The sequence below is a fragment of the Cytobacillus gottheilii genome (assembly GCF_900166665.1).
Classification (GTDB): Bacteria; Bacillota; Bacilli; order Bacillales; family Cytobacillaceae; genus Cytobacillus; species Cytobacillus gottheilii_A.
Map to the genome: position 1 here is coordinate 860437 of NZ_LT800494.1, position 57671 is coordinate 918107.

The window sequence follows — 57671 nt, forward strand, 5'->3', positions numbered from 1 at the left end:
GTTTGATATGAAAACTTTAATGACCATTGCAGTTATTGGTGCTGCTGTTATTGGTGAATGGGGTGAAGGTGCAACAGTTGTTATCTTGTTTGCGATCAGTGAAGCCCTCGAAACATACTCCATGGATAAGGCACGCCAATCAATACGGTCATTAATGGACATTGCTCCTAAAGAAGCTTTAATCAGAAGAGGAAATGAAGAACGCTTTATTAATGTAGATGATATTCAAGTTGACGATATTATGATCGTTAAACCTGGACAAAAAATAGCGATGGACGGAATCGTTTTAAAAGGAGTATCATCAGTCAATCAAGCAGCTATTACGGGTGAATCAGTACCTGTGTCAAAAACAATTGAAAATGAAGTTTTCGCGGGTACATTAAATGAAGAGGGCCTCTTGGAGGTAAAAGTTACAAAACTTGTGGATGATACTACCATTGCAAAGATCATACAATTAGTTGAAGAAGCTCAGGCAGAACGGGCACCATCACAGGCATTTGTAGATCGCTTTGCCAGGTACTATACTCCAATCATCATGCTGGTTGCACTTGCCGCAGCTGTTGTACCTCCTTTATTCTTCAATGGAGATTGGGAGAAATGGATTTACCAGGGATTAGCTGTTTTAGTAGTCGGCTGTCCATGTGCCCTTGTTATTTCCACACCCGTATCTATTGTAACGGCAATCGGGAATGCAGCACGTAATGGTGTTCTGATCAAAGGCGGCATTCATCTTGAAGAATTGGGAGGAATTAAAGCAATTGCCTTCGATAAAACAGGAACCTTAACAAAAGGAGTTCCTGTGGTAACGGATTACCTTCCAAATACAGATATTGATCCTGATGAACTGCTGACTATTGTTGCAGCTTTGGAAAATGGTTCACAGCATCCACTGGCTTCTGCCATTATCAAAAAAGCTGAAGAAGAAGATTTAAAATACAAAAGTATATCGATTGAAAAATTCTTATCAATAACAGGAAAAGGAGTTACAGGCTCAATACATGGCAAAACCTATTATGTCGGCAGTCCAAGTCTATTTGAAGAAATATTAGAAAATGGGTTATCAAATGAGCAGAAGGAAACGATCTCGCAGCTTCAAGAAAAGGGCAAAACGGTCATGGCTGCCGGAACATCTGCTAAAGTTTTAGGGCTGATTGCTGTTGCTGACGAGTTGAGGATAAATAGTATAGACGTTATTCAAAAACTTCATTCATTAGGAGTTCAAAAGACCATTATGCTGACAGGAGATAATGCTGGAACTGCAAATGCAATCGGAAAACAGGCAGGTGTTTCGGATCTGAAGGCAGACTTGCTGCCGCAGGATAAATTAGCTTTTATTAAAGGTCTGAAAAGCGAATATGGCCGGGTGGCTATGGTTGGGGATGGTGTCAATGATGCTCCCGCTTTAGCAGCCTCTACTGTTGGAATTGCAATGGGCGGTGCTGGGACAGATACGGCTTTAGAAACAGCTGACATTGCATTAATGGCAGATGATCTGGAAAAACTGCCTTTTGCCGTTAAGTTGAGCAGAAGAACATTATTCATTATTAAACAGAATATTATATTCTCTTTAGGCATTAAACTACTGGCCTTACTCTTAGTTGTTCCAGGCTGGTTAACACTATGGATTGCTATTTTTGCAGATATGGGTGCAACGCTAATAGTCACATTAAATGGTTTAAGACTGCTGCGAGTGAAGGATAAATAAGAGACAGAAGCTTCCTGAAAGGGAGGCTTCTTTGCGAAAAGAGTAAGTAATGCAGGCTCATATACATATCACAAATTTTCAACCAAGAAAGATGCCAGCACTTTTCAAATGGAGGGAATATTTTTGAATAGAAGCTGGAATGCGATTATTTATAAATTATGGTCACCAATTTATGATCACTTCTTTAATAAAGGGATGTTTTTAAAAGCAAGAAAAGAGGTATTTAGAAATCTAAAATACAAGAAAGGAAGTAAAATCCTGCTAGTGGGAGTGGGTACAGGTGCAGATATTCCATTTTTCTTAGATAAGGGGTACGTTCTTACAGCAATTGATTACTCTGAAGAAATGCTGGCAGTTGCAAAAAGTAAGTTTAAGAACGAGTCCATAACGTTTAAAAAAATGGATGCGCAAAAGATGGAGTTTGAAGATAATACATTTGATTTTATTGCAGCAAGCTTAGTTATTAGTGTTGTCCCTCAACCAGAAGATGCACTTAGCGAAATTACAAGGGTATTAAAGAAAAATGGAGAAATCCTTATACTTGATAAGTTTGCTCCTGTAAATAAAAAACGGAATGCTGCACAAAAAATACTCCGTCCGATCATTAAATTACTAGGGACAGATATTGGTATAGATTTTCATGCACTTCTAAAACCTTTTGAAACTCAATTAGAATTGAAAAAGGACAATGCAGTAATGCTGAACGGAATGTATAGGAAAATATTATTAGTAAAACAGCTGCCAGGCAATCAATAGTGGAAAGTTTGCCGGCTGTTGTTATATATATATATAAGTTATGGATTTTGATTGACTTTATAAATTTAGGTTATATTTAATATAGAAAAATGAGAGAGGGGGATATTCGATGATCACCATAGGTGTAACTGGATGGGGAGATCATGATCAATTATATACTGGCCATATTGCTGCACGTGATAAGCTGAAGGAATATAGCGCCCATTTTCCAGTTGTAGAAGTTGATTCAGCGTTTTACGCCGTTCAGCCTGTACGAAATGCGAAAAGGTGGACAGAGGATACCCCAGACGGTTTTCAGTTTGTTGTCAAAGCGTATCAGGGGATGACAGGGCATGAACGCGGTAAGCTCCCTTTTGAGAGCAAGGAAGAAATGTTTTCAGCATTTAAAGAATCACTTCAGCCTTATATAGATCGTAATAAACTGGCGATGGTCCTTTTTCAATTTCCGCCATGGTTTGATTGCCAAAAAAAGAATGTAGACTATCTGCGATGGTGCAAGGCACAAATGAGAAATATTCCATGTGCACTGGAATTCCGCCATCAGTCTTGGTTTAAGGAACACTTCAGGGAGAAGACCTTGCAATTTATAAAGGATGAAGATTGGATTCATACAATATGTGACGAACCGCAGGCAGGGGAAGGATCGATTCCGATTGTACTCGCAGCACCTCGATCTGATAAGCTTCTTGTTCGTTTCCATGGCCGTAACGTCCATGGCTGGCAAAAGAAAAATCATGATAACTGGCGTGAAGTACGCTATTTGTATAATTATAATAAAGAAGAGCTTGCACAATGGGGTGAGTATATTCGAACACTAGAACAGAAGTGTGAGCAAATTTATGTATTGTTTAATAATAACTCCGGCGGAGATGCTGCTGATAATGCTAAGCAGTTCATTGATATGCTTGGCATTGAATATAGCTGCTTAGCACCAAGACAACTCGATTTATTCTAGTGCATGGTAAGTAGGCTTTCATAGGAGATTTTCCAGTACACTCTTTTCCTTGTCCCGTCATATGGTGTAAGGAAAGGAGTGGGGCAGTTATGATGAATTTAAGTCCTATTGAAATTGGTGGACACACATTTTTAAGTGTGTCTGTGGAACTTCCAAAAACAAATTTACTTGTAGTTACAAATGATAAAGGATATATCATGTGTGGAGCATTAGATGTTGCACTACTAAATGAAAAGCTTAAAGATCGAAAAGTGATTGCAGGAAGAGCAGTTGGCGTTAAAACCATTGAGCAATTAATTGATGCACCGCTTGAATCCGTCACATATGAAGCAGAAAACCTTGGCATTAAAAAAGGTATGACTGGGAGAGACGCCCTTTTAAAAATGATCTAATTAAAACATACAGGCGCTGAGGCTGCTATTGAGCAGTCTCTTTTTCTTTAAGAGGCTAAATGACTGATGAGTGATAGATTTCATTTACGCAGAAAAAAAGATAATTTGCAAATTTTCTTTTGCTAGTTGCAGGAGGAATGATAATATATGATTAAGACTAATTTCCTGCCTTGTACGGTTTAACTTGAATAATGTAGACAAACATGTAAAATATTGATGACAATTTAAACGAGAAGTGGAAATTGAATGGATAACTTATAGATGAAAAAGAGGTTTTTTCATGAGATTAGTATCAACGAAATCTGCTAAAGTAGGCAGTGTACTTGGGAAATCTATATATAACGATAAAGGGAAAGTCCTCTTACATAAAGGCGTAAAGCTTGACGCAAAAATGTTATCCAGGCTGCAAAAAATGGGGATTACATATATATATGTAATGGACGAGAGAATGAAGGATATTGTTTATAAATCCACATTGCCAGAACAGCTGCGCCGTGAAGCCATACATACCATCGAAGATACGTTTCGGCAATCAGGCAAGGCTCAAAATTTAGACAAATCCTTTGTTATTGAACAAGCTTCAAAGAATTTTGAAGTGCTAATCGACAATCTGCTGGATGAAATAAAAGGAGATCAAAACCTCATTTCAATCATGTCAGACGTTTATACATACGATCATTATATTTTCTCTCATTCGTTAAATGTAACACTATATTCTTTAGCAATTGGTTTACAGCTTAATTTTTCAAGAAAAGATTTGGAATTGCTCGGGATGGGTGCAATTTTGCATGATGTCGGAAAAATGCAGATTCCCGAGAATATTCTTTTAAAGCCAGGAAGATTAACAGAAGAAGAATTTCTTCAAATAAAAAAGCATGCTGAAGCAGGATTTGACTTATTAAGAGGAGTACATAGCGTCTCATTAATTGTGGCTCATTGCGCTTACCAACATCATGAGCGACTGAATGGAAGCGGTTATCCGCGTGGGATTTCTGGTGATGACATTCACCCTTTTGCCAAAATAATTGCAGTTGCTGATGTTTTTGACGCTGTTACATCAAATCGAATCTATCGTAATGCTATGCTTCCGCATGAAGGAATGGAAATACTATATGCAGGATCAGGTACATTGTTTGATGCGAAATTGATTGAAAGCTTCCGCCAATCTGTTGCTCTATACCCAGTAGGAATGACCGTGGAGCTGAATGATGGGAGAAAAGGTGTTGTCATTAAGCAAAATATAGGCATGTGTGATCGCCCTATTGTTCGTATTTTTGAAGAGGGCGGTTCAATGATTGAGCCGTATGAATTAGATTTAAAGGAAGAACTTTCAATATTGATTAGCGGCTGTGATACAACGTGGCAGAATGGTTCATAATCGGGAAAATGACCTCCATTGTACATTGCTTGTTATTTTGATATAATAATTGCAATTGAATATGAACCTTATCATATCCGATGGGGTAGAGGTGCATTATTTATTAGTAAGCTGCTTGAGGATGACAACAAGGAGAGCAGCTGAAAGGGAATATTGCCGAAGCGGATAGCTGATGTCAGCAGCTATCTCGCTGGGGTTATCTTTAAGAGAGGTAACACTGTCATTGCAGGTAAGAAAAGTCTTTATACAATATTATGAAGTCTTTTTATTTGTGTTGGGTGATTCTTGCAATGGAGAGCTACAGGTCGTAATGGAGAAGAATAGATTATCAAGAGTGATGATAGAGATTCTCTGCCATTGCTCTTTTTATTTTGTGCTCTTTGCAATGCCTCTGCCGAATTTCATTCAAGGAGGAAAAAAAGATGGAAAATACACTATTTTCTTTGCTCCCGCCGCTTGTTGCGATCCTGCTCGTAATCGCAACAAGAAGGGTACTCTTATCACTTGGTATCGGAATTATTACAGCAGCAGTGGTTCTTGCTGAAATGAACTTACTTGAAGCTGTTTCAATTCTGTGGGAAACGGTAAAAGGAATTTTCATAGATGATGGAAGCATCAATACATGGAATATGTATATTATTCTGTTTTTGATGATTTTAGGGGTTATTACAGCGTTTATTTCAATATCAGGCGGCAGCAGGGCCTTTGGGGAATGGGCAATGAAACGAGTAAAAACCCGGGCAGGTGCCCAGGCAATTGGGGCCATTTTAGGTGTGATTATCTTTATCGATGATTATTTTAATGCTCTAGCAGTCGGGCAGATTTCCAGACCGATTACTGATCGCCAAAAGGTCTCAAGAGCCAAACTTGCTTATTTAATTGATTCAACCTCAGCTCCAATCTGCGTTGTATCGCCTGTATCAAGCTGGGGTGCTTATATTATCGCTCTTATTGGCACAATCCTTGCTTCTCATAACTTAACAGATTACACTGCTTTTTCAGTGTTTTTGCAAATGATTCCAATGAATTTATATGTATGGACAACACTGGCAATCGTATTTATCGTTGCACTTAAAGGGATAGAGATCGGACCAATGAGGATGCATGAACTCCGTGCGATAAGAGATAACCAGGTAATGGATCCAGAAAAGCCTGCTCCAGGCAAATTGGAGGAAGATTTACCTGTTAGTCCGAAAGGAACGGTTGGTGACTTAATTTGGCCGATTATTGCTCTTGTGGCTGGTACAGTAGGGGCAATGATCTGGACAGGCTATCAGGCTGTCAAAGAAAATGCCACCATTTTAACTATTTTTGAAAACACAGATGTTTCGAAATCTCTTGTCATCGGAGGCATAATTGGATTAATAGTTACCTTGCTGTTCTTTGCAAGACAAGTAACAGTGAAAAAGGGAATTAAAGGCTCTGTTCTTTCCAAAGGAATATGGAGCGGAATCAAATCAATGCTTCCGGCTATTTACATTCTTCTTTTTGCTTGGGCAATAGTTGATTTAATTGGTCAGCTTGAAACAGGAGCCTATTTAGCAGGACTTGTAGAAAATTCAAACATGGAGGTTTCCTTTTTGCCTTTCCTCCTATTTATCATTGCTGGGGTTATGGCATTTAGTACAGGAACTTCATGGGGGTCGTTTGGGATTTTGCTTCCTATAGCAGGCGATATTGCTGCCGCAACGGATGTGAATCTGCTGCTTCCTGCAATGGCAGCTGTGCTGGCTGGAGCGGTTTTCGGCGACCACTGTTCTCCTATTTCAGATACGACGATTCTTTCATCAACAGGTGCTGGATGCAATCATATTGACCATGTCCTTACGCAGCTCCCATATGCATTAATTTCAGCAGCAATAGCAGGCGCTGGTTTCCTTGTCCTTGGCTTTACAGGCAGCACCATTTTAAGTCTGGTAACCATTATGATATGTTTGCTCGTATTTACGCTCATAGCATCGCGCAAATTTAAATTGGACACAGCATGATAAAATAACTATATAAAGGAGTCTTCTCAGCAAGAGTGGGAAGGCTTTTCTTTATTAGGTTTATTTTTATAATTTTCTGATATATTAAGAAAGATTTCATATTGCTTGCATAGATATAAAATGAAAGGAGGGGGGACAGGAGCGGTTGAAATAGGAAAGAAGTAATCTATGAAAGCTGGAAAACAAAAAAATATTATGTCCCAAATAATGTTTTGACAGTAGTAGAAAAAGTATATATACTAGTTTTATATTAAATTAAATAGTCTGAAAATATAAAAAGTTCCCATTGTTCAAACGCGTGGGAACTGAAAAACAGACTATTGCAGGGGGTATTATAGACTATGGATAACCGTCCTCAATGGGGTACAAGAGCAGGTTTCATTTTAGCAGCAGTAGGTTCAGCTGTTGGTCTTGGGAATATTTGGCGTTTCCCGGCCGTAGCGTATGAAAATGGAGGAGGAGCATTCTTTATTCCTTATCTATTTGCTCTTCTAACCGCAGGAATTCCATTGTTAATTATGGAGTTTACGATCGGCCAGAAATATCGCGGTTCTGCTCCTCTATCTTATGCTAGGATGAACAAAAAGTATGAATGGCTAGGCTGGTGGCAGGTTGCCATTTCGTTTGTCATTGCCACGTATTATGCAGTTATTATTGCCTGGGCTATGTCTTATGCTTATTTCTCATTTGACTTGAAATGGGGAGATGATCCTACATCATTCCTAGTTGGGGATTACCTTCAAGTTGCAGCACCAGGAGAGTTTGGCGGAATGGTGCCAGGAGTCCTAATTCCGTTAGTTATCGTTTGGATTATAACACTTGGCGTATTGTTTAAAGGTGTAAAAAAAGGGATCGAAGCAGCAAACAGAATCTTTATTCCTGCACTTGTTATTTTATTCTTATTTATCGTTATTAGAGCAGTTACACTAGATGGAGCAGCTGCTGGATTAGAATCATTCTTTACTCCTGATTGGAGTCAGATTGCAAGCCCTAAAGTTTGGGTTGCAGCTTACGGACAAATCTTCTTTAGTTTGTCGATTGCTTTTGCGATTATGATCACATATTCAAGCTATCTTCCTAAGAAAACGGACATTACAAATAATGCCTTTATTACTGGATTTGCAAACTCGAGTGTCGAGCTTTTAGCTGGTATTGGTGTCTTTGCGGCATTAGGATTTATGGCTGCACAATCAGGCGTAGGTGTTAGTGAAGTTGTTTCTAGTGGTGTAGGCCTCGCATTCATGGTATTTCCGCAAATTATTAGTGAAATGCCTGCACTTAGCGGAGCGTTTGGGTCAGCCTTCTTTATCTGCTTAACTCTAGCTGGTTTGACCTCTTTAATGTCAATTGTGGAAACATTTATCGCTGGTGTTGAAGACAAATTTAAAGTATCGCGTACAAAAGCAGTTCTGTTTGGAGGCGGCTTAGCTGCTGTCATCTCGCTTGTTTTTGCAACACGCGGCGGCTTAAACTTCCTGGATGCTGCTGACTATTTCATTAATCAATTTGGAGTAGCACTAGCAGGATTGGTGGAAGTAGTTGTCGTTGTGTGGGTAATGAGAGAACTATCAAACCTTCAGAAACACGCAAACAGCATGTCTGATATTCAATTAGGCGGCTGGTGGAAAATATGCTTAGGTTATATTACACCAATCGTTCTTGGTTACATGATGATACAAAACATTTATACAAACATTAAAGAGAATTATGAAGGATATCCTACAGGCTTCTTAATCTGGTCTGGCTGGGGTGTTGCCGTATTAGCCATTATTCTTGGTTTTGTCTTTATGGCTATTAAGTGGAATAAAGGAACATCGCTTGAAGTTCCGAAAAACAAGGAGGTATCTCAATAATGTCAGGTGTATCTATAACAGTAATGATCGTTGGGATGCTCATTATTTGGGGAGGGCTTGCTGCAAGTATAGGCAATGCCGTTTCCAAGGCTAAGAAAAAATAAATACGTGCATTTTCATCTTGAGGAGATTCATTTAGCCTATGCGGCTAGTGAATCTCCTTTTTAATTGGACTTTTCAATGCAAGCAGCTCCTGCCTAATGGTATGGAGCTGCTTCAAAAAATTAACATCTTACTTTTTACGCTTTCTCTCTTGCCGTTCCCACATCTTTAAGTGGGGATATGGATCATAGGACCATTCTGTAATGCCATTGTCCTTATACATTCCATAATGAAGATGGGGCGGAAATTTTCCAGATGTTCCTGGGGGGCCATATCCAGAACTGCCGACTCCGCCAATCATCATACCCGGTTCAACGATCTGACCGACTTTTAAGTCCTTTGCAAAGCCGCTTAAATGGGCAAAGTAATGATAGTTATTGTTAATATCGCGGATTCCTATTCTCCATCCGCCATACTTGTTCCAGCCCTTCATTTCCACAATTCCATAGGAGGTTGCCCGAACAGGAACACCGTATCCAGCGAAGATATCAGTTCCTTCATGAATTCTGCGGCCGCCCCATCCCCTCGCATCTCCCCAAGTATTTCGGTAGCTGTATGTGCTGTGCAAAGGAACAGGAAAGGCGTGTTCGTCTAAGTTTAACCGTCCGTACTGTTTGTAAATATCGGCTTTCCCCATTATAATCCGGACTGCTTTATCTCGTTTATAGTAATTCCATAAGCCAATCTTTAGATTTTCATGATCTGTTCCATAAGCCAGGAGGAGTTTGGCGAAAGAATATAGTACATCTTCGTCACTCTTAAGACTTGCTTTTCCATCTCCATCACCATCTGTGCCTATTCCATTAAATAGGGCAATTGAGTTAGGGTTTTCATCTTGCTTGTCAGGATTTAACAAGCCTGTCCACTGTTCCTCTTTGAAATATATTCCAGTCATACCTTCAGCCTTTGGGATATCCCGGCGTGCTTGACGGACATTTCTTTCATATTGGTCAATGGCCGCTATATAATACCAGGGAATATTGGTGACTGCTTCCGTTCGGGTATATAGTTCCATTCTTTTCTTATATTCATTTTCTTCTGATTCTGCAAAAGCATGTACCTGTAATGCGGCAAAACATAACACAGTATAAAAGAGAATGTTAAAAAGACGCACAATAAACCTCCTTTCACTTTTACTTGCTTTGTTAGTTTATGAAAAAAGACAAAAAGAATAGGTCATAATTTTTGGTAATGATAAAACTGTACTACTTGTCCTAGATGGGTGCATATGATACAGTGACAAGTGAAAGAGTATTTTGACATTACATATTGGAATTTGCGTCTTTAGGAAATTTTCAGGATGGAGTGAATGTTTTGGATAAAAAAGAAGAGTATTTGCGTAAGCCTGAATGGCTAAAAATAAAACTGAACACAAATGAAAATTATACTGGCTTGAAAAAAATGATGCGGGAAAACAGCTTGCACACTGTTTGTGAGGAAGCGAAATGTCCGAATATTCATGAATGTTGGGCAGTCAGAAGAACTGCTACATTTATGATTTTAGGTTCTGTTTGTACGCGCGCATGCCGTTTTTGTGCTGTTAAAACGGGCTTGCCAACAGAACTGGATCTTCAAGAGCCGGAAAGAGTAGCTGATTCGGTTGCCTTAATGAATTTGAAACATGCTGTTATTACGATGGTAGCCAGAGATGATCAAAAGGATGGGGGAGCTGCCGTATTGGCAGAAACGATTAGAGCGATCCGCAGGAAGAGCCCTTTTACAACAGTGGAAGTATTGCCATCCGATCTTGGCGGGGTTTCCGAGAATTTAAAGCTTGTGATGGATGCTAAGCCAGATATCTTAAACCATAATATCGAAACGGTCGAAAGATTAACACCTAGAGTCCGTGCTCGTGCGAAATATCAACGTTCATTGGATTTTTTAAAGCAGGCTAAAGAAATGCAGCCTGAAATTCCGACCAAGTCCAGCTTAATGATCGGTTTGGGAGAAACAAAAGAGGAAATTATCGCTACAATGGATGATTTAAGAGCACATGATGTTGATATTATGACGATTGGCCAGTATTTACAGCCTTCTAAAAAACATCTAAAAGTGCTTAAATACTACACGCCTGAAGAATTTAATGAGCTTAAGGAAATTGCTATGCAAAAGGGCTTTAGCCATTGTGAAGCTGGCCCGCTTGTGCGCTCCTCCTATCATGCAGACGAGCAAGTTAATGCAGCAGCAAAACAAAGACAAGCTTTGGGTGATAAACAGGTACAGCAAGCATAATAAAGAAAATCAAGAGGTGGGGTGCCTCTTGATTTTTTAGATTAGAGATTATTTTCATTTGTTGTTTCTTGTTGTGGATCTCCTTTTTCCTTATTACCTTGTGGGGACTTCTCGATCTCTTTAATCAGTTTGTTGATGCCATATTCAGCATTTTCACTGTTGGAATCCATGGTGGCATAGCTTTCAACCGTTTTGCGTAAATTTGTATTATCACTAACATAAATATGGTACCAGCCTGGAACAACGGACATCGCCATTTTTTTTACCTGATCAGCAGTATATGAGCGGTCTTCTGTATCACTGTCATAAACAATAATGACTTCTTCGTCCGTGACGAGAGTTGATACATCATCCACGTTTGGCACCTCGGTAGAATATTTACTGATAATATCAGCCAATTGCTCACGGTCAATTGCTGCATAATGTTCGTTACCGACATTTTCTCCTAAGACAGGGCTGCGCTGATGACGTACATATCCAAAATCTTCGCTTACATCATCACGGTCACCTTCAGTTCCTTGATGATACAACTCTGCACGCTGATCGTTTACATTTATAGTGTTTCCGCTTTCCTGATAAAGGTCATTTTGTGCGGTATCATTTTGACAGCCAGTTAGAGCTGTTAGACCGCATAGACAAAGAAAAATGAATGTTTTTTTCATCCTAAACACCTCCAGTACTATTAGAATTGCCTTATGTTTTATTTTTTCTCTTAGTAATTGATGGAGAATCAGTTATAATTTAAATAACGAATACAATTGAACTTGCTTCCAAAGAGGTGAAAGTATGATTTGCATTAATAATTTATGTTATGAAATAGTTGAAGAGCAGCGCGATGGTTTTAATGAAGAAGCTTTTAAGGGCAGGTATAGTGATATCTTGGCCCGATATGATTATATTGTTGGTGATTGGGGCTACGGACAGCTGAGACTGCGAGGTTTCTTTGATGACCAAAACCATAAAGCAACCTTTGATACAAAAATTAGTACATTAACCGAGTACTTATACGAGTATTGTAATTTTGGATGCCCTTATTTTGTGGTCAAAAAAATGAGCAAATAAACACTGAATCAGAGTAAAGCTAAGCCCAAGAATTTTAATTATTTCTTGGGCTTATGCACTATTTATACTTTTTTTATCCAATCCTAGGTTTCTGTATAAGGTGGCTCTTCATTTACATCAGGATCATCATGTGTTGGGTGGGCGCCGTCCATTTGCCTTGGCAAATTTTGATGAAGCGACTTGAATTCATAATTAAAAGCGCTATAGTAACGCTGTCCTTCTTCCCACGGAGTACTTTTATTCTGCACAGGTTCTGTTGCATTAATGGGTGAACCATACGGTCCTTCTGGTAAATCTTCGGGGATCAGAAAGTTTTTTTGTGTTTCTACATTGGAAAAGTCTGTATATGCTTGCTGTTCTTTGTCAGCCATCATGACATCACTCCAATGAAATAGTAGCGGAGAAGCTCCGCTTTACTATCATTTGCAGCTTAACAAACATATATAATTGTTTTAAATTACCTCATAAAGAAAAGAACGAAGCTCCTGAGCATCTTCCTTTGAAAGTTGATAAATGGTTTCAAGATAACCTTCCTCTTCTAGATCATCGCTTCCAATAATCGCATATCGGCTGCCTTGAAGATCAAGAACAAGCTGCTTTCCGTAAAAACGGTTTGATTGGGTTAATGCTAAGTCGAAGCGTTTATTTTCACCCATAAAGCTAATAAATCTTGTCTTAGTGTCTTCAAGATCATTATAAAGAAAAAAACGTTCAGACATATAAATTCTCCTTTAATTCTCATAATGGCAAAACTCTTTCTATATCTTAACAGATTTGTTGCATTTTTTAGGGCAAGCTGAATAAAACAGCGGTTTTTTAATGGAAAAAACCGCTAAAGTATGCATATTATGATACAATTGAATCAAAATAAATCGATGTTTGCTTCTGAGAGGAATGGGACAATGGCTGGTCAAATAATAAAAAAGGTAAAAGCGCTTTTTCAATGGGGAAAAATTTTACTCCCGCTAAATCAGCTGCGCTATTTTCCACCAAGGTTTGTTATTCGTGATCCGATTGCAGAAGGTGTAAAAAAAGCTTTTAAAATGGATTATGAAACTGCGGTGATTGTCTATAATATTAAAAATCTGCAGGATCTTTCGGATCAGCTTGGTGAGGAAGAATATGTCCGTTTCATTAACATAATGAAAAAAACCTTTAAAAAGGTAATTGCACAGGAGGTAAATGACGATTTAATTGCTCTTCATGATTATTATAGTGACGGTTTAGCCTTATTTATTAAAGTAAATCATAATATACATAGTGTGTCTGATATTGATAGTATCATGAAAAAAATCTTGCGCGAATCAGAAAAGATCATGTTTGCTGAATTAGGGCAAATGAAGCCGAAATTTGAGACAGGCTATATGTTTATTCAGCGTAAGCATTATTCCATACAAGAATCTATTTACAAAGCCCATCAGCAGGCTGTAGCAATGGCAGAAAAAAGAGTGAAAACAGAATTCAATGAAATGGTGTACTCCATTAGTAAGATAATAGCTCAAAAAGATCTGCACATCCTTGCTCAGCCGATCATTACCCTTGCAACTGGTGAGGTGAGAGCATGGGAAATGCTTACTAGAGGACCAAAGGGAACGGCATTAGAAAATCCGCTTCAGCTCTTCTCGGTTGCGAGACAAACAGGGATGCTATACAATCTCGAAATGATTGTTTTCGAGAAAATACTGCAGCAGATTATGGCAACAGGCTGCACACAGGAAATCTTTATCAATTTTACTCCGATTACGTTAGGGAATCAGCGATTTGTCAGAGATATTAAGGGGCTTATCCGAAAGTATGATGAAATATCTCCAAAGCAAATGATTTTTGAAATCACGGAACGCGATTCAATTGAGGGGATGGACCACTTTATTTACAATATAAAGGTGCTCCGTACATTAGGCTTTAGAATTGCGATTGATGATACCGGAGCAGGTTATGCAAGTTTAAATTCAATAAGTGAGATACTGCCGGATATCATCAAAATTGATCGAGCCGTTATTCAGGATATTGACAAAAATACCGTTAAAGAATCATTGCTGAAAGGGCTATTGCTGGTCGCAAAAGAAACAGGTTCAATTGTCGTGGCAGAGGGAATAGAGAGCAAAGAAGAAGAATCTGTCCTTGCCCGAAATAAGGTGGACCTAGCACAAGGCTATTTATATGCACGGCCAGGTGTACTAAATAGATCTTTAGAGATTGCAATGGATTAAAAGGGATAGGTGAGATAAAATGTATTTTGTTGATCGGAACAAGATGGAGGAAACACTTCAGCATTTTCATAGCCAGCTCGCGCTTTTTAAGCAGCAGTCCGATTGGACAACTCCGATTGAAAAGTCAGCATTGGAGAGAGTGACGCATATTTTGATTGAGGCGATCTTAGATACGGGCAATGCTATGATTGATGGATTTATTATGCGTGATCCAGGAAGCTATGATGATATTATTGACATTCTTGAAGACGAAAAGGTTATTGAAAACACCATGAGCAGCGGAATGAAGGAGTTAATTTCCTGCCGTAAAATGCTTGTACAGGATTATATACATATCGATCATCAGCAGCTGCAGGCGATCTTTCAAAAAAACATACATATTTTAGAAATGTTCCCTGCAAAAATTAGGGATTACTTAACAAACGAATTAGGACCTGTTTCAGCATTTAAAGAGTAATGTTAAGACAACTTGGGAGGCTGTATCGTGAAAGACTACAAAGGATATATGATTGATTTAGACGGTACGATGTATAAAGGTACTGAATTAATTCAAGAAGCAGCGGATTTCGTACAGAAGCTGAAAGAGCGGAATATTCCTTATTTGTTTGTCACAAACAATTCTTCTAAAACACCTCAGCAGGTGGCTGAAAAGCTAAATGATTTCAACATTACTGCTCATCAGGATCAAGTATTTACAACGAGCATGGCAACAGCCAATTACATTGCTGAAAAGAAGAAAGATGCTTCTGTTTATGTAATTGGAGAGGAAGGCATAAGAACAGCAATTGCGCAGCAGCATTTGCGTCATGCTGAAGAAGATGCTGATTATGTTGTAGTAGGCATTGACCGATCCATTACCTACGATAAGCTTGCGACAGCATGCTTGGCTGTCCGCAATGGAGCTCAATTTATCTCTACAAATGGAGATATTGCGCTGCCGACCGAGAGAGGGCTGCTTCCTGGAAATGGTTCGATCACATCTGTTATAACTGTTTCCACACAGACAAATCCGATTTTTATCGGCAAACCTGAATCCATCATTATGGAGCAGGCACTAAGGGTTTTGGGGACAAACCTGGAAGAGACATTAATGGTGGGAGATAATTATGATACCGACATATTGGCAGGCATGAATGCTGGGATGGATACATTGCTTGTGCATACAGGTGTTACAACTAAGGAACTTCTGCTTGGTTATGAAAAAAAGCCAACCTATGTGTTAGACTCACTTGCACAATGGGAGTTTTAATAGCATAAGAAAAGATGGAGCTAAACCGGCTCCATCTTTTTTGTTATTGTTGCAATCTTTTTTTATTTCTCGCCCTTTGCACTATGAGCTAGTCTGCTCGATGCTGCTGCAGCGATGGCGCCGACAATATCATCTAAAAATGTGTGGCATCTTTCTGAGTTTTTATCATTAAGCTCTTTCAAGATTCCCGGCTTCAGCTTATCGATATACCCGAAATTTGTTAATCCGATAGATCCATACACGTTCACAATAGAAAGAGCTAATATTTCATCTACTCCATATAAGCCTTCATCAATCTCAATGATGGACTGAAGCGGTTCAAGCAGTTTCTTTTCTTCTGTCAGCATATCAAGCTGGATCCCAGTTAATATGGCGTTTTGTACTTCTCTTTTCGATAAAACACGTTCTACGTTATCAGTGCATGTTTCCATTTTAAGGTTTGGATGATATTTTTCCTGGAGAAAGAAGACAAGTTCAGCGATATCGTTAATCTCTACTCCTCTTTCATGCAGCCATTTCCGGGCTGTTTTTTCGGTTAGTGTAATTTCTTTTTCTTCACTCATTGCTGTCACCTTTTCTTTTTATATTCTTTATTTATATACCCGCTTTTCCAGCAGTACACTTAATGTTGAAGGCTATTTTCTAAAAGAAAGCAGTTTGATTACTGTGTTTAAATATAAAATCCAATTTGTATTCCGCTATTAAAAACAGCAAAGGGTTTTCGGCTATAGCCGATTTAAAAAAGTGCTACTGGAAATAGTCTCTTTCCATCATATCCCTGTTGAATATACTTATTCAAGTCATAACGAAAGAATTAGCCAAATGAATCATACATATTACTATCATACGTGAAAGGAGAAAAAATTATGATTACTAGGCTTTTAAAGGAAATGTACGGGATAAGTGCTGAAGAAGAGCTGAGGATTGGAAATTATTCAGCTTGCCGGTCTAATAATGAATATTATATGTTAGTGCCTGCCACTCATTTGCAGGAAGAGGATATTACAGAACTGGACCAAATCGCGACACACCTTGTCAATAATGGGGAGAGGCATGTGAGCACGTTTTTAAAGACGAAAGAAGGCAGACAGTATAGTGATTGGGAACAAGCTAAATATTGTGTCCTGGTTAATCAGCAGCTGGAAAAAAGAAAAGGAATGAAATGCGGCAGAAAGCTGGCTAAGTTTCATTATAGAGGAAGATCAGTCGCATTTCCTGTCAAAAATCTAAGTCGAATTGGACAATGGAAACAGATGTGGGAAACGCGACTAGATCAAATGGAGAAGGTTTGGAATGAGATGCTATTCCAGGAACCTGAAAGTGAATTTGATCGTCTTTTTTTAGAATCATTCCCTTATTATATGGGCATCTGTGAAAATGCCATTCAGTTTCTTGTAGATTCTGAATTTGATGACGAACCAACAATGACGGACAGCGGTACTGTGTGTCATGCCCGCTTTACATCTAAAACCTGGTCGGGCGCTTATTATTTGAAGAATCCATTTGATTGGGTGTTTGACCATAGCACCCGCGATTTGGCCGAATGGACCCGTGAAAAATACTTTTATAATATTAAGACGTATGAACCTGAGCTAAAGCAATTCCTAAAAGAATATCAGTCGATTAGTCCGCTTTCATCGTTTTCCTGGAGATTATATTTTTCCAGGCTGCTTTTTCCGCTTCATTATTTTGAATGTGTTGAAGCCTATTATAGTTCCACCTCGGAACAGGAGAAACACATGCTAGAAGAGCGCCTTGAGAAGTACTTGCAGCAATCAGGTGACCAGGAGCGCTTTCTAGCTGGATTCTTTGAGTTAGCGGAGGTTCCAAGTAAACAATGGAATATTGCTGTGCCAGAATGGCTGTATGTGTAAAGAGGCTGGGGCATAAGTAACTAACACACCTATTGAACCGAATGATAAGGAAGTGAATCTTTCTAATCATTCGGTTCTTTATTTGTTTAACCTTTAATATTTCTAAACATGAGTGAAATGGAGCGGAGGACCCTCGACTCCTACGGGCTGAAGAGCAAAGGGTGAGACCCCGCAGGAACGGAGTGACGAGGAGGCTCAGCTTGCTCCCCGTGGAAAGCGAGGGTCCGCAGCGCAATGGAACGGGCTTGTTTAAATATCCAACAGGTTAATAAATATTCGTGTTTTAGAAATATTAATTTCGATTTGTCCCATCCTCTTTATTTTTTTGATCGCTGTTTTTAGCAGGAATTAGATTGATTTATCCCTAATTAGACAAAAGTTTTCTAAAAATTCTTATTGTCATATTAGAAATTCAATATTATAATGTCTACTATAGAAAAACAATTGTTCTTTTTAGGTGAACATTAAAAGGGGAGAATGCTGGATGAACGGAATCTCGATCGGATTATTAGGACTTGGAACAGTAGGATCAGGGGTCGTAAAAATTATCAAAAATCATCAGGATAAGCTCATGCATCAAGTAGGCTGCCCGGTTTCCATTAAGAAAATTCTTGTGAAGGATGTACATAAACAGCGCGCTGTTGAGGTTGAATCCTCCTTGATTACAACAGATCCAAATGAAGTATTAAATGATGCAGAGATTGATGTTGTTATTGAAGTTATGGGCGGTGTAGAAGAAACAAAGGAGTACTTGCTGACAGCTTTAAAAAATCGGAAGCATGTTGTGACAGCGAATAAAGATTTGATGGCTGTGTACGGTCCAGAACTGCTTGCTGTTGCCTCCGATTACAGCTGCGATTTGTTTTATGAAGCAAGCGTAGCAGGAGGAATCCCTATTTTAAGAGGACTTGCCGATGGACTTTCCTCAGATCGTATTACGAAAATGATGGGGATTGTCAATGGCACGACTAATTTTATTTTAACAAAGATGAGCCAGCAAGGATTAGCATATGAAGATGTACTCAAAGAAGCGCAGGAGCTTGGCTATGCGGAAAGTGATCCGACCGCTGATGTAGAGGGACTTGATGCAGCAAGGAAAATGGCCATTTTATCAACTCTTGGCTTCTCAATGAATATTGATTTGGACGATGTAAAGGTAAAAGGCATTTCAAGTATTACAGAAGAAGATTTGGCATATGGAAAGCAATTTGGCTATTGCATGAAACTGATTGGGATTGCCGAACGAGATGGTGAAAAGGTAGAGGTAAGTGTTCAGCCTACATTGTTAGCCAAATCACATCCGCTGGCATCTGTGCAAGATGAATACAATGCAGTGTATGTGTATGGAGAGGCAGTTGGCGAAACGATGTTTTACGGACCAGGTGCAGGCAGTATGCCAACGGCAACAGCAGTTGTTTCTGATGTTGTTGGTGTTATGAAGAATATGCGTCTGGGTGTAAATGGAAAAAGTGCTGTGACGCCACAATATGAGAAAAAACTAAGGAGCGCCGATGAGATTTTTTCTAAATACTTCATGCGCATCCATGTTAAAGATGAGGTTGGTGTTTTTGCGAACATTACAAGCATCTTTTCGGATCATCATGTCAGCTTCGAAAAAATTCTGCAGCTTCCTCTTGAAGATGAGGGTATGGCAGAAATAGTGGTTGTTACACATAAGGCAGCATTAAGCGATTATGAAAATATTCTCTTGCAGCTGCGGGATTTAGCACCAGTTCATACAATTAAAAGCTCATACCGAGTAGAGGGAAGTGTAAAGTCATGAGATGGGAAGGTTTATTAAAAACATATAAACAATATTTGCCGGTTAATGAAGAAACCCCATTGCTGACATTAAATGAAGGCAATACCCCTCTCATTCGACTGGATAAGCTTTCTAGAGACTGGGGAGTTGATTTGTATGTAAAGACAGAGGGAGCGAATCCAACTGGCTCTTTTAAAGACCGCGGCATGGTTATGGCTGTTGCGAAGGCAAAGGAAGAAGGAAGTGAAGCGATTATTTGCGCTTCAACTGGAAATACTTCTGCCGCAGCGGCTGCTTATGCAGCAAGAGCAGGTCTGCGCTGTATTGTCGTTATTCCTGAAGGAAAGATAGCAGCGGGAAAGCTGGCACAGGCCGTCATGTACGGTGCCGAAGTTATTTCAATTGATGGAAATTTTGATGAAGCATTATCCATTGTTCGAAATATCGCTAAAGAGGGGCAAGTGACACTTGTTAACTCTGTTAACCCGTATCGGCTTGAAGGGCAAAAGACGGCAGCGTTTGAAATATGTGACGGATTAGGTGGTGCACCTGATGTATTAGCATTACCTGTAGGCAATGCAGGGAATATCAGTGCATATTGGAAAGGGTTTAAAGAATACCATCAGGTCAATTCTACAGGTCTTCCGAAAATGCATGGGATGCAGGCGGCAGGAGCAGCAGCAATTGTTCACAATCGTGTATTTGAAAATCCAGAAACAATTGCTACTGCGATTCGTATCGGAAACCCAGCCAGCTGGGATTTGGCTTCAAATGCATTACAAGAATCCAATGGGAAGATTGATGAAGTAAGTGATGAAGAGATTCTTTCCATGTACCGGAAGCTTGCTTCGACAGAAGGCATTTTTGCAGAGCCGGCTTCGTGTGCATCACTGGCAGGAGTTTATAAGCAGCTGCGCAATGGAGAAATTGCGCATAAAACGCAAATAGTTGCTGTATTAACAGGTAATGGTTTAAAAGATCCGGACACAGCGATGACAGCCAGTCTGATTCAGCCTGTACATCTGCCGAATGATGAAGATATTGTTGCTGCACATATTAAAGGAGCTGTCCATGTATGATGGAGGGAGAAATGCTGACCATTGAAGTACCTGGCAGCTCAGCGAATCTAGGGCCAGGTTTTGATTCAATTGGATTAGCACTTAATTTATATTTAAAGCTAGAGGTAACACGATCAGAAACGTGGACAGTTGTTCCGCTTACAAGTAATCTAACAGACTTTCCGACTGATGAGAGCCATTTTATCTTTCAAATAGCCATGAAGACAGCAAAAGCATGTGGGCAGGTTCTGCCAACGTGTACTATGGAAATATCAAGTGAAATTCCACTGGCACGCGGGCTTGGCTCCAGTGCTGCTGCAATCGTAGCAGGTATTGAGTTGGCTGATGCTCTATGTGATTTAAAATTAAGCAAACAGGAAAAGTTTAGCTTAGCTTCTGCACATGAGGGACATCCTGACAATGCAGGAGCCTCACTGTACGGCGGACTTGTCATCGGAGTCATGATGGAAAATAAGCCTGATGCAGTTGTTCTGCATGATTTGGATTTTGAAGTTGTCGCTGCGATTCCACAGGAAGAATTACTGACAAAAGAATCCCGAAAGGTTCTTCCAAGCCACTTAAAGTTCAATGAAGCAGTGAAAGCGGGGGCAGTTGGTAATGTTCTCGTTGCTGCTCTAGCAAATGGGCAATTTGAGCTGGCAGGGAAAATGATGCAGAGTGATTTGTATCATCAGCCTTACCGTAGAGAGCTGATTCCACATTTTGCTCATTTAGAGATGAAGGCAATTGAGTATGGAGCGTTTGGTGTTGCTCTAAGCGGTGCTGGTCCATCTGTTCTATGCTTTGCCCGCTCTGGAAGCTCAGCTGAATTAATTAGGAAGCTGAATGAAGAAATGCCGCTCCTGGATTTTAAGTCTTTGCGAGTTGATTATGGCGGGAGCACGGTGTACATGTCCAATGGAAATAAAAAAGCGATGTCCTAAGACATCGCTTTTATAATTAGAAAACTTGTTCTACTTCTACTACGCCTGGAACCTCTTCTAAAAGAGCGCGTTCAATACCAGCTTTTAACGTAATTGTTGAACTTGGGCATGTGCCGCATGCACCTAACAAGCGAAGCTTAACAATGCCATCCTCTACATCAACGAGTTCACAGTCGCCGCCATCACGGAGAAGGAACGGACGTAATTTATCTAATACTTCTTGTACTTGTTCATTCATAGTTGTTTGTTCTGCCATATGAAATCGACTCCTTTCCTACTCATATTATAATCAAATACAGAGCAAAAATCTATTATCAAACACGAATTTCCGCTCCTTGTAACTTTTTCATATGTTTCCTGTATGAACATATTGTAAAATAAAACTAAGAAAAAAAGGAGGCAGAAAGATGAACCGTAAAGTCGAAGTCACGATCTATGGAGCAGAGGTGCTCTGTCCAAGCTGTGTAAACTTGCCTTCATCGAAGGAAACGTATGAATGGCTTGAGGCTGCCATATCACGTAAATACCCGGAGCAGCCATTTACGATATCCTATGTTGATATAAATCAGCCGCCAGAAAACCAAGAAAAACAGCAATTTGCTCAAAGAGTGATTGAAGAGGATATGTTTTATCCAGTTGTTTTAATTGAAGAAGAAATTGTTGGAGAAGGAAATCCGAAGCTAAAAACGATTTATGCTGAAATGGAAAAATACGGATATACACCGGCATAAAAAGAGGCTGGGACATAAGTATTTAACACAACCACAGGGAATGATTAGGGAGTGAATCTTTCTATTCATTCGGTTTTTTGTTTGTTTAATATTTAATATTTCTAAACATGAGTGAAATGGAGCGGGGGACCATCGACTCCTATGTGCTCCGAGGAGGCTCAGCTTCCTCCCCATGGAAAGCGAGGGTCTGGAGCGCAGGTAGAACGGGCTTTTGTAAACACCTAAACCTTGAAAATGAACATTCGTGTTTTACAAATAGGAATTTTGTTTTGTTTTTTTACAGGGTTTATTCATTCAATACAGTGGAATTATGCTTATAGGAGCTCATTATTTGTAATCAAAATGAATGGGCGACCGCTTGTTTTCCTCATACCTTTTCGCTGATTGTCATAATAACACCGACTAAAACAATCACGATTCCAATTATTATTGTAATTTTGTTTCTCGTCGGAAACTCTTTAAATTTAGATCTCATACCTTGTCCCCACCGCCCTTATCTTATTTTAACGTGTGTATCAATACGTACGCAAGAAAACAACTGCAGCTCATGTACCGTTTTGGATTAAAATAATGCTACGGTATTAGGTGTACTTAAAGAAATAGGTAGTGCGATATAAAAAGCCAACAAAAAAAGTGCAATCAGTTATAAATGATTGCACTTCTTGTTATTTAAACTATCGGTAAAGATTGCTAAATCAACATTCTATATAACTAAATATGATTGGGTGAAAAGTTATCCTTTATGATACTTGTACATCCACAGTATCCCCGATTTCAAAAGCCGTGCAACCCGGCCTGTGATGGCACGGTCGGCAACTAGGCCAAAGCCGTGTTTTTTTCCGAGGGAGCCGAGCACACCTTTCAGTTTAATCGTTGGCAGTGATTCTGGAAGCTCTTCACCCTTCCAGCGCTTCACAAGAATCTGTACGATTTGCTCTGCCTGCCCTTCTGCAAGCTGTGCACTAGGAGCATGAGGGAGACTTGCACAGTCACCAACCACATAAACATGCTCATTATCAGGAAGATTGTGGTGCTTAGTAAGCACGACGCGGCCCTGCTGATCCTTTTCAACTTCTAGAGCACGGACAATTTTATTGGGCTGAATGCCTGCTGTCCAAACGATTGCGTCCGAATGCATCGGTTCATCATGATTATATAATACATTTTCTTCTACCTTCGTAATGTTGGAACCACTGACTATTTCCACACCATGCTCAAGGAACCAATTTTCAACATAGGTGCTCAGACGCTCAGGAAAAGCAGAAAGGATATGTTTCCCGCGGTCAAATAGCTTTACATGCAGATCCGGTCGGCTTTCGTATAGCTCAGAAGCAAGTTCAACTCCGCTTAAGCCTGCTCCCACAATAGAAACCACTGATCCCGGAGCTAAATTATTCAGCTTTTGATAGGTTCTTCGCGATTTTTCAATCGTCTGGATGCTATCTGTATAAATATCAGCACCAGGAACATTGTGGTATTTATCCTCACAGCCAAGTCCTATGATTAAATCATCATATGAAACTGGCTTTTCTTCCTGCAAATATACCTTTTTTTCTGCTAGATTAATATTCGTTATTTCTCCGTACTGAATGCGCAGCCTTGGATGCTCCGGGTAGCTGACGCGAACATGCTGATCTGATATCGTACCAGCTGCCAATGCATAGTACTCAGTCTTTAAACAATGATAAGGTACACGGTCAATTAATGTAATTGACACATCATCTGGAAGCTGATTTGGAAGAAGACGAGCGAGTACCCGCATGCCCCCATATCCTCCCCCTAAAATCACGAGATTTTTCATGGAAATTACCCCTTTGTCCGTACTAAAGAAATTGTCAGATTCGTATTTATTTGTTATTACAAAAATGAGTGGCCGAATGATTAAGTATTATGTATGCTCTATTCGGCAATAATTCTGCTATTAAGCAGTTCGGATTATATATAAGAATATGAAACATAATTCAATAAAAAGTATAACGAAATTACGGTTAAATCACAACATATATCGGTGTATTATTCATATTAGGAAGCATAAAACGCTTACTTTAAGCTGCTATTTTTTTATAAGGCTTATTAGGTTATGCTTTTTTGAAATAATGTCGACAGCGATTGAACACAAAAGCTTGAACATGTTCATTAAAAAAGGTAGATTAGAGATTGTAGTGAGGTGAGGAACATGATTAAGCCTATTATTGAATTCTGTGTCAGTAATCTGGCAAGCGGTTCATATAAAGCATTAGAAGAGCTTGAGAAAGATTATGATCTTGATGTGATTGAATACGGCTGCCTTGGATATTGCGGAAAATGCTCTGAGCATATGTTTGCGCTGGTGAATGGTGAAGTAGTCACAGGGGATACAGCTGAGGAGCTTGTAAATAATATTTATCAATTTTTGGAAGAGAATCCAATGTTTTAAATAGATAAAAAGCTGGTTCCTTTTATTGGAGCCAGCTTTTCTTTTTAGAAAAAATATTAGAGTAAATCAAGAAAAGAAACCAATTCAGCTTTTTAGGATGAAAAGCATTAAATTTTTTCCTTCATCCGCATGGTTTGCCACTGTTCACGAGCCATTGCAATAATTTTAGGCTCAGTGCTTCTTTTTTGCTGTTCTAGTACCTTGGAGAAATATTGAATGGCAATTTCTGATTGGTTCGTTCTTCTTGAAAGCTCTGCAATTAAATATAGCAATCGGATTTCAGACATTTTTGTTCCTCTAAAATCCTCATTTGTATAGGAAGCAAGGTAGTGATCAATGGCCAGTTTGAGAAAACGCTGTTCCTGCTCTTCGTTGTCCTCTAATCGATAAATCCAGGCGAGTCTCATGTTAAGACCAGCGATTGTAATTCTTTTTTCCTGCTTTAAGATCGCGCAATAAATGGCGAGCTTATAGGTCGAGATGGCTTCTTCAGTCGTTCTGTTTCCGCTGTAGCTTTTTTCTGCCCAGCGATTACAAATTTCCTTTTGGATCTGATCTTCTGTTCCCGGAGGAAATAAAGAAACAAAGTCCTCAGAAAAAGAAAAGCCGCAGGAAGGGCATGTTTGAATATAATAAAGCAAAGGGTTACCCGAGCCGGCAGAATAGCGGGGAAGAAAGTCTGAATCATATCCATCAACTTTAATAAATCGGGATCGCATCCTTTTACTGGTAAAGGCCTTCTGACATTTTATGCAATTGTATTGTTTATCGTATGTAGCTTCGATTAAACTCATATGCCTTTCCTCCTGCATTCGACCTATTAGTTATAGTTATATAGTATCATATAAATGTGCAGAGCTGAGGAAAAAGTTCGTGGTTTATGTGTGAAAAAAGTAGCAGTTTTACATGTTGAAACAGTGAATCGCTTTATTGTATTAATTCAAAGGATCAAGCAATTTCATTAAAATCAAACTTCTTCTTTTATCATATGAACGTGATTAGTTGAGGAACATAAAATTACTGTATATACTAAAAGGAAAGGAATTAATTTTTAAGGAGGGTTTACGATGAATGATGTTGTCATTTTAACGGAAGCCGCTGCTCTTCATATAAAAGATATGATGAAACATAATGAGGAGGAGAACGCATTTCTCCGTGTAGCGGTTAAAGGTGGAGGATGCAGCGGGTTATCCTACGGTATGGGGTTTACCCATGAACAAGAGGAAAAGGATCTTTTCTTCGAGCAATATGGTATACCTGTTGTAGTAAGCGCAGAAGATGCACCTATTTTAAATGGTACAAAAATTGATTTTAAACAAAGCATGATGGGCGGCGGATTTACGATCGAAAATCCAAATGCAATCGCAAATTGCGGCTGCGGCTCATCATTTAGAACAGCAACAAACGTTGGTACACCTGAGGAATGTTAATCTATTCAACTAGAAGACCTTTGATTCTTTCGTGAATCAAAGGTCTTTTTTCAATATAAAGTAATGAGAATTTTTAGCAAATATTATATAATTGTGGTAATAAAGTCACTGAAAAGGTTATAGAAAGGACGAATACCATACATGACGAAAGAGACCATACTTCTTGTAGATGATGACCAGGACATTCAAAATCTGCAAAGGCTTTATCTTCAAAAAGAAGGTTTCAGGCTGCTGTTTGCCAATTCAGGCAAAAAAGCAATTGAAATGGCGACAGAACATCAGCCAAGTTTAATCATTTTAGATGTTAACTTGCCAGATTTGGATGGTTTTGAGGTTTGCCAAAGCTTGAGACAATATACAAAAGTACCGATCCTATTTGTGACCGGCAGAAGTGATGATGTGGATACCATTTTGGGACATCGCATTGGCGGTGATGATTATATTTATAAACCTTTTAACCCAGGGGTGCTTGTGGCGAAAGTTAAGGCGCATTTGCGACGCTACCGGGAATTAACAAGCAGGCAAAGTGAACCGTATGTTCAAGAATTACAGCAAGCACTAACGTTTGGCAATTTAGTGATCGAAAAAGAACAATGTGCAGTGAAGAAAAATGGAAAAGAAGTGACATTATCAACAAAAGAGTTCTTGCTTTTATGCTTCTTAGCTGAAAATCCGAATCGCGTATTTAGTCTAGAACACATTTTTGACCAAATATGGGGTGAAGAAAGCTTAGGTGATTATCGTACTGTTATGGTACATATCAGTAATCTGAGAAAGAAAATTGAAAAGGATCCAAGCAAGCCGGAGCTGATCCTGACCATAAGAGGTTTAGGCTATAAATTTAGCGGGGGCTAGGAGTTGCTGCTCTGAAAAATTTGCGTATATCCTCAATCGTTAAACCCATTCTTTTTGCTTCTAAAAGGAGTACATACCATTCGTCAAATTGTTCCTTAGACATTTCAGAGTGAGTAGGTTTCATCAGTTTTTCCATTTTTAGCCTCCATTGAAAATGTTTACATTGTATTCATAGTATAAAGTTCAAAGTTTAAGTTTAGTTAAAGTGATATTAAAGTTCTTCTAAACATGAGGTGTACGTAATTGGACAAATTAAATACTATTGGAGATTATGAGTTGCTTGAGATAGAAATTGAAATGCAGGACAGCGTCTTTTTTAAAGGACAATCAAAATTTGGAAAGCAGGTTTTAATCAAGACTTTAAAGAAAGAGTATCCAGACAAAATGGAAGTTTCAGCTGCTATCCATGAATTCCATTTAAGTGAAAAAATTCAGGAAGTGATACTGCAGCCAATTGAAATACTGAAACATCATTCGGTCTATTATTTTGTATATGAGTATTTTAATGGAATTCCTTTAGCGGAAGTATTAAAACAAACAAAAAAGCCAATGCTTGACAAGCTTAAAATAGCTCATAGTTTAGCAAATGCCCTCTCTGTCCTTCATCGGCATGGTGTTATTCACAAGAATATAAATTCCATGCAGATTCTTCTTTCAGAACCCTCATTGGCCGTTAAAATAACAGGATTAACCTATGCTACAAACTTGAAGCAAGAAAGCTATGCCTTGTCGAGTCAGCGGATTGTATTTGAGAATCATCCCTTATACATGTCACCTGAACAGACGGGGAAAATGAATAAACCAATTGATCATCGCTCGGACTTGTATTCATTAGGAGTGGTGCTGTATGAACTATTTACCGGGAAATTCCCTTTTAATATGGAAGATCACACCAAACTTGTTCACGCACATCTTGCTAAAACACCAATTAACCCATCCTTACAACATGCTGATCTACCGGAAATGATTAGTGAAATGATTTTAAAGCTATTAGAAAAGACACCGGACAACCGCTATAAAAGTGCATGGGGGCTGCGTGAGGATTTGGACTATGCTATAAATCAATATCATGCTTTTGGTGAAATTCCAATGAGTGCAATTGGCCAGTACGACAATGACCTCGTATTCGAGATAGCGGGAAGGTTATATGGACGGGAAAAAGAAATCACCGAAATACATAATGCTTTTTCAATCGTTGCAAATGGCGGGCGAAATGTCGTGCTCATTCCAGGTGAAGCTGGAATTGGAAAGACGGCTCTAGTAAATGAGATCCATAAACCTTTAATAAAAGAAAAAGGTTATTTTATTTCTGGAAAGTTTGAGCAAATGAATAGAACGGTCCCGTTAGCGCCAATTCTTGCTGCTTTTCAATCTCTTATCCGGCAGTTTCTGACTGAAAATGAGGGACAAGTAGAGGTATGGAAGCGAGAAATTCAGGAGGGGTTGTCTGTTCAATCATCTATTCTGACAGCTCTTTTGCCTGAGCTTGCATGGCTGATTGGCGAGTCCAAGCATGCCAATAACCGTTCACTGCTTGATACACAGCGGCTGCAGTTATATAGTTTTCAGCAATTTATAAATATCATTGCCACAAAAGACCATCCACTTGTCTTATTTCTCGATGATCTGCAATGGGCCGACATTGCTTCGCTTGAATGGATTGAATACATGCTAACACAAGCAAATTGCCAGTATTTTATGATCATTGCTGCTTATCGTGAGAATGAGATTGGACAACAGCATCCTTTCAAGAAAACCTTGAATTTATTAGAAATAAAAAATGTGCCCATCTCCAGCATCCCAATCAGAAATCTTTCAAAAAAACAGGTGTCACTATGGCTGGAACAATCATTTTGTGATCAGGGAGCACACATAGCTGAGCTGTCCGTTCACATCTATCGGATCACACAAGGAAATCCTTTTTATATTCGGCAGCTGTTGAAATCGTTTGAGGATGATGGGTTTATTACGCTGCTTCCTGAGCAGCGGAAATGGAGCATCCAAGAGAAGTATAAAGAAAGTATTGCTGATGAAGATGTCCTGTCATTTTTAATCGGACGAATGGAGCTGCTGCCTTCAAATATACAAAGTATATTACAGCTGGCTTCATGCATTGGAAATCGTTTTGATTTGAAAACATTATCCATTATTTCTGGTGCAACGCTGGAACGAACAGCCGAACTATTGTGGGATACTCTTGAAGCGGGTTTTATTTTGCCAGCACATGTTTCTTATAAATGGATTTATCGCGAAGAAGCTGAAGCGCTAGTAGAAGAAGAACCGCTGTATTATACTTTTTTGCATGATCGAATACAGCAGGCATTTTATGAAATGATGACAGAAGAGGAACAAGAAGCTGCGCATCTTACAATTGGGCGATTGCTATGTATGCATGAATCTTCAATAAAAAATGATATTTTCACAATAGTTAACCATTTAAATAGGACTCAAAATAGACTAACATTGCAAGAAAAGCAGAAATTAAGAGAGTGGAATATTACAGCGGCAGAAAAGGCAAAGAATGCAGCTGCATATTCAGAAGCTCTAGCCTATTTTGAGCATGCACGTTTGTTATCTGAAGAGACATTTATTGATGGACAAGAGGATGACTTACATTACAGGCTTATGAAAGGACTTGGAGAATGTCAGTATGTCACAAGCCAATTTTCAGCGGCGGAGCGAACCTTTGACGAACTGCTGAGTTATACGAAAGCAAAGACAGAACAGCTTGAAATTTATAATTCTAAGATGCTTTTATATACCCATATGCACCGTGTCGAAGAGTCAATTCAAGCAGGATTAGAGGGGCTCAAGCTGTACGGAATAACATTTCCGGAGAAACTGACAAAAGGGGATGTAGCCAAGGAATTTCTTCTTGTTCGGCTAGCATTCAGTAAGAGGAAAAGGGAACAAATTCTAACACTGCCAAAGCTGAATAATGATGAAAAACTAGTGTTAAATACGATGATTACAATGAATTCGGCTGCATACCATACGGATCAGAATTTAGCTGCCATCTTAATGCTGAGAGCTGTCCGTTACACATTAAAGCATGGTATTGCCAATATTAGTGCCCTTGTTGTTAATAATTATGCACTCATTTTAAGTTCGGGGTTTAAAGACTTTCAAGGGAGTGTGATGTATGGCAAGCTGGCTCTGGAACTATCAGAGTACTTTGGTGATGCAGGAATTAAAGGTCGTGTTCATTTTGTATATGGAAGTTTTGTTAATCAATGGCATTCACAAATAAGTAATAATACATTACATCTTGAGAGGTCGCAGCGCTATTGCCTTGATGCCGGGAATATGCACTTGGCAGGTGCAAATAGTTCCTTTATTGTTGTATCCATGCTTTTACAGGGAGCTCAGCTTGACAGCGTTTTGAACACGGTCAACCAGCAAATTCAATTTATTAATACTATTCAATATCCGATTTCAATTGGATTTTTAAATGAACTAAAGCATTGGACGAGCTTACTGCAGAGTGAGCATCCGCAGTTTCACTGGGAGATGCAGCCTGTTTTAGATGATGATTCAGCTAAAATTATGCATTATACGATTCGGCTGCAGATGGCCTATCTATTTCAAAAACGGGACTATGCAGCTGCCATTTTACAAGAATTATGTTCTCTGGTCAACAATAGACTTACGCTTGTGATCGTTCCTGAATATTATTATTATCTCGCCTTATGGTGCATTAAGGATGCTGAAATAGGAAGAGCTTACAAGGGGGAATGGAAAAAGAGCTTAAAGAAATTACAAAAATGGGCAAAGATCTCACCGCAGAATTATAAACATAAGCTTTTATTAATACAGGCAGAGAAACTGAAAGAGTCAGAGATTATTGTAAATGCGAAATTACTGGCGTTATATGACGAGAGCATTCGGCTTGCAGAAGAGAATGGTTTTATTCAAGACGCTGCGATTGCCAATGAATCTGCTGGGAATTATCTTAGCGGTATAGGACATAAAAAGTTGGCGCAGCCTTATTTCGAAGCTGCTTGCAGTCTTTTTGAGCAATGGGGACTTGGCTTTAAAAGAAAGCAATTAAATATAGACTACAAAAGGGAAGGTGCTCCCATCCAGTTACAGCCTCAGCAATATTATGATGTTCATGATGCACTGCAGGGTGCTGCTCAAAGTATTTCCACAGAAATCACCATGTCAAAGCTTGCCTCAAGGCTTCTTGGTGTAGCAATGGAATATGCAGGGGCAGACCGTGGGTTTATTTTATACAAAAGAAAAGATGCTTTCTTTGTAGGAGAATGCAAAAGCTTAAATGAGCCTGAAGATGAACTATACCGTGATGAGCCCATCACAGGGAAGAATCTGCTGGCTGAAAAGGTTGTTGCTTATGTGAAAGCAAGCAATGATCCTGTCGTTCTTCATCATGCAGCAGCAGATGGGCTGTTTATTAAGGATCCCTATATTATGAAAAGTAAAACGAAGTCACTTTTTTGCAATCCATTTATTCGCAAAGGTGAAGTTATAGGAGTTCTTTATTTAGAGAATAGGCAAGCAACACATGTTTTTACAGAAGAAAAAACGAAGCTGCTTTCCATACTGACAACCCAGCTATCCATCTCGATTGAAAATGTGTATGTTTATGAAACGATGGAAAAAGCTGTTGCTAAGAAAACGGAACAATTGCAGTATGCCAATCAATCGTTAGAAAAGATTAACATGGAACTTGAAGAAGTTGAAAGAAAACGAAAACATTTTCTAGCAAATATTTCTCATGATCTTCGTACCCCTGTAAACGTGGTTGGTGGCTATTTAGAGGCAATCATGAGCGGCCTAGCCAAGGATGAGCAAGAAAAAGAGTATCTAATTGCCAAGGCATATGAAAGAGCAAATGAATTGCAGGAGCTCATACAAGATTTATTTGAATTGTCACAGGCTGAGTCAGGACGTTTACAATTTGATATCGATTATATTCCGCTTTCTCAATTTATTGCTTATGTGCAAAATAGATATGAAAATGAGCAGCTTGGAGAACGTATGTCTTTTCGTATCGAAAATAGGATAGCGAATAAAGACATTGAAGACTATATGATCGGCGTCGATCCAGAAAGAATACGGCAGGTCTTCGCAAATTTGATTGGAAATGCCAAAAAGTATACGCAGTCTGGTGAAATTGTCTTGTCATTTAAATTACAAGACCATAAGGAATTATTAATTACGATTAGTGATAGCGGTGTCGGGATACCGGCTGATATTCTGCCTTTTATTTTTGACCGTGATTATACCAATAGCTACGGCGACCACAAAAAGAAAGGCCATGGTCTTGGATTAAGCATCTGCAAGGAGATTATAACCGTGCATAAAGGCACAATATGGGCAGAAAGCCAGGAAGGTCATGGAACTTCTTTTTATATGACCCTCCCCCTATTTCAATTTTCTCTAGAAAATTAATATGTACAAGCACATTTTTAGAATTGCTGGATGCTAGCCTTTGCAGCTTGTCCTCCTCTTACATAAGATACATTGTAAAACAAAATAAGAGGAAGGGAGTTGTTATTATGGGATATCGCCGTAATAATGATAACGTTGCAGGGATTTTTGACGACAATTTTAAAGTGAAGGTGAATGCTCATATTGATGGCGAAGATTTTTGCCGTGCTGTTCGCCGCTGTCTGCTCAATGATCTTGTAGCTGGTGCAGAGGATGACAACAACAACGATGACGATAGAGATTGCTGCTGTCATAAGCGCAGAAGATCTTGGATCTAATCGAAAAAACTCCGGAAGGCAATAGCCTTTCGGAGTTTTTTTAAACGGTAATTATTTATCGAATAATGAAGTACTGTGTAATGGCTGTACTCTTGCTTTTGGATCAATATATGATTTCGCGTTATTTACTGCTGTCGGTGCTTCACCAAAACCGCTTGCAATCAGTTTCACTTTTCCATCATATGTTGAAATGTCACCTGCAGCATAAATGCCTTCGATGTTTGTCTCCATTTTAGAATTTACGACGATCGAATTCTTTTCAATATTTAGTCCCCACTCTTTGATTGGACCTAATGAAGATACAAAACCATAGTTTACAATAACAGCATCCACATCAAAAACTTCTTTTTCTTTGCTTGTTACATTTTCAAGAACGACTTGATGAACACCTTCATCATTTCCAACGAGTTCAGACGGCACATAAGGTGTTTTTACTTCAACCTTTGAATTATGAAGATTTTCAACACTGTGCTCATGCGCGCGGAACTTGTCACGACGATGAACAATCGTTACTTTTTCAGCAATCGGTTCAAGCATTAAAGCCCAGTCAACAGCCGAATCTCCGCCGCCGAATACAACGACCTTTTTGCCCGCAAATGAATTAAGATCATCAATAAAGTAATGAAGATTTTTCCCTTCATATTGCTTAGCACTTTCTAATTCAAGTCTACGGGGCTGGAACGCACCATTGCCGGCAGTAATAATAATTGCTTTCGTATAATGTACCTCTTTATCTGTTGTTAATTTAAATGTACCATCAGCTTGTTTTTCTAGCTGTTCAACAGCTTGTTCTAAGCAGACTGTCGGTTCAAACTTTGCCATTTGCTCTTTTAAATTATCTACTAATTCTTGTGCACGTACTTTCGGAAAGCCAGCAACATCATAGATATATTTTTCAGGGTATAATGCACTTAATTGACCGCCAAGCTGTGGCAAGCTTTCAATAATTTTAACGGATGCCTGTCTCATACCACCATAAAAGGCAGTGAAAAGTCCAGTTGGTCCTCCCCCGATAATGGTTATATCATAAACTTTTAGATCTTCACTCAAAGTTAATCCCTCCAAATATGTATTTTTCACTTTCATTAATATTACCATAAATACGTCTTTTGCTCACCATTTCTTAAACTTGTAATAATTCTTTTCTGATTAATCTAAAAATTAATAAAGTATGATTTTATCTTGAAAAACAAGTAAAAGTAGCATAATATGAAATGGGAGTACTAATGTTAATTTTCTGTGACAATTCTAGAACATTTTTTTGTCCACGTTCGTGAATTGAATCACAATCTTTTTTCGGTATTTATAAAATAAAATAGTATAAAATTGCGGAACATAACGTTACGCAAAAAATTAAAAGGTGGAAGTGATAGACTTGAGAAAGCCCAAAATAGTAATACTAGGTGCAGGTTACGGCGGATTAATGACTGCTACTCGCCTTCAAAAGGCTGTAGGGACAAATGAAGCTGACATCGTATTAATAAATAAAAATGATTACCATTATGAAACAACCTGGTTGCATGAAGCATCTGCAGGTACGCTTCATCATGATCGTGTAAGATATGATATTTCTGGAGTAATTGACCGAAATAAGGTTGAATTTATTCAAGGAACTGCCGTAGAGATTAAAAAAGAGGAAAAGAAAGTAGTACTTGAAAATGGTGAAGTTGAGTATGACTACTTAGTGGTTGCTCTAGGTGGAGAATCTGAAACATTCGGCATTAAAGGTTTAAAAGAATATGCATTCTCCATTGTAAATGTGAATGCTGCACGCCAAATCCGCGAGCATATTGAACTGCAATTTGCAACATATCATACAGAAGAAGTGAAAAAAGACGAGCGACTTACAATTGTTGTTGGTGGAGCTGGCTTTACAGGGATTGAATTCTTAGGTGAATTAGGTAACCGTATTCCTGAGTTATGCCATGAGTATGATATTGACATTCATAAAGTTAAAGTAATCTGTGTGGAAGCTGCTCCAATGGTCCTTCCAGGTTTTGATCCAGATTTAGTAGAGTATGCTGTAGCACACCTTGAGAAGAAGGGTGTAGAATTCCGCATCGGAACAGCTATTAAAGAAGCAACTCCTGAAGGAATTATCGTTGCTAAAGGCGAAGAAGAGCCTGAAGAGATTAAAGCTGGCACAGTTGTTTGGGCAGCAGGAATACGCGGAAATGCTATTATCGAGAAATCAGGGATTGAAGCAATGCGCGGCCGTGTAAAAGTTAATCTTGATCTGCGTGTACCAGAGCATGAGAATATTTTTGTTATCGGTGACTGTTCACTAATGATTAATGAAGAAATTAATCGCCCGTATCCTCCTACTGCACAAATTGCGATGCAGCAAGGTGAAACATGTGCAAAAAATATTGCAGCACTTATTCATAACAAACCTCTAGAAAACTTTAAGCCAGATATTAAAGGAACAGTTTGCTCATTAGGTGAAAATGATGCTATTGGTGTTGTCTTCGGCAAAAAGTTAGTTGGGAAAAAAGCTTCCTTCATGAAAAAAGTGGTAGATAACCGCTCATTATACATGATCGGCGGCGCAGGTCTTGTATTGAAAAAAGGTAAATTCAACGTTTTATAATAGATAGATGGGAGAGAGCAGACTATATAGTCTGCTCTTTTTTAATGGTGTTTTACAAATGAGTTTATGCGATGTTTTTGAGCGTAGTACGGCTCTAATCATACCCTCGATAAGTAGTATCTGGATTTTGGAGTCGCGATTCTGCTCTAATTACACCTCTGATCCCTAGTATCTGGATTTCGGAATCGCGTTTCTGCTTGCATAACACTAAAAATATAGTATTTGGATTAAGTAGTCGTATGTTTTTATTTGTACCTTATTACTCAATCAAACAGACCTGAACTCATGTCTCCTCAAATCCATTTAAGAAACCAAACTAGTTACAAAACGAATTAAGGATCTGTCTATTTCTAAGGTGGATACCATTTTTTCCTATGTTAAAATATTTACTAAAGCAGAGCAAAAAATCTTAATTAGGGAGGAAAATAGATGAGCAAGAGGGGGAACGTGTGGCTTGCCGCAGCTGGGTTAGTCATTTCAGAGAAAGGTGAATGGCTTGTAGTAAAGAAAAAATATGGAGGACTGAAAGGAATGTGGTCCATTCCTGCTGGTTTTGTTCATGAAGGTGAAACGGCAGATGCAGCAGCAGTCAGAGAGGTTTTTGAGGAGACAGGAATTTCGTGCAAGGTAAAAGGAATGATTGGCTTAAGAACAGGAGTAATTAAAGAGGAAATCAGTGATAATATGCTCATATTTTTATTAGAGCCACTAGCAGAAAGCAACATTAAAATACAGGAAAAAGAAATTGAAGAGGCTATGTTTATAAAGCCTGAACATATTGTTAATCAAACGCAATCCTCGATTATGCTTAAGCACTTATTAAATCGTTCAGAAGAAATCATGCAGCAGGCAATTGAAAACATAAATCCTGGTAAGCAGTTTTCTTATACGGCATATAAACTATTTTTATAATTTTCTGATATATTGAGATAACGAAAGGTTTTCATAGCAAACAACCTTTGTATGCGTTTACAGTAAAGGTTTTCAGTCGATTTTACCCCTTTTCAAAAAGTCAGATCCTTGATATATTATCAGAAAATTCAGTGGTAAGAGGAGATGACAGCGCAATGAAATCGAACAGCTACGATACAAAAAATTGTCCATATTGTTCAGGAAAGGGTTATTTTCAACTCATACTTGGCGGATCAGAAACATGCTCCTGCTGCGGTGGATCAGGAAAGAAAAAAGACTAACTATAAAGATAAATTTGACTATAAAATGGTGTTTCAGTAGAGCTCTCAGATTGAGGGCTTTTTGTTTTGCAGATGTTCAAGTGAACAATACCCCTTATTGTGGAGACAATTTTGGTATAACCAGTCGTATTCTAGATTCTTTAAATTTAAGCTAGTGAAATCTCCCTTTCTTCCCAATTATAGTTGACGATATTCTACTCTTTTCAGTACACTAAATATTGATGTGCTAAGGGGGACAAATACTAATGCAGATGACGATATTTGTATTGCCAATTTCAATGCTTTTATTTTTCGTATTATTTTTTGGAATCGGTTTTATTTTGAATATGCTTTTAAGAATGTCTTGGATTATGGCCATAATTTATCCAGTTGTAGCTATTTTAATTATTGATCAAGTGCGTTTTATAGAATATTTTACCAACACGGGGTTTGCTTTCTCAGATCTTGGTACAGAATTATCAAGTTTGGCCATGGCTGATATATTGATTTTAAGCAGTGGGATGGCTGGTGCCATCGTAGCTGGCATCACGATTAAATTGCTGCGCAAAAAGGGATATCGTATGTTTTAATACTCTGGGTCAAAACACTGTTGTTGTTGTTTTGAGGTCAACTTAACAAGCAAATAAAAAGCAGTCCAACTCTAAAGAGAATTGGACTGCTTTTTATTACGGCTTTTCATAAGTGTGGTGTAGCATAATCTTTTAGCGCATTTTCAGTGTGTCGGAATATAAATGGGGAATTCATGTAATGAAAACCAATAGGCGCAAAAATTTCTGTTACATGTGCCGTTTATTTTTCCATGAATGCAATATAATAAAGCTTGCTTAACAAATTCCCTGGTAAGTAAGCGAAATATCCCGATAAAAAGGGTGGTTCATTATAATTTTGAACTTTAAAACCATTATTAAATATGCATAAAAAAGCTGAAAAGATAGACTTTTACTATTGTTCAATAATTTGAAAATAAGAAATTTTTTCGTTTACTCTCTTAACTTATGAATATTTTCTGCTCAGATGGGAAATGAATATGGTTGGGAGGAGTGAAATTTAGTATGAATACATTAAAAAATTGGACAAGACGTATTGTAATGAGCATTTTAGTTATGGCTGCAACATTAACGACGTTTGAAACGATTTCAGGAGTAGAGGCACGAGAGGTTGCTGAAGTGGCAGCTGAAAATAATGAATATTCCCTAATGGACAAGGTAACTCATACATTTAAATCGGTTGGAGTAGCTTTTAAAAAATTGCAATTGGCAACAGTAGGGGAATCGCAAATTTCATCAAGTGAACCAGTTGTGGGAGCACCGCCAACTTTGGAAGAGTCGATTGACTGGTCACAATATCAGCGAAAAAATGTCATTGCAACAGGTTATACTGCTTACTATGAATCAACAGGAAAACACCCTGATCACCCAGGTTTTGGTATTACATATTCAGGTGTTAAAGTGAAGCGTGATCTATACTCAACAGTTGCTGCTGATCTAAATGTATTTCCGATTGGTACGATATTATTCATTCCAGACTACGGATATGGTGTAGTTGCCGATAAAGGCGGAGCCATCAAAGGAAATAAACTTGATCTATATTATGAAACGGTTGATGAAGTATATGAACACTGGGGTAAGAAAACGCTAGACGTCTATGTGGTCAAAATGGGCGATGGCTCCTTAACTGAAGAAGAACTTACGGCACTAAATGAGAATGAATCCATGCAGGTATTCCGTCAGGCGTATATTAAATCTGCTGAAGAATAATAGGATAGAACAAGTAAAAAGACAGGGATTCCCTGTCTTTTTGTGCTTTTGAAACTGCTTTTTACAGGATCAAAAAATAGTATAGGACGAGAGTAAGCAGAATTCCGGTTAATCCCCCAAATAGGACTTCAATAGGTTTGTGGCCGAGAAGTTCTTTTAACTCCTGTCTTTTTTCTTGTTCAGCCTTTTTAGGCCAATCCTTTGCTTCGTCTAAAAACCTTTGAAAATCTGCAACAAGCTTATTAAGTACGATTGCCTGTTCACCTGCTTGTCGGCGCACGCCTGTAGCATCAAACATTGTGATAATCGCAAACACGGCGGATACAGCAAACAGAGCAGAATCCAGTCCAGCTTCAAGTGCCACCCCAGTTGATAATGCTGTAACTGCTGCAGAGTGTGAACTTGGCATTCCCCCCGTACTCGTCAGCAATGACCAATCTAATTTTTTTGTAGCAATAAATGTGATTGGCACCTTTACAAATTGGGCAAAGAAGATGGCAGCAAGTGCTGACCAAAACGGGAAGTTCATAAATAGTTCCATAAAAACCACCTTTAAAATATTTGCACTGTTCTTTTATTACTATTCTTCAATATTATTTCTCTTCATGCAAATAAATCAACTCTTTTTTCGGTGTTTTATTAAAAATGTGAAGAAATTAAATTGTAGGAGCCTGCTGAGTGGTTTGAATTTTTTACTGCAGGGAAAGAACTTTAAAGCGTATGAGTAAAATGATTTCAATGTACCAATGAAGATTAGAGAAAGTTTTTTAGTAACTGGATGGTTAGGAAGTCGAAATAAATCAGATAATTATGTATAATAATAGTATCAATATTGGGGGTGTACATATGTTTACAGTACAATCAGAATTAAATTTAGAAGCAGAACACGAATGTTTAATCATTGGGCTTTTCGATCAGCCACAGAAATTTGAAGGCAAATTAGCTCGTATTGATGAAGCGTTTGATGGCGCTCTAACAGAGCTTGTTAAAAATGGAGACATTTCGGCTAAGCCTAAAGCCATTTCAAAAATACATACATTTCAGAAGGTTGGAAGCAAACGTTTCATTTTTGTAGGTCTTGGAAAAGAAAAGGACTACAGTTTTGATTTAGTAAGAGAAGCATTAGGAGCAGCATTCAAACAATTGCAAGCTGCGAAGATGACTGAAGCTGCCGTTTATCTCGATTCACTTACAGCAGATTCTCTTGACTCTATTGATGCTGCACACGCTGTAACAGAGTCATTTGCTTTAGCAACATATCAGTTTGAAGGTTATAAAGAGAAATCAAATGAGCCTGAGAAAAAAATCGAGCATCTATTTGTATACGGTTCTGAGACTGATGCAGAAGAAATAAAAGCTTCCCTAACGGTTGGCTATGCTTATGGAATGGGAACGAACTCTGCAAGAACGCTTGTGAACCTCCCAGGAAATATGCTGACGGCAACAGATATGGCTGAATATGCAAAAGAACTAGCTGGCAGGTACGATTTTGAAGCAGAAATTTTAGAAAAGGAAGACATGATCAAGCTTGGCATGGGTGCTTTATTGGCTGTTAACCAAGGTTCTGTAGAGCCTCCAAAAATGATTGTGTTGAAATATCAAGGCAAGGATGAGTGGGAAGATGTCATTGGCTTGGTTGGAAAAGGGATCACTTTTGACACAGGCGGATATTCGATTAAACCGAAAGATGGTATAGTCGGAATGAAAAGTGATATGGGGGGAGCAGCGGCCGTTTTAGGTGCCATGGAAATCATCGGTGAACTAAAGCCCGAACAAAATGTTGTAGCTGTTATTCCTTCAACTGATAACATGATTAGCGGAGCTGCTCTTAAACCGGATGATGTCATTACATCCATGAGCGGTAAAACCATTGAAGTTTTAAATACGGATGCAGAAGGCAGACTGGCATTAGCAGATGCTGTGACCTATGCAAAGCATCATGGAGCTAACTACTTAGTAGATGTAGCAACCTTAACAGGCGGAGTGATTGTTGCGCTCGGTACGAACACTACAGGGGCCTTAACGAATAATGAAGCCTTGTTTGAACAAATTTTAGAAGCTTCACATGAAGCTGATGAGCCAGTATGGCAGCTGCCGTTATTTGAAAAGGACAAAAAGCGGGTAAGAAGCAGTAAAATTGCTGATCTCAATAATTCACCAGGCCGTGAAGGACACGCTATTATGGGCGGAGCATTTGTTGGGGAATTTGCGGAAAATACCCCTTGGGTTCATTTGGATATTGCGGGTACAGCAACAACGAATCAAGCCTACGACCTAGGACCTTCCGGAGCAACAGGTGTTATGGCTCGCACACTTGCATTGTTTGTTGAAAGGTTTGAAACACTTAAATAATCCAATTATGAGAGGCTTCCCTTGGGAGCCTCTCTCATTTTATGACGAAGGAGAAGGAGTAGCATCATGTGAGAGAATACCATAACAAACAAGATCGATATATTCATTCTCTTTCTTTACATGCTGTCTTAAGATTCCCTCTTTTTTCATCCCTACTTTTTCTAACACTCTTCCTGATGCTGGATTTGATAAAAAACAGCGAGCAAATACTTTTTGATACTGTTTCTCTTGGAAAGCAAAGTCAATGACGGCTTTAGCTGCTTCTGTACCATAGCCTTTTCCCCAGTAATCTTCTCCAACCCAGTAGGCAAGTTCTCCATGATTAAAATGATGATTGTTAGATAACGCAATTGCTCCGTATAACTCACCCGAAACTTTATCTGTTATGGCGAATTCATATTTTTTATTTTCATTGAAATGGTGTAAATGATGTCTGATCCACGATAAAGCATCTTCCATTTTGTATGGAAATGGAAGGTATAAAGTATTTTTAAAAATATTGTCATTATTGCATAGCTCGGCAACCCGTAATGCATCATCATTAGTAAATAATCTTAATATTAACCTGCTGGTTTTGATTGTTTGAGTGGCTGGATTATAGGCCATTCAGAATTCTCCTTTCTGTATAGCAGCCGAAAACTTCTTTGCTTCCCATGTGTGGAAATAACGAAGACTGCTCTAATTTTGGCTGGTCCTCTTGTTATAAATATCCCTTACAAACTCCTCTTTATATTCGGTATATTCATTAATTCCAGTTGATGATTTCTTTAAGTACTCTTTTTTAATCTCTAAATATCTTTGTCTAGCTGTTTCGTTTGAATTTAGATAGTCTCTAAAGAAAATCAAATTATTCCAAAGTTCGTTTCTATATTCAGTTAGATGTATGTAATGTGTTCTTACTTCATAAGTTTGGTCTGTGAATTTAGCCAATACTATTTCTCCTGGCCGTTCCACCTTTAGCCGTAAAAATCCGCAATTCTTTAAACTTGTGAATAAGCTGCTATTTACATTATTCAAATCATTTACTCCAACTAAAATATCCAAAATGGGTTTTGCGGGCATTTCTTTTATAGCTGTGCTGCCAATATGCTGGATCCAATTCTCGTTCACTTGTATGTTTTGCAGTAGATGATCTCTCACTCTATTAAACTCTTTTGTCCATTCTGGATTGTAATCCACCAATCTGATTTCATCTCTCTTTAATCCTAACTGCACAAATTCAGCTCCTTTGTGTTGGAAAGACTTTTAAGTAATATTATCATAAAATTCAAATATTTAGCAGGGGAACTATGAAAAGCAGCCTTATCTGCATGTCCGTTAGGTTTTTTATAGAGAGGGAATGGAAGAAGGCTATTATCCATCGGAGAAGGCTGAGCTCCCGCAGTCTGGGACAGGAGACTAAGCTTTCTCCAGCAGAATCCATCAATCCTGATTGGCAGTTAGTCTATTCTTCTAATGAAAGCAATAATGCTTCGGCATACTAACAGTTTTAAAGCCAAGCTAATGAGGGAGTGATGCCAATCCCATCCCCTTTTCCATGTAATCAATTTTGTTTTCCTTTCGGCAAAGGTTTCGATTATGACTTGAGGGATAATAAAAGGAAACAATTTTAAAATAAGGCCAAGGGGCTTACTGTCAACCGTCCATTGATTATAGTAAAGCAGCAGCAGTGGATAAAGAATAAAGTCAAAAGGCAGATGAATGACGTACTTCGGAAATAACCGGTGCGGATATTTTAAAAAACCTTTTAGCACTAAATATTTATCTATAAAGGAATTGCCGATCACTGCAACAAGGTAAATAATGACCCAATCCTTTGTTGATCGTTTAAAAATAGCGAATGGCAATAGCACGAGCCCGATGAAACTGATGCAGACTAAAAATAATTTAGATGATCTCTGATTTTTCATTTTGCCCACCTCTTTATTATTTTGTTTCAATTTTAAATATCTAGTCACGAATTATTCGGTAATCATCTTTTTTAGATTGTTTGAATGTGAACAAATTTTCGAATTTATAATAGCTAAATGTAACAAATACCACAGCTTGTCAAATCAATCCTCGATATACTGACTTTGAACAATAATAAATGGGAAAATGGTGATAACATGCATGGCAAAATGGGAGGGCATCCCGGACATATGAACAGGTCGTCAATGGACTTTAATGAAAACCCTTTTATCGTTATTTGGGAAGTAACTAGAGCATGTGAACTGAAATGTGTTCACTGCAGAGCTGACGCGCAATTAAGGCGTGATCCGAATGAACTGACAACAAAAGAAGGTTTTGAATTAATTGATCAGATATATGAAATGAATAAACCAATGCTTGTCTTTACCGGCGGAGATTGCATGATGAGAGAGGATTTGTTTGAACTTGCTGAATATGCAGTGCAAAAAGGTATGCGTGTGTCTATGACGCCTAGTGCAACAGCAAATGTCACAAAAGAGAAAATGGAACGCGCCAAAAGTGTCGGGCTTTCCCGCTGGGGACTTAGTTTGGATGGACCAACTCCAGAAATTCATGATCACTTCAGGGGAACATCTGGCTCCTTTGATTTAACGGTTGAAAAAATCCACTATCTAAATGAACTAAACATGCCGCTGCAAATCAATACTGTTATTTCTCGCTACAACTATGACCACCTTGAGCAAATGGCAGAACTGGTTAAAGAATTAAAAGCAGTGATGTGGTATATCTTTTTGCTTGTTCCTACAGGAAGAGGGCAGCAGGATGCATGCCTGACGCCGCTTGAACACGAAAAGGTGTTTAAATGGCTTTATGAATTAGGCAAAACAGCTCCTTTTGATATTAAAACAACTGCAGCTCAGCATTACCGCCGTGTTGTTTTACAGCAGAAGGTGAGGGACAAGCTGGTAGCTGGGGATAAAATTGAGTACCAGGACACAATTGTGAGAGATGCTGCATCAGGCATCGACGGATTGAGCCGTGCTCCAAAAGGCGTAAATGATGGCAATGGCTTTATATTTGTATCTCATACAGGTGATGTATTACCAAGCGGACTTCTCCCAATCGTAGTTGGAAATGTGCGTGAAAAGCCTTTAAAGGACATATATCGAAATGCCCCAGTCCTAAAGGAACTGCGCAATCCAGATCTTTATAAAGGAAAATGCGGTGTTTGTGAATATCGGTTTGTATGCGGAGGCTCTCGCTCTAGAACATATGCTGTTACAGGCGATTACCTTGAAAGCGAACCATATTGTGTATACATTCCGAAAGAATTAAGAGGGAAGAAAGCAGTATTGTAAAAGTAGAAAAGGCTGGGATATAAAAATGTAACACTATATATAACCGAATGGTTAGAAAGCGAAACTTTCTCATCCTTCGGTTTTTATTGTTGTTTTAAAGATTTTTCTTTTAAAACTTGAGTGAAATGGAGCGGAGGACCCCCGACTCTGTGGGCAATAGAGGAAAAGCTGAGACCCCGCAGGACTTGCTCCGAGGAGGATCAGCTTTATGATCCCACGAAAAAACAGGGCCCGCAGCGCAGGTGGAGCGGGCTGGTTTAATACCTTCGTATTTTAGACATTTCGTTTTATCCCAGCATCTTCTGTTTTTTTATTATCGCAACAAAAAGGACTCCATACTCTTTATCACACTAGCGAACTAAAATAAAATGATTGACATGCACTGCAATACTATGATAATTTTATAATCGTATTTTAGTTCTCTACCAATTTATCGTAATAAAGCAAAAGGGGTTACTATTATGAATTCAGTCATCATTGCTGTATTAATTATGCTATTACTTAGCTTATTCAGAGTAAATGTTGTTCTCGCGTTGATCACAGGTGCTGTAATCGGAGGCTTAACAGGTGGTCTTAACCTAACTGAAACGATTGAAGTCTTTTCAGGAGGTCTTGGAGGAAGTGCAGAGGTTGCTTTAAGCTATGCACTGCTTGGCGGATTTGCGGTTGCAATCTCAAGCACAGGTCTTCCGAATGTATTAGTAGACTGGGTGCTGGGTAAGGTAGCTGTGAATGGAGAAGGCCGAGGAAAAACACTGTCGAAGGCTTTTATGATTTTTGCTATTTTATTAATGGCTTGTATGTCACAAAATGTTATTCCCATTCATATTGCCTTTATACCAATTTTGATTCCGCCGCTTTTAAAGATTATGAATGAACTGCAAATAGATCGCAGACTGATTGCAGCTGTGCTGACTTTTGGGTTAACTGCTCCGTATATGCTGATTCCTGCAGGTTTTGGACAAATCTTTCATGAGATCCTTGCAGAGAATATGAATAATAGCGGACTTGCTATAAATATGAATGATATTCCGATAGCCATGCTGATTCCTGTAGGCGGGATGGCGGTTGGTTTGGCTATTGCGTTTATATCCTATAGAAAAAATAGAAGCTATTCAGATATTAGTGTTGTCGATCAAGAAAAAATCTCTTATCGGAAAAAAGATATCCTTTTCGGACTTGCAGCCATTGCTGCTGCGCTTATTATTCAAATTATGACAGATTCGATGATTATAGGCGCAGTATCAGGATTAATTGTACTTTATATTAGTGGTGCTGTTAAGTGGAAGGAAGCTGATCAGCTTTTAACTGATGGCATGAAAATGATGGCCTTTATTGGATTTGTCATGCTGGCAGCGTTTGGTTTTGCAGAAGTAATGAAGGCGACTGGTGACGTTGAGTCACTCGTTCAGCTTGCGGCAGATGCAGTAGCTGGGAATAAGGCAATGGCTGCGTTGCTAATGCTTGTTGTTGGCTTGCTGGTGACGATGGGAATTGGTTCTTCGTTCTCAACCATTCCGATTATAACAACGATTTTTGTTCCGCTTGCATTAGAACTTGGCTTTAGTCCAATGGCGACGCTCGCACTAGTTGGAACAGCAGCTGCCCTTGGGGATGCAGGTTCACCAGCGTCTGATAGTACACTTGGACCGACATCCGGCTTAAATGCAGACGGACAGCATAACCACATTTGGGATACATGTGTTCCAACATTTCTTCACTACAATATCCCGCTTATCGCTTTTGGCTGGATTGCAGCAATGATTCTATAAATGAGAGAGTGTCCATTTGCTTGGACACTTTTTTTATATAAAGCACAATGCATGAAACTGCTGTTAATTGAATTTTATGAAAATAATTCGGTAAAATAAACCTAAGGAGGTGCAAGCATGTCATTGTGGTTAGTGCTTTTATGTACATCAGGTGTATTACTAACTGTGGGGTTTGCTATTGATACTCACCATAAAATGAACAACCGTAAAATTGATTATGCTCAATTAAGTCTAAAAACAAAGAAAAATTTTGGTGTAAGCAGTTACTTTATGTAGGGGCATAAAGATAGCCTATTGAAACGGTTTTCAATATGGCTATTTTTTTCTGCTGAAAAGCAAAAATTTACTTATACAATACTTATTAGGGTAATAGAAGGTTATGATAAAAGAAAACGATTATTTTCAGGTGCTTTTAATGTGATTTTCATTAATTGAAGCAGTTTGCTGTCTAATGACTGGAAAATTTAACGAATATATAAAACTTATAAAAACAACAAAGGAGAGGTTCATATGTACTTCGGAAAAATAAAAGAACATACTTCCTCCAGAGTTCCGCCGAATCAGAATGTCACAACGACTTTTCCGGTTCTTCACCATGGCAATGTTCCTTATTACTCTGATATGAATCAATGGTCACTGCAGATCTTCGGAGAAGTACACTCGCCTATAACATTAGGATATGATGAAGTATTAAAGCTGGAGCAGAAAGAGTATCAAAATGACATTCATTGTGTCACGGGCTGGTCGAAGCTTGATACGGTATGGACAGGTATATCCTGCAGGTCTATTGCACAGCGTGTAAAAGTAAAAGAGAGTGCTCGTTATGTCATATTACATGCGGAGGAGGATTGGAGCACGAATATCCCGATTGAGGATTTTATGAAAGAAAGCAGTTTGCTTGCTCATTCCTATAACCATGAAAAGCTGACTCCTGAGCATGGTTTTCCATTGCGTGCTGTTTTTCCGCATCTGTATTTTTGGAAAAGTGCAAAGTGGCTAAGAGGCATTGAATTTTCAGCAGTGGATACACCGGGCTTTTGGGAAAGAAACGGCTATCATAATTATGGTGACCCATTTAAGGAGCAGCGCTTTACATGGGATTGACGGAATTTCATTAAATTACTTGAATTCACTTAAGAAATAACTTAAAATTAACGTGAAATACTTACAATTACTTAAAAAGTAGCTGATCAAATGTACCAAGAAGAACGAATTATTCGGATCATGCATTATTTAAAGGAAAACAACTCGATTTCTATTGATCAAATTTGCCATCTTTTTGATGTCTCACGTGATACCGCACGAAGGGACCTTGTTAGACTTGAAGAGGACCGTGTGATTATTCGAACCCGAGGCGGTGCGATTTTGCCGTCATCTCATCATGAAATAAAAAATTATGAGAAAAGGCTGGTTACGGTATCAAAAGAAAAGAAGACTATCGGCAAAAGGGCAGCTTCGCTTATTGGTGAAGGAGATAAAGTGATATTGGATGCATCGACAACGGTTCAGTCCTGTGCCGAACAGTTGAATGATATTTCCTGTACGATCATTACAAATTCCATCAATGAGGCTGAAATCTTATCTCATCTTAAGCAAGTGGATATTATTCTGCTTGGAGGCATGCTTCATAAGGAGCATCGTTTCTTGTATGGTTCTTCTGTGATTGAAAAGCTCAGCCATTATCGTGTTGATCGTGCTTTTATCGGCGTTGTTGGTGTTTCTGAAGCTGGAATTACTTTGGCGCATGAAGAAGATGGTATGGTGAAAAGGAAAATGATTCAGCAGGCGAGTCAGACCATCGTTTTAGCCGACCATACAAAGCTTGGGGTTACCGACTTTTTCTGTATAGCCGGTCTGGATGAGATTGATTTGCTGATTACAGATCAGATGCCAGATCATGAATTTGTAAAATTGTTAGAGCGATTTAATGTGGAGCTTCTTATCGCATAGTGATGATCGGCGTAACCTATTCAATTAGGGCGTGACAGATTGTCTTATGTTATCCACTTTAAATAAAAGCGTTACAGCAGAAGCTGTAACGCTATTTAGCTTTTTCTAACCAAAAAGCATGGTGAAAAAGCTTTTTCTTTTTAATTTTTTCTGTGGTTTCTCCTGATCTAAAAGCAGGAGTGTATCCTGGGGAGTTGGCGGGATATTCTGCAGAGTGCTGGCTGTGGCTTCAAGGGCAGACATTCGTTCGTTGAGTGACGTAATTTGTTTTTGCAATTCTTCCATTTCTTGACGATGCTGTAAAAGCTGATAGGACACAACATCATCTGCTTTACGATTAATTCGGAGCTCCAATTCGTCTATTCTCTTAAGAAGCTGAATCGTGCGGGGATCGTTTTCTTCTTTCTTCACAATGCCATTTCTTCGTTGTTTGCTCGTTACGCTAATTTCCTGGAGATTCTTTCCTGCCTGCAGCTGTTCATGGACTTGCGTCAATAATGCAACATCATCTTCGGAGAACGAATAATGCCCTAATTCATTGCGTTTCATCTGCAGATCAAGCTGTTTCACCCAGCGCTGAACTGTACTTTTTGATACATTAAGCAACCTGGCGACTTTTGTTGTATTCATGAACTTTCCCTCCTTTAATGTATATAAAAATTCAACTTCTCTCTTTTTTTTCCTGTATGGGTGACAAAAGAAGTTCTTATTAGACAAAGAAGGTGATATTTTAACAATTTTTAGAGGGAAATGTCGTTTTATTGATATAAGGAATAAATATATTCTTTAAAAACAAAGGCAGCGAAGCCTAAATAACACATGTGAGTATGATGAAAATCAAACGCAGTTTCGTAGGTTAAAACAGCTGTCACTTACACTACCTCCTCTCAGAGATATTTTTTGGAAAGCCGAATTAGCCTATCTGATCGGATTTGAGCGAACCGATAACCAGCTGCTTAAAAATTCCTGCACTTCTCTATTTGTTGCAAGTGTGGCATGTCCGCCTTTCAGGGCAAAAAAAGTTTTGTCTTTGCTGGAGACGAGATCCATAACCGGCTGAACTTGCTCCTTGGGCACCATGCGATCAACATTTGATCCAACAGCAAGCAGATTTGCATTTATATTGGATAAATTGACAAGGTTCCCATCGATTGATAATGTTCCATTCATTAATCCATTTTCAATTCCTAGAGTCTGAATCATCTGTTTTAATGCTGCACCTGAAAAAGGAATATGTGAATCAGCCCAAAAATTAAACCTTTTCCATTTTAGTGCATACTCTTCATCATGACTTTTTCTTAATAATGATAAATAAGGAGTTGCATAGACTGGTGAGGCAAAGACCCTAACCCCAGCTTTCATTAATGGAGAGGGGATAACTCCCACCGTATCTAAAATAGAATCTAAATCCAGTTCTCCTTCTCGCAGACTATTTTGCCACTCATCAAAAATAGGAAAATAGGAAAAATCAATAGGAGCAACAGCAAGGATCAGATTCTGGATCGGTTCGTCAGCTATTGCAGCATAGATAGAAGCAAATGTGCCGCCCATGCAAAAGCCAATGATGGTAATCTGTGAAGCACCACTATGAATTAAGGCACGCTGCACACCTTTTTTAATATAGCGAAGAATATAATCATCCATGGTATGATCTTTATCCGCGTAAGTTGGAATCCCGAAATCCAGTAAATAAATGTCATAGCCCTGTTCGTTTAAAAATTGAATCAAGCTATATCCTGGACCTAAATCCAAAATAAAAGGCTGGTTGAGCAGTGAGTATATAAAATATAACGGCGTATCATATTTTTTTTTCTGTGCTGGATAGTACCAGAGAACGGATTTATTTTTTCTCCAAACAGCTTGTCTTGGAGTTAGACCAACTTCAGGAGCTGGACTATTGATTGTGTTAAAGACATTAGTCAATCTGTTAGTAAGGAGGTTATCCATTTCAGAAGCCATGTTAACGGTTATCCCTTTGTGTTGGAGTAGCTGTTACGATCTCTGCCTGCAAATCCTGGATGGCATTCGTTAAGGAGATCATTTGCTCTTCAAGATTATCAATTTTTTCCTCAGACTGAACAACCAGGTTTGTTGCATTTGCCAAATCATTTTTAGTAGGAAAGTTAAATGGAACAGAAAGCATTTCCACCGTATTTTGGAGGCTGCTCATTCCTTTTGCCATCCCATTTGCACGCTGTGAGGCAAAATTCACAAATGCAGGTTTATTTAAGTGGTTCTGAATAGAGCGATTGACCATTTGTTCAACTTGAAAACCTGATCTTGTTAATATGTTAAAAAACTGTTGAGTAATATCCATTTCGTTTTATTCCTTTCTATTGTTAATTGTTTTAGCACACATTTTTTTACAGAGATGCTGTTAGGCCGCCATCCATGACCATGACTTGCCCTGTCATGTAATCAGATGCTTGGGAGGATAAAAAGAGAGCAGCCCCCTTAAGGTCCTTATCATCTCCAAAACGAGCAGCCGGAATTTTTCTTAAGATACCAGGTTTAGCATGCTCCATTGCAGCGGTGATTTTTGTCGGGAAAAGGCCAGGAGAAAGGGCATTTACTTGTATATTAAAGGGTGCAAGCTTAACAGCTAAGTCCTTTGTTAAAGAAATGACAGCTCCTTTGCTCGTACTATAGGCAATCGCATCTAAGAATACTGCCGGTGCTCCGTACATGCCTGTAACGGAAGTAATGTTAATGATTTTTCCTGACCCCTGCTGCTTCATAATCGTCGCTGCTGCTTGTGAGAATAAAAATGTTCCATTCACATTGACATCCATGACCTTTTGCCATTGATCCTCTTGTAATGTGAGAGCATCGCCAATCCAAGAAGCACCGCTGTTGTTGATCAGAATGTCTAATGTATCAAACTGCTGAATCGTTTCTTTCACGACCTGATGTATTTCTTCTGCATTTCTGATATCACAGGCTAAGGCTATGGCTTTTACGTTATAAAGCTCTTGTATTTCTTCACAGGTCTTTTCACATTGCTCCAGCTTTCGAGAGCAAATGACGATATTAGCGCCAGCTTCTGCAAGTGCATGAGCCATTTGCCTCCCAAGACCTCTTCCGCCGCCAGTGACAATGGCTGTTTTTCCTTTTAAATCAAATAAATCAGGTAATTTCAATTCGATGACACCTTCCCTCTTAATCGTCACTTGTACGTGAAATGTCAGCTAAACGTAACACTTGATGTGGCTGTTCATCATATTTCGTTTAGCCTAACAAAAGTGATCAGATTGCCACTTTTCTTATATCATATAGACAAGCATGGGTGATGGTGCTCAAATTGTGTGATTTGCCTGCTGCCTGTTTTAGTGAAGTATAAGAATAATGCAGAATGGTTAGATAGGATAAGAGAAGGAGTGAGAGATGTGCAAAATGATGAAGTGTATTTTGAGCAGGTCTTTACGTTTGCAGGTCATGCTCCCTTATATGAGAGGATCGGAAGCAAACTGTGGATTTATCAAAACTGGAGTGAGGAGGAATTGCACATTTTAGAGCTTTTCCTGCAGGTATACGGGTTTGATGAAGAGCAGACATTGTTAACAGATGATTTCCTCTATCATTTTCGGATTTTCAAGAATATGCACCAATATCACGATATGTCACGATACCATTTTTAAGGTAAAAGGTGAGGTCCCAATCTAGGGAACCTCACCTTTTGTATACTCTCTAATTATTTTACGGTCTTATTATAATGATTAGCAAAGAAATCCTCTGTATCTGCGACAATCACTTTTCTTAAAAGAATCAATCCAATTAAGTTTGGAATCATCATTAAAGCGTTCGCCATATCAGCAAAAGCCCATACAGTTGTTAAGTTTGCTGCAGCGCCAATTCCGCAGGCTAAAATATAGATCGCTCTGTAGCTCATAATGCCTTTTGTGCCCACGATATACTCAAAGCACTTTTCGCCATACACATACCACCCGACAATAGTCGAAAAGCCAAAGAAAATAACAGAGAAGGCAACAATATATTCTCCAGCTGTTCCTAATACAGAGGCGAATGCTGCACTTGTAAGCGCCCCGCCTTCTAAAGCAGGATCATGTGCAACGCCAGAAAGCAATCCGCCGGTTGTATCCCAGAAGCCTGTAATAATAAGAACAAGTCCTGTCATTGTACAGACAATGATTGTCACGATAAACGTTCCTGTCATGGCAACTAACGCTTGTTTCACTGGATGATCGGTTTTCGCATTACCAGCAATTAGTGCTGCAGTTCCCAATCCAGCTTCATTTGAAAAGATCCCGCGGGCAACACCATTTTTTATGGCATCCATTACTAGAATACCTGCGAATCCGCCTGCAGCGGCGACGGGGTTAAAAGCATAGTGAAAAATGGTTTCAAATGCAGGGAGGATTTGATCATAGTTTAAGATAAGTATGAGCAATGATCCGCAAATATATAAAATGGCCATAATTGGAACAAAGAAGCTTGCTACTGTACTTATCCTTTGAATACCGCCAAACACAATCAGTGCGGTTAATGCAGCTAGAATAACACCAGTCACAATTTCATTTACACCAAAGGAATCCTTCATCACAGAAGCAATTGTATTTGATTGGACACTATTTCCTATTCCAAATGCTGCAAAAGCGCCGAAAATAGCAAATAAAATGGCGAGCCATTTATACTTTCTGCCTAATCCGTATTCGATATAATACATCGGTCCACTTGAATATTCGCCATTTGTATTCTTCTTGCGGTATTTCATCGCCAGAAGGGCTTCAGCATATTTTGTGGCCATGCCCAATAAGCCTACAATCCACATCCAAAAAATAGCTCCAGGTCCACCGAGCGTTATTGCAGTTGCGATCCCAGCAATATTTCCGTTACCAATAGTAGCAGCAAGACCGGTCATTAAGGCTTTAAAATTACTGACATCACCTTCAGAGTCAACCGTGGCTCTTCCTTCTTTCGTAAAACCGAGCTTAAATGCATATTTTAACCTTGTGAATTGAATTCCTTTTAGCATTAATGTGAGAAGTACACCAGTGCCAAATAATAATAGCAGGCTTGGTGTTCCCCATAGAACACTGTTTATTTCATTTAGTACTTCTAGAATATCCAAGATGCAAACCCCTTTCGATTGTAAAGCAGCCATTCCGCAGGCAAACAGTGTTTTCTTCACGCTGAAATGATAAAGTGCAGTTAGAGTGGATGACATTCATTTTTCTATCTTACAATAGTATTTTGAATATTTTCTATTGTAAGATCAAGGTTTAGGAACATCAAGCGTTGCATAAAAAGATCTATTATTCGGAAAATTAAATTCTTGATTCACAATGTGCTGAAATTGAAAATCCGCTATAATGAGGATAAGTTTTGATTTTTTTTGAGGGAAAAGCAAGGAGGTTTATGCGATGGAAGACGTGCGAGCTGGCAAAGATCCTTTTAAATATGCATTTTTAAATTTAGAGGATCTCGTGGATAAAATTTGGGATGTTTTAGAATGCCCTGTCACAATTGAAGATGCCACCCATCGGCTTCTTGCCTATAGTACGCACGATGATACAACGGATTCAGCAAGAATTGCTACGATCATCAGCCGAAAGGTGCCTGAAAAGGTGATTAATTCATTATGGAAAGCAAGGGTTATTCCCCAATTAATTCAAAGCGGTGAACCTTTAAGAATTCACGAAATGAAGGAGATAGGATTGGGCGATCGAGTTGCCATCTCCATCCGTAATCATAATGAAGTACTCGGATATATATGGGTAGTTGAGGGTGAAGTTAAATTAACTGAGCAGAAGCTGAACCTTTTAAAACAGGCTGCAGCCGCAGCGAGAACAGAATTATTAAAATTAAATGCACAAAAGAAAAAAAGAGTGGAAAGCTATCAGGACTTTTTTTGGCAGCTTCTTACCGGAAGCGATCGAAATCATGATGAGATAAAGAATAAATTTGAAGAATTGAATATTAAGCCTCCCTCTCCATTTATTGTGCTTGTTTTTCAATTCAAAAGAGATATTACAGAGAAAATTACACAAAATATCATCTATTTAATGACAACAAGCCAAAAAATTAATATCTCCTTCCACGCAGCAATGGGCAATGAATTTATTGTGCTTGCCTCACCGCCGGCAAATGAAAGCTCAGAAGCACCCATTATTGAGTTTCTAACCTTTTTTGTAGGAGAAATGAAATCCCGTTTTCAAGTTGATGGAATTAGCGGTGGATGCGGTGGTTTATACGAAACATTTGATAAAGTGGAAGCAAGCTATCAGGAAGCACAAGAGGTTGTCAGGTTAAAAGAGCAGTTTAGAGACGAAATGGAGGATATTAACAGCTTTAGGCAGCTTGGTATTTTTCGCTATATTGAACTGTTAATGGAAAAAAGGCGGCAGGATTCGTTTGTGCATCCAGCCCTGGAAAAATTGCAAATTTATGATCAAGAGCATAAAACCATGCTGCTGCAAACACTTGAAAGCTATATTAATCATGACAGCAATGTAAACGATACGGCGAAAAAGCTTCATATTCATGTAAATACATTAACCTACAGATTAAAAAGAATCACTGAGATTGGCGGCATTGATTTAAAAAATACCAATCAGAAAGTTAGCTTATTTCTTGAATTAAAAATGAGAACTTTAGAAAATAATAAGCATCGTTTGTAGAATTTCACAAACGATGCTTTTTTCATTTTGATATATCGACAATGCCAAATACAGTTTAAATTATTATACTGTTGATAACGTTTACTTTGTAATGATGAAAGGGGAATTCACATGATTATTGGGGTACCTAGAGAAGTTAAAAATAATGAAAATCGTGTTGCTATGACACCTGCTGGGGTAGATGCACTGGTTAAAGCTGGCCACGAAGTGCTGATTGAAACAAACGCAGGTGAGGGCAGCGGTTTTGAGGATGCTGTCTACGTACAAGCAGGTGCAAAAATTGTTAATACAGCTGCGGAAGCTTGGAATGCCGACATGGTCATGAAAGTAAAAGAGCCGCTTTCATCTGAATACGGTTATTTCCGCAAAGGGTTAGTGTTGTTCACATATTTGCATTTAGCAGCAGAGCCAGAACTTGCAAAAGCATTAACAGAGAGCGGAGTAACAGCGATTGCATATGAAACAGTTGGATTAAACCGCACTTTGCCTTTACTAACGCCAATGAGTGAAGTAGCAGGGCGCATGGCATCACAAATTGGTGCGCAGTTCCTGCAGAAAACAAATGGCGGAAGAGGAATTCTGCTTGCAGGAGTTCCTGGCGTATCACGCGGAAAAGTAACGATCATCGGCGGCGGCGTAGTTGGTATCAATGCAGCAAAAATGGCGATTGGACTTGGAGCAGAAGTAACAATCATTGATTTAAGCCCTGAGCGTCTTCGCCAGCTTGACGATATTTTCGGCAATAATATTCAAACACTTATGTCCAATCCATTTAATATTGCTGAGAGCGTGAAAGAAGCAGATCTTGTTATTGGCGCTGTTCTTATTCCAGGAGCAAAAGCACCAAAGCTTGTGACAGAAGATATGATCAAAACAATGAAGCCAGGATCAGTTGTCATTGATGTTGCTGTTGACCAAGGCGGAATTGTAGAAACAGTTGATCATGTGACAACACATGACTTCCCAACATATGAGAAGCATGGAGTCGTTCATTATGCAGTTGCCAATATGCCTGGTGCCGTTCCAAGAACTTCTACTATAGCCTTAACAAATGTAACGATCCCTTATGCATTGCAAATGGCAAACAAAGGCGTTGAAAAAGCTGTAGCAGAAAACGCAGCACTTAAGCTTGGGGTTAACGCAGTAAATGGAAATATTACTTATGAAGCTGTAGCAAGAGATCTTGGCTACACATATGTTCCTGTTGCTGAGGCCTTTGCAAGTGCAGAGGTTTCAAAATAATATTAAGAGGCTGGGACATAAGTATTTAACATAACCATAGAACCGAATGATTAGGAAGTGAATCTTTCTAACCATTCGGTTTTTTATTTGTTTAACATTTCATATTTCTAAACAAGAGTGAAATGGAGAGGAGGACCCTCGACTCCTATGGGAAATAGAGGAAAAGGTGATACCCCGCAGAAGCTTTTGCTTCGAGGAGGCTCAGCTTCCTCCCCATGGAAAGCGAGGGTCTGGAGCGCAGGTGGAACGGGCTTATGTAAACTCGCAAACCATGACTATGAATATTCGTGTTTTAGAAATATTATTTTTGTTTTGTCCAGCCTCTTTTATTTGGGTCTTTTTTGGTGATGAATAGTAAAGGGAAATGGATATAACCAAAGATACTGATGTACATTTTGACTTATTTTCTCCCAGAATATATAGTTGGAAATAGATAAGATAAATAGAAAAAATGAACGGAATGGTTAAGACAGGAGTGATTTCTTGATGGAAGTATTTGAAGAATATTTAGCAAGTTTAAAGACTCTAGAGCATCGTGTGCGTATGGAAGAAGTTTTTACATGGATAAAAAGTACATTCCCCACTTTGATGCCTGTCATCAAATGGAACCAGCCGATGTTTACCGATCATGATACATTTATTATTGGTTTCAGTGCAGCGAAAAACCATATGAGTGTTGCTCCTGAACAAGCAGGAATGAACCATGTATTAGAAGATATTGAACAGGCAGGTCATGATCATACGAAGGAGTTAGTGCGCTTTAAATGGAAAGAGCCCGTCGATTATGAATTACTGGAAAAGATGATCCAGTTTAATATCTTGGATAAGGCTGATTGTTCTACTTTTTGGAGAAAATAGATTTAAATTATATTCACAATTGACTTTCATCATAATAATTTTATATAATCTTGAAAAATGAATAGGAAACGTTGATGGAGATTAGTATAGTGAAGATGTTTATAACAGAGAGGGAGCCAAAGTGCTGCAAGGTTCCTATAAACGAACACTAGAACCTGCTCCTTGAGTTCTGCATTGGATGTCTTGTGATATGAAAATGCCGCGGATGCAAGTCCGTTATCATATTGAGTGTAAAGCATTGCTTTGAAATAGGGTGGTACCGCCATTTTTGGTCCCTATACATAGCAGTGCTTTTTTTGTTTGGTTATAGGAAGGTGGTGGGTTGTTCTCATAACCGTTTTAACAGCAGCATTTTAGCAAGGGAAAAAATAAAAGTGCCCGTCAGGTGAGAAATCTAGTGCGGACGGGAAGTAAAGTTAGAAGGAAGTGCCCGCCAAGAGTAAAACCAAGAGCTGACGGGAAGTAAAGTAGCAGGAAAGTGCGTGTTAGATGGAAAACCAAGAGTTGAAGGGAACTAAAGAGCAAGGAAAGTGCCCGTCAGTCGGAAAACCAAGAGCTGTCGGGAACTAAAGTACGCTTAAAGTGCCCGTCAGCTGAAAAATCAAGAGCTAGCGGGAACTAAAGAGCTATCAAAGTGCCCGTCAGAAGAAAAATCAGATTAAGTCCATATAATTGTGTAAAAAGAAAGAGTCATTTTATTCCTATTTGTCCACAATGTTAACGACCAAGAAAACATTGGAAAGAGGGATAAAAATGACTCAGTTACAGTTTAACCTAGATATGGACGTTTTAAAAGAATCGATTATGAATTCTAATCTTGAGCTTATTGTGAAATCTACCTTAGTATTAGTCTTGAACGAATACATGGAAAAAGAACGAGATGACTATTTAAATGCAGCTGCCTATGAACGTTCTTTAGACCGTCGTGATTATCGAAATGGATATTATGAACGTGAACTCATCATGAGTATCGGAAAGTTAAGAATAAAAGTTCCCCGAACAAGAGGAGGTGAATTTTCGCCTTCTATCTTTGAGAAATTTTCGCGTGTTGATCAGACACTTATATTATCTATGTTAGAAATGGTCATCAATGGAGTTTCCACTAGAAAAGTAAAGAATATCGTAAAACAATTATGTGGCCAGAGTGTATCAAAATCTTTTGTTTCCTCCCTAACAGAGAAACTGGATCCTGTAGTAAAAGCCTGGGCTAATCGCCCACTTAATGTCGAATATTATCCGTATCTCTACGCTGATGCCACCTATATAAAAGTTCGAGAGAATAACAAGGTCATTTCAAAAGCAGCTTATTTGATTACTGGTATGGGTGAGGACAAAAAGCGTAAAGTACTTGGCTTTAAAATAGATC

58 protein-coding genes, 1 riboswitch and 1 other annotated feature (2 of these 60 only partly in view) are annotated in these 57671 nt (G+C 38.8%); of the genes, 39 read left to right on the plus strand and 19 right to left on the minus strand.

Features of this window, described 5'->3' with window-relative positions:
* The 8 genes from B7E07_RS04180 to B7E07_RS23220 all read left to right on the plus strand — a co-directional run.
* Nucleotides 1-1705: the 3' portion of a heavy metal translocating P-type ATPase gene (locus B7E07_RS04180; RefSeq protein ID WP_139785569.1), read on the plus strand. Its footprint begins 422 nt before the window's first position; only the last 1705 of its 2127 coding nucleotides appear in the window; the start codon falls outside the window, past its left edge; it ends in the stop codon at nt 1703-1705.
* Between the two features lie 123 nt (nt 1706-1828).
* Nucleotides 1829-2461 carry a class I SAM-dependent methyltransferase gene (locus B7E07_RS04185; protein WP_080844214.1) on the plus strand — a complete coding sequence of 211 codons (633 nt, stop codon included), beginning with the start codon at nt 1829-1831 and terminating at the stop codon, nt 2459-2461.
* Between the two features lie 109 nt (nt 2462-2570).
* Nucleotides 2571-3416, plus strand: coding sequence for a DUF72 domain-containing protein (locus B7E07_RS04190; RefSeq protein ID WP_080844215.1), 846 nt, complete (start codon nt 2571-2573; stop codon nt 3414-3416).
* Between the two features lie 89 nt (nt 3417-3505).
* Nucleotides 3506-3808, plus strand: a complete 303-nt coding sequence (locus B7E07_RS04195; RefSeq protein ID WP_080844216.1) for a YunC family protein — start codon at nt 3506-3508, stop codon at nt 3806-3808.
* A gap of 280 nt (nt 3809-4088) precedes the next feature.
* A complete protein-coding gene (locus tag B7E07_RS04200; protein ID WP_080844217.1) occupies nt 4089-5186 on the plus strand; it encodes an HD-GYP domain-containing protein in 1098 nt (365 codons plus the stop codon).
* Nucleotides 5187-5264: 78 nt separating this feature from the next.
* Nucleotides 5265-5495: riboswitch (Lysine riboswitch) on the plus strand.
* Nucleotides 5496-5608: 113 nt separating this feature from the next.
* Nucleotides 5609-7174: a Na+/H+ antiporter NhaC family protein gene (locus B7E07_RS04205; RefSeq protein WP_080844218.1), complete on the plus strand. Its 1566-nt coding sequence runs from the start codon at nt 5609-5611 to the stop codon at nt 7172-7174.
* Between the two features lie 341 nt (nt 7175-7515).
* On the plus strand, nt 7516-9027 hold the full coding sequence (locus B7E07_RS04210; RefSeq protein ID WP_080844219.1) for a sodium-dependent transporter: 1512 nt from the start codon (nt 7516-7518) through the stop codon (nt 9025-9027).
* Nucleotides 9027-9131 carry a MetS family NSS transporter small subunit gene (locus tag B7E07_RS23220; protein ID WP_139785570.1) on the plus strand — a complete coding sequence of 35 codons (105 nt, stop codon included), beginning with the start codon at nt 9027-9029 and terminating at the stop codon, nt 9129-9131. Before B7E07_RS04210 ends, B7E07_RS23220 begins: the two co-directional genes overlap by 1 nt.
* Nucleotides 9132-9259: 128 nt before the next feature.
* On the opposite strand, the gene B7E07_RS04215 is transcribed toward B7E07_RS23220, so the two are convergent.
* Nucleotides 9260-10243 carry a M23 family metallopeptidase gene (locus B7E07_RS04215; protein WP_373886040.1) on the minus strand — a complete coding sequence of 328 codons (984 nt, stop codon included), beginning with the start codon at nt 10241-10243 and terminating at the stop codon, nt 9260-9262.
* Nucleotides 10244-10443: 200 nt separating this feature from the next.
* Between B7E07_RS04215 and lipA the strand changes: the two genes are divergently transcribed.
* Nucleotides 10444-11361, plus strand: coding sequence for a lipoyl synthase (gene lipA / locus B7E07_RS04220; RefSeq protein WP_080844220.1), 918 nt, complete (start codon nt 10444-10446; stop codon nt 11359-11361).
* A 41-nt stretch (nt 11362-11402) separates the two neighbouring features.
* On the opposite strand, the gene B7E07_RS04225 is transcribed toward lipA, so the two are convergent.
* The gene (locus tag B7E07_RS04225) at nt 11403-12023 is read right to left on the minus strand and encodes a YhcN/YlaJ family sporulation lipoprotein (RefSeq protein ID WP_080844221.1); all 621 of its coding nucleotides are present in this window, start codon (nt 12021-12023) and stop codon (nt 11403-11405) included.
* A gap of 124 nt (nt 12024-12147) precedes the next feature.
* On the opposite strand from B7E07_RS04225, the gene B7E07_RS04230 reads away from it, so the two are divergent.
* The gene (locus tag B7E07_RS04230; protein ID WP_080844222.1) at nt 12148-12423 is read left to right on the plus strand and encodes a YutD family protein; all 276 of its coding nucleotides are present in this window, start codon (nt 12148-12150) and stop codon (nt 12421-12423) included.
* Nucleotides 12424-12506: 83 nt separating this feature from the next.
* Here the strand turns inward: B7E07_RS04230 and B7E07_RS04235 are convergent, their stop codons facing one another.
* Together B7E07_RS04235 and B7E07_RS04240 are read right to left on the minus strand one after the other, a co-directional pair.
* Nucleotides 12507-12794, minus strand: a complete 288-nt coding sequence (locus B7E07_RS04235; RefSeq protein ID WP_080849102.1) for a cytosolic protein — start codon at nt 12792-12794, stop codon at nt 12507-12509.
* 81 nt (nt 12795-12875) lie between these two features.
* Nucleotides 12876-13142 (minus strand): DUF3055 domain-containing protein, encoded by a 267-nt coding sequence (locus tag B7E07_RS04240; protein WP_080844223.1) that lies wholly within the window; start codon nt 13140-13142, stop codon nt 12876-12878.
* A 120-nt stretch (nt 13143-13262) separates the two neighbouring features.
* On the opposite strand from B7E07_RS04240, the gene B7E07_RS04245 reads away from it, so the two are divergent.
* The 3 genes from B7E07_RS04245 to B7E07_RS04255 are packed head-to-tail and all read left to right on the plus strand — an operon-like array spanning nt 13263 to nt 15882.
* Nucleotides 13263-14633, plus strand: coding sequence for an EAL domain-containing protein (locus B7E07_RS04245; protein ID WP_306807542.1), 1371 nt, complete (start codon nt 13263-13265; stop codon nt 14631-14633).
* A gap of 19 nt (nt 14634-14652) precedes the next feature.
* A complete protein-coding gene (locus B7E07_RS04250) occupies nt 14653-15090 on the plus strand; it encodes a DUF86 domain-containing protein (RefSeq protein ID WP_080844225.1) in 438 nt (145 codons plus the stop codon).
* A 27-nt stretch (nt 15091-15117) separates the two neighbouring features.
* Nucleotides 15118-15882 (plus strand): TIGR01457 family HAD-type hydrolase, encoded by a 765-nt coding sequence (locus B7E07_RS04255; protein WP_080844226.1) that lies wholly within the window; start codon nt 15118-15120, stop codon nt 15880-15882.
* A 62-nt stretch (nt 15883-15944) separates the two neighbouring features.
* Here the strand turns inward: B7E07_RS04255 and B7E07_RS04260 are convergent, their stop codons facing one another.
* Nucleotides 15945-16445, minus strand: a complete 501-nt coding sequence (locus B7E07_RS04260) for a phosphatidylglycerophosphatase A family protein (protein ID WP_080844227.1) — start codon at nt 16443-16445, stop codon at nt 15945-15947.
* Nucleotides 16446-16748: 303 nt separating this feature from the next.
* On the opposite strand from B7E07_RS04260, the gene yutH reads away from it, so the two are divergent.
* From yutH to thrB, 4 genes are all read left to right on the plus strand, one after another.
* Complete coding sequence (gene yutH / locus B7E07_RS04265; RefSeq protein ID WP_080844228.1) at nt 16749-17756, plus strand: spore coat putative kinase YutH; 1008 nt, start codon at nt 16749-16751, stop codon at nt 17754-17756.
* Between the two features lie 484 nt (nt 17757-18240).
* Nucleotides 18241-19539 carry a homoserine dehydrogenase gene (locus B7E07_RS04270; RefSeq protein WP_080844229.1) on the plus strand — a complete coding sequence of 433 codons (1299 nt, stop codon included), beginning with the start codon at nt 18241-18243 and terminating at the stop codon, nt 19537-19539.
* Nucleotides 19536-20597, plus strand: a complete 1062-nt coding sequence (gene thrC, locus B7E07_RS04275; RefSeq protein ID WP_080844230.1) for a threonine synthase — start codon at nt 19536-19538, stop codon at nt 20595-20597. Before B7E07_RS04270 ends, thrC begins: the two co-directional genes overlap by 4 nt.
* A complete protein-coding gene (gene thrB / locus B7E07_RS04280; RefSeq protein WP_080844231.1) occupies nt 20594-21520 on the plus strand; it encodes a homoserine kinase in 927 nt (308 codons plus the stop codon). Before thrC ends, thrB begins: the two co-directional genes overlap by 4 nt.
* A gap of 16 nt (nt 21521-21536) precedes the next feature.
* On the opposite strand, the gene B7E07_RS04285 is transcribed toward thrB, so the two are convergent.
* On the minus strand, nt 21537-21776 hold the full coding sequence (locus tag B7E07_RS04285) for a NifU family protein (protein ID WP_066442787.1): 240 nt from the start codon (nt 21774-21776) through the stop codon (nt 21537-21539).
* Between the two features lie 151 nt (nt 21777-21927).
* Between B7E07_RS04285 and B7E07_RS04290 the strand changes: the two genes are divergently transcribed.
* Nucleotides 21928-22251, plus strand: coding sequence for a YuzD family protein (locus B7E07_RS04290; protein ID WP_080844232.1), 324 nt, complete (start codon nt 21928-21930; stop codon nt 22249-22251).
* A 733-nt stretch (nt 22252-22984) separates the two neighbouring features.
* Here B7E07_RS04290 and B7E07_RS04295 read toward each other — a convergent pair.
* Nucleotides 22985-24052, minus strand: a complete 1068-nt coding sequence (locus B7E07_RS04295; protein ID WP_080844233.1) for an NAD(P)/FAD-dependent oxidoreductase — start codon at nt 24050-24052, stop codon at nt 22985-22987.
* 375 nt (nt 24053-24427) lie between these two features.
* On the opposite strand from B7E07_RS04295, the gene B7E07_RS04300 reads away from it, so the two are divergent.
* A complete protein-coding gene (locus B7E07_RS04300; protein WP_080844234.1) occupies nt 24428-24667 on the plus strand; it encodes a YuzB family protein in 240 nt (79 codons plus the stop codon).
* Nucleotides 24668-24774: 107 nt separating this feature from the next.
* On the opposite strand, the gene B7E07_RS04305 is transcribed toward B7E07_RS04300, so the two are convergent.
* The gene (locus B7E07_RS04305) at nt 24775-25461 is read right to left on the minus strand and encodes a DUF2225 domain-containing protein (RefSeq protein ID WP_080844235.1); all 687 of its coding nucleotides are present in this window, start codon (nt 25459-25461) and stop codon (nt 24775-24777) included.
* Nucleotides 25462-25734: 273 nt separating this feature from the next.
* Between B7E07_RS04305 and B7E07_RS04310 the strand changes: the two genes are divergently transcribed.
* Together B7E07_RS04310 and B7E07_RS04315 are read left to right on the plus strand one after the other, a co-directional pair.
* Nucleotides 25735-26097 (plus strand): HesB/IscA family protein, encoded by a 363-nt coding sequence (locus tag B7E07_RS04310; protein WP_080844236.1) that lies wholly within the window; start codon nt 25735-25737, stop codon nt 26095-26097.
* A 141-nt stretch (nt 26098-26238) separates the two neighbouring features.
* Nucleotides 26239-26952 carry a response regulator transcription factor gene (locus tag B7E07_RS04315; RefSeq protein ID WP_080844237.1) on the plus strand — a complete coding sequence of 238 codons (714 nt, stop codon included), beginning with the start codon at nt 26239-26241 and terminating at the stop codon, nt 26950-26952.
* Here B7E07_RS04315 and B7E07_RS04320 read toward each other — a convergent pair.
* Nucleotides 26939-27088 carry an anti-repressor SinI family protein gene (locus B7E07_RS04320; RefSeq protein WP_080844238.1) on the minus strand — a complete coding sequence of 50 codons (150 nt, stop codon included), beginning with the start codon at nt 27086-27088 and terminating at the stop codon, nt 26939-26941. The two genes, B7E07_RS04315 and B7E07_RS04320, sit on opposite strands and share 14 nt — an antisense overlap.
* A gap of 107 nt (nt 27089-27195) precedes the next feature.
* Between B7E07_RS04320 and B7E07_RS04325 the strand changes: the two genes are divergently transcribed.
* Entirely contained in the window at nt 27196-32367 is a 5172-nt protein-coding gene (locus B7E07_RS04325) for an AAA family ATPase (protein ID WP_080844239.1), read from the plus strand.
* A 107-nt stretch (nt 32368-32474) separates the two neighbouring features.
* Nucleotides 32475-32684: a hypothetical protein gene (locus B7E07_RS04330; protein ID WP_080844240.1), complete on the plus strand. Its 210-nt coding sequence runs from the start codon at nt 32475-32477 to the stop codon at nt 32682-32684.
* A 51-nt stretch (nt 32685-32735) separates the two neighbouring features.
* Here B7E07_RS04330 and B7E07_RS04335 read toward each other — a convergent pair whose 3' ends face one another.
* Complete coding sequence (locus B7E07_RS04335; RefSeq protein ID WP_080844241.1) at nt 32736-33734, minus strand: NAD(P)/FAD-dependent oxidoreductase; 999 nt, start codon at nt 33732-33734, stop codon at nt 32736-32738.
* Between the two features lie 325 nt (nt 33735-34059).
* Between B7E07_RS04335 and B7E07_RS04340 the strand changes: the two genes are divergently transcribed.
* The 5 genes from B7E07_RS04340 (at nt 34060) to B7E07_RS04355 (ending at nt 38224) form a co-directional block, all read left to right on the plus strand.
* Nucleotides 34060-35274, plus strand: a complete 1215-nt coding sequence (locus B7E07_RS04340; protein WP_080844242.1) for an NAD(P)/FAD-dependent oxidoreductase — start codon at nt 34060-34062, stop codon at nt 35272-35274.
* 429 nt (nt 35275-35703) lie between these two features.
* Nucleotides 35704-36186: an NUDIX domain-containing protein gene (locus tag B7E07_RS04345; protein WP_080844243.1), complete on the plus strand. Its 483-nt coding sequence runs from the start codon at nt 35704-35706 to the stop codon at nt 36184-36186.
* Nucleotides 36187-36341: 155 nt separating this feature from the next.
* A complete protein-coding gene (locus B7E07_RS23495; protein WP_176215111.1) occupies nt 36342-36467 on the plus strand; it encodes a YuiA family protein in 126 nt (41 codons plus the stop codon).
* Nucleotides 36468-36712: 245 nt separating this feature from the next.
* Nucleotides 36713-37036, plus strand: a complete 324-nt coding sequence (locus tag B7E07_RS04350; RefSeq protein WP_080844244.1) for a YuiB family protein — start codon at nt 36713-36715, stop codon at nt 37034-37036.
* A 483-nt stretch (nt 37037-37519) separates the two neighbouring features.
* Nucleotides 37520-38224 carry a 3D domain-containing protein gene (locus tag B7E07_RS04355; RefSeq protein ID WP_080844245.1) on the plus strand — a complete coding sequence of 235 codons (705 nt, stop codon included), beginning with the start codon at nt 37520-37522 and terminating at the stop codon, nt 38222-38224.
* 61 nt (nt 38225-38285) lie between these two features.
* Here B7E07_RS04355 and B7E07_RS04360 read toward each other — a convergent pair whose 3' ends face one another.
* Entirely contained in the window at nt 38286-38765 is a 480-nt protein-coding gene (locus B7E07_RS04360; RefSeq protein WP_080844246.1) for a divergent PAP2 family protein, read from the minus strand.
* A 305-nt stretch (nt 38766-39070) separates the two neighbouring features.
* Between B7E07_RS04360 and B7E07_RS04365 the strand changes: the two genes are divergently transcribed.
* Entirely contained in the window at nt 39071-40576 is a 1506-nt protein-coding gene (locus B7E07_RS04365) for a leucyl aminopeptidase (protein WP_080844247.1), read from the plus strand.
* A gap of 39 nt (nt 40577-40615) precedes the next feature.
* Here B7E07_RS04365 and B7E07_RS04370 read toward each other — a convergent pair whose 3' ends face one another.
* From B7E07_RS04370 to B7E07_RS04380, 3 genes are all read right to left on the minus strand, one after another.
* A complete protein-coding gene (locus B7E07_RS04370; RefSeq protein ID WP_080844248.1) occupies nt 40616-41182 on the minus strand; it encodes a GNAT family N-acetyltransferase in 567 nt (188 codons plus the stop codon).
* A 72-nt stretch (nt 41183-41254) separates the two neighbouring features.
* On the minus strand, nt 41255-41791 hold the full coding sequence (locus tag B7E07_RS04375; protein ID WP_080844249.1) for a GrpB family protein: 537 nt from the start codon (nt 41789-41791) through the stop codon (nt 41255-41257).
* Nucleotides 41792-42015: 224 nt separating this feature from the next.
* Nucleotides 42016-42486: a CBO0543 family protein gene (locus B7E07_RS04380; RefSeq protein WP_080844250.1), complete on the minus strand. Its 471-nt coding sequence runs from the start codon at nt 42484-42486 to the stop codon at nt 42016-42018.
* Between the two features lie 231 nt (nt 42487-42717).
* On the opposite strand from B7E07_RS04380, the gene B7E07_RS04385 reads away from it, so the two are divergent.
* The 5 genes from B7E07_RS04385 (at nt 42718) to B7E07_RS04400 (ending at nt 47567) form a co-directional block, all read left to right on the plus strand.
* Nucleotides 42718-43845: a TIGR04053 family radical SAM/SPASM domain-containing protein gene (locus tag B7E07_RS04385; protein WP_373886041.1), complete on the plus strand. Its 1128-nt coding sequence runs from the start codon at nt 42718-42720 to the stop codon at nt 43843-43845.
* 461 nt (nt 43846-44306) lie between these two features.
* Complete coding sequence (locus B7E07_RS04390) at nt 44307-45617, plus strand: Na+/H+ antiporter family protein (protein WP_080844252.1); 1311 nt, start codon at nt 44307-44309, stop codon at nt 45615-45617.
* A 117-nt stretch (nt 45618-45734) separates the two neighbouring features.
* Nucleotides 45735-45893 carry a hypothetical protein gene (locus B7E07_RS23500; protein WP_176215112.1) on the plus strand — a complete coding sequence of 53 codons (159 nt, stop codon included), beginning with the start codon at nt 45735-45737 and terminating at the stop codon, nt 45891-45893.
* 234 nt (nt 45894-46127) lie between these two features.
* A complete protein-coding gene (locus B7E07_RS04395) occupies nt 46128-46721 on the plus strand; it encodes a sulfite oxidase-like oxidoreductase (RefSeq protein ID WP_080844253.1) in 594 nt (197 codons plus the stop codon).
* A gap of 90 nt (nt 46722-46811) precedes the next feature.
* Nucleotides 46812-47567: a DeoR/GlpR family DNA-binding transcription regulator gene (locus B7E07_RS04400; protein ID WP_080844254.1), complete on the plus strand. Its 756-nt coding sequence runs from the start codon at nt 46812-46814 to the stop codon at nt 47565-47567.
* A gap of 105 nt (nt 47568-47672) precedes the next feature.
* On the opposite strand, the gene B7E07_RS04405 is transcribed toward B7E07_RS04400, so the two are convergent.
* The 4 genes from B7E07_RS04405 to B7E07_RS04420 form a co-directional block, all read right to left on the minus strand.
* Nucleotides 47673-48284: a MerR family transcriptional regulator gene (locus tag B7E07_RS04405; protein ID WP_257391394.1), complete on the minus strand. Its 612-nt coding sequence runs from the start codon at nt 48282-48284 to the stop codon at nt 47673-47675.
* Nucleotides 48285-48485: 201 nt separating this feature from the next.
* The gene (locus B7E07_RS04410) at nt 48486-49526 is read right to left on the minus strand and encodes an alpha/beta fold hydrolase (protein WP_257391395.1); all 1041 of its coding nucleotides are present in this window, start codon (nt 49524-49526) and stop codon (nt 48486-48488) included.
* Between the two features lies 1 nt (nt 49527).
* Nucleotides 49528-49884: a hypothetical protein gene (locus tag B7E07_RS04415; protein ID WP_080844255.1), complete on the minus strand. Its 357-nt coding sequence runs from the start codon at nt 49882-49884 to the stop codon at nt 49528-49530.
* A gap of 46 nt (nt 49885-49930) precedes the next feature.
* Nucleotides 49931-50707, minus strand: coding sequence for a glucose 1-dehydrogenase (locus B7E07_RS04420; RefSeq protein WP_080844256.1), 777 nt, complete (start codon nt 50705-50707; stop codon nt 49931-49933).
* 189 nt (nt 50708-50896) lie between these two features.
* On the opposite strand from B7E07_RS04420, the gene B7E07_RS04425 reads away from it, so the two are divergent.
* The gene (locus tag B7E07_RS04425; protein ID WP_218970398.1) at nt 50897-51205 is read left to right on the plus strand and encodes a hypothetical protein; all 309 of its coding nucleotides are present in this window, start codon (nt 50897-50899) and stop codon (nt 51203-51205) included.
* A gap of 53 nt (nt 51206-51258) precedes the next feature.
* Here B7E07_RS04425 and B7E07_RS04430 read toward each other — a convergent pair whose 3' ends face one another.
* Nucleotides 51259-52689 (minus strand): alanine/glycine:cation symporter family protein, encoded by a 1431-nt coding sequence (locus B7E07_RS04430; protein WP_176215279.1) that lies wholly within the window; start codon nt 52687-52689, stop codon nt 51259-51261.
* 259 nt (nt 52690-52948) lie between these two features.
* Here B7E07_RS04430 and B7E07_RS04435 point away from each other — a divergent pair, with 259 nt between their 5' ends.
* From B7E07_RS04435 to B7E07_RS04460, 4 genes are all read left to right on the plus strand, one after another.
* On the plus strand, nt 52949-54205 hold the full coding sequence (locus B7E07_RS04435; RefSeq protein ID WP_080844258.1) for a PucR family transcriptional regulator: 1257 nt from the start codon (nt 52949-52951) through the stop codon (nt 54203-54205).
* A 111-nt stretch (nt 54206-54316) separates the two neighbouring features.
* Nucleotides 54317-55447: an alanine dehydrogenase gene (gene ald, locus B7E07_RS04440; protein WP_080844259.1), complete on the plus strand. Its 1131-nt coding sequence runs from the start codon at nt 54317-54319 to the stop codon at nt 55445-55447.
* A gap of 486 nt (nt 55448-55933) precedes the next feature.
* A complete protein-coding gene (locus B7E07_RS04450; protein ID WP_080844261.1) occupies nt 55934-56305 on the plus strand; it encodes an iron chaperone in 372 nt (123 codons plus the stop codon).
* A gap of 62 nt (nt 56306-56367) precedes the next feature.
* Nucleotides 56368-56585, plus strand: a binding site (T-box leader).
* 473 nt (nt 56586-57058) lie between these two features.
* On the plus strand, nt 57059-57671 hold the 5' portion of the coding sequence (locus tag B7E07_RS04460) for an IS256 family transposase (RefSeq protein ID WP_080844263.1). The gene runs 569 nt beyond the window's last position; the window shows 613 of its 1182 coding nt (coding positions 1-613); it begins with the start codon at nt 57059-57061; the stop codon falls past the right edge of the window.

Bases quoted from the DNA above. Each gene is read 5' to 3' on its own strand.
- B7E07_RS04290 (WP_080844232.1), top strand. From the start codon at position 21,928: ATGAACCGTAAAGTCGAAGTCACGATCTATGGAGCAGAGGTGCTCTGT.
- B7E07_RS23495 (WP_176215111.1), top strand. From the start codon at position 36,342: ATGAAATCGAACAGCTACGATACAAAAAATTGTCCATATTGTTCAGGA.
- B7E07_RS04365 (WP_080844247.1), top strand. From the start codon at position 39,071: ATGTTTACAGTACAATCAGAATTAAATTTAGAAGCAGAACACGAATGT.
- B7E07_RS04350 (WP_080844244.1), top strand. From the start codon at position 36,713: ATGCAGATGACGATATTTGTATTGCCAATTTCAATGCTTTTATTTTTC.
- B7E07_RS04260 (WP_080844227.1), bottom strand. From the start codon at position 16,445: ATGAGTGAAGAAAAAGAAATTACACTAACCGAAAAAACAGCCCGGAAA.
- B7E07_RS04330 (WP_080844240.1), top strand. From the start codon at position 32,475: ATGGGATATCGCCGTAATAATGATAACGTTGCAGGGATTTTTGACGAC.
- B7E07_RS04435 (WP_080844258.1), top strand. From the start codon at position 52,949: ATGGAAGACGTGCGAGCTGGCAAAGATCCTTTTAAATATGCATTTTTA.
- B7E07_RS23500 (WP_176215112.1), top strand. From the start codon at position 45,735: ATGTCATTGTGGTTAGTGCTTTTATGTACATCAGGTGTATTACTAACT.
- B7E07_RS04380 (WP_080844250.1), bottom strand. From the start codon at position 42,486: ATGAAAAATCAGAGATCATCTAAATTATTTTTAGTCTGCATCAGTTTC.
- B7E07_RS04205 (WP_080844218.1), top strand. From the start codon at position 5,609: ATGGAAAATACACTATTTTCTTTGCTCCCGCCGCTTGTTGCGATCCTG.
- B7E07_RS04195 (WP_080844216.1), top strand. From the start codon at position 3,506: ATGATGAATTTAAGTCCTATTGAAATTGGTGGACACACATTTTTAAGT.
- ald (WP_080844259.1), top strand. From the start codon at position 54,317: ATGATTATTGGGGTACCTAGAGAAGTTAAAAATAATGAAAATCGTGTT.
- B7E07_RS04285 (WP_066442787.1), bottom strand. From the start codon at position 21,776: ATGGCAGAACAAACAACTATGAATGAACAAGTACAAGAAGTATTAGAT.
- B7E07_RS04245 (WP_306807542.1), top strand. From the start codon at position 13,263: ATGCATATTATGATACAATTGAATCAAAATAAATCGATGTTTGCTTCT.
- B7E07_RS04300 (WP_080844234.1), top strand. From the start codon at position 24,428: ATGATTAAGCCTATTATTGAATTCTGTGTCAGTAATCTGGCAAGCGGT.
- B7E07_RS04320 (WP_080844238.1), bottom strand. From the start codon at position 27,088: ATGGAAAAACTGATGAAACCTACTCACTCTGAAATGTCTAAGGAACAA.
- B7E07_RS04395 (WP_080844253.1), top strand. From the start codon at position 46,128: ATGTACTTCGGAAAAATAAAAGAACATACTTCCTCCAGAGTTCCGCCG.
- B7E07_RS04450 (WP_080844261.1), top strand. From the start codon at position 55,934: ATGGAAGTATTTGAAGAATATTTAGCAAGTTTAAAGACTCTAGAGCAT.
- B7E07_RS04190 (WP_080844215.1), top strand. From the start codon at position 2,571: ATGATCACCATAGGTGTAACTGGATGGGGAGATCATGATCAATTATAT.
- thrC (WP_080844230.1), top strand. From the start codon at position 19,536: ATGAGATGGGAAGGTTTATTAAAAACATATAAACAATATTTGCCGGTT.
- B7E07_RS04315 (WP_080844237.1), top strand. From the start codon at position 26,239: ATGACGAAAGAGACCATACTTCTTGTAGATGATGACCAGGACATTCAA.
- B7E07_RS04370 (WP_080844248.1), bottom strand. From the start codon at position 41,182: ATGGCCTATAATCCAGCCACTCAAACAATCAAAACCAGCAGGTTAATA.
- B7E07_RS04410 (WP_257391395.1), bottom strand. From the start codon at position 49,526: ATGGCTTCTGAAATGGATAACCTCCTTACTAACAGATTGACTAATGTC.
- B7E07_RS04415 (WP_080844255.1), bottom strand. From the start codon at position 49,884: ATGGATATTACTCAACAGTTTTTTAACATATTAACAAGATCAGGTTTT.
- B7E07_RS04390 (WP_080844252.1), top strand. From the start codon at position 44,307: ATGAATTCAGTCATCATTGCTGTATTAATTATGCTATTACTTAGCTTA.
- B7E07_RS04310 (WP_080844236.1), top strand. From the start codon at position 25,735: ATGAATGATGTTGTCATTTTAACGGAAGCCGCTGCTCTTCATATAAAA.
- B7E07_RS23220 (WP_139785570.1), top strand. From the start codon at position 9,027: ATGTCAGGTGTATCTATAACAGTAATGATCGTTGGGATGCTCATTATT.
- B7E07_RS04200 (WP_080844217.1), top strand. From the start codon at position 4,089: ATGAGATTAGTATCAACGAAATCTGCTAAAGTAGGCAGTGTACTTGGG.
- thrB (WP_080844231.1), top strand. From the start codon at position 20,594: ATGATGGAGGGAGAAATGCTGACCATTGAAGTACCTGGCAGCTCAGCG.
- yutH (WP_080844228.1), top strand. From the start codon at position 16,749: ATGATTACTAGGCTTTTAAAGGAAATGTACGGGATAAGTGCTGAAGAA.
- B7E07_RS04430 (WP_176215279.1), bottom strand. From the start codon at position 52,689: ATGGCTGCTTTACAATCGAAAGGGGTTTGCATCTTGGATATTCTAGAA.
- B7E07_RS04385 (WP_373886041.1), top strand. From the start codon at position 42,718: ATGAACAGGTCGTCAATGGACTTTAATGAAAACCCTTTTATCGTTATT.
- B7E07_RS04345 (WP_080844243.1), top strand. From the start codon at position 35,704: ATGAGCAAGAGGGGGAACGTGTGGCTTGCCGCAGCTGGGTTAGTCATT.
- B7E07_RS04225 (WP_080844221.1), bottom strand. From the start codon at position 12,023: ATGAAAAAAACATTCATTTTTCTTTGTCTATGCGGTCTAACAGCTCTA.
- B7E07_RS04355 (WP_080844245.1), top strand. From the start codon at position 37,520: ATGAATACATTAAAAAATTGGACAAGACGTATTGTAATGAGCATTTTA.
- B7E07_RS04295 (WP_080844233.1), bottom strand. From the start codon at position 24,052: ATGAAAAATCTCGTGATTTTAGGGGGAGGATATGGGGGCATGCGGGTA.
- B7E07_RS04240 (WP_080844223.1), bottom strand. From the start codon at position 13,142: ATGTCTGAACGTTTTTTTCTTTATAATGATCTTGAAGACACTAAGACA.
- B7E07_RS04230 (WP_080844222.1), top strand. From the start codon at position 12,148: ATGATTTGCATTAATAATTTATGTTATGAAATAGTTGAAGAGCAGCGC.
- B7E07_RS04210 (WP_080844219.1), top strand. From the start codon at position 7,516: ATGGATAACCGTCCTCAATGGGGTACAAGAGCAGGTTTCATTTTAGCA.
- B7E07_RS04360 (WP_080844246.1), bottom strand. From the start codon at position 38,765: ATGGAACTATTTATGAACTTCCCGTTTTGGTCAGCACTTGCTGCCATC.
- B7E07_RS04270 (WP_080844229.1), top strand. From the start codon at position 18,241: ATGAACGGAATCTCGATCGGATTATTAGGACTTGGAACAGTAGGATCA.
- B7E07_RS04305 (WP_080844235.1), bottom strand. From the start codon at position 25,461: ATGAGTTTAATCGAAGCTACATACGATAAACAATACAATTGCATAAAA.
- B7E07_RS04400 (WP_080844254.1), top strand. From the start codon at position 46,812: ATGTACCAAGAAGAACGAATTATTCGGATCATGCATTATTTAAAGGAA.
- B7E07_RS04250 (WP_080844225.1), top strand. From the start codon at position 14,653: ATGTATTTTGTTGATCGGAACAAGATGGAGGAAACACTTCAGCATTTT.
- B7E07_RS04235 (WP_080849102.1), bottom strand. From the start codon at position 12,794: ATGGCTGACAAAGAACAGCAAGCATATACAGACTTTTCCAATGTAGAA.